Annotated in this window: 56 protein-coding genes (2 of these 56 only partly in view); 21 read left to right on the top strand and 35 right to left on the bottom strand. The window is 68.7% G+C overall.

Annotation, left to right across the window (positions count from 1 at the left end; all coding sequences use genetic code 11):
- On the bottom strand, positions 1-418 hold the start of the coding sequence (locus K4G59_RS18015; protein WP_269210379.1) for a DICT sensory domain-containing protein. Its footprint begins 464 nt before the window's first position; only the first 418 of its 882 coding nucleotides appear in the window; its start codon is at positions 416-418; its stop codon lies off the left edge, out of view.
- 138 nt (positions 419-556) lie between these two features.
- Here K4G59_RS18015 and K4G59_RS18010 point away from each other — a divergent pair, with 138 nt between their 5' ends.
- The 18 genes from K4G59_RS18010 to K4G59_RS20600 all read left to right on the top strand — a co-directional run bounded on the left by K4G59_RS18010 (position 557) and on the right by K4G59_RS20600 (position 18,479).
- Positions 557-1,546, top strand: a complete 990-nt coding sequence (locus K4G59_RS18010; RefSeq protein WP_231252440.1) for a polyprenyl synthetase family protein — start codon at positions 557-559, stop codon at positions 1,544-1,546.
- Positions 1,543-2,427 carry a phytoene/squalene synthase family protein gene (locus tag K4G59_RS18005; RefSeq protein WP_231252439.1) on the top strand — a complete coding sequence of 295 codons (885 nt, stop codon included), beginning with the start codon at positions 1,543-1,545 and terminating at the stop codon, positions 2,425-2,427. Before K4G59_RS18010 ends, K4G59_RS18005 begins: the two co-directional genes overlap by 4 nt.
- 2 nt (positions 2,428-2,429) lie before the next feature.
- Complete coding sequence (crtI, locus tag K4G59_RS18000) at positions 2,430-4,049, top strand: phytoene desaturase family protein (protein WP_231252438.1); 1,620 nt, start codon at positions 2,430-2,432, stop codon at positions 4,047-4,049.
- Positions 4,046-4,390, top strand: a complete 345-nt coding sequence (locus K4G59_RS17995; protein WP_231252437.1) for a lycopene cyclase domain-containing protein — start codon at positions 4,046-4,048, stop codon at positions 4,388-4,390. The genes crtI and K4G59_RS17995 overlap by 4 nt, the downstream gene beginning before the upstream one ends.
- Positions 4,387-4,725 carry a lycopene cyclase domain-containing protein gene (locus tag K4G59_RS17990; protein ID WP_231252436.1) on the top strand — a complete coding sequence of 113 codons (339 nt, stop codon included), beginning with the start codon at positions 4,387-4,389 and terminating at the stop codon, positions 4,723-4,725. Before K4G59_RS17995 ends, K4G59_RS17990 begins: the two co-directional genes overlap by 4 nt.
- On the top strand, positions 4,722-6,119 hold the full coding sequence (locus K4G59_RS17985; protein ID WP_231252435.1) for a cytochrome P450: 1,398 nt from the start codon (positions 4,722-4,724) through the stop codon (positions 6,117-6,119). The genes K4G59_RS17990 and K4G59_RS17985 overlap by 4 nt, the downstream gene beginning before the upstream one ends.
- Positions 6,116-7,282 carry a glycosyltransferase family 2 protein gene (locus K4G59_RS17980; protein ID WP_231252434.1) on the top strand — a complete coding sequence of 389 codons (1,167 nt, stop codon included), beginning with the start codon at positions 6,116-6,118 and terminating at the stop codon, positions 7,280-7,282. The genes K4G59_RS17985 and K4G59_RS17980 overlap by 4 nt, the downstream gene beginning before the upstream one ends.
- A complete protein-coding gene (locus tag K4G59_RS17975) occupies positions 7,282-7,782 on the top strand; it encodes a glycosyl-4,4'-diaponeurosporenoate acyltransferase CrtO family protein (protein WP_231252433.1) in 501 nt (166 codons plus the stop codon). The genes K4G59_RS17980 and K4G59_RS17975 overlap by 1 nt, the downstream gene beginning before the upstream one ends.
- Positions 7,779-8,621, top strand: coding sequence for a phosphatase PAP2 family protein (locus tag K4G59_RS17970; RefSeq protein WP_231252432.1), 843 nt, complete (start codon positions 7,779-7,781; stop codon positions 8,619-8,621). Before K4G59_RS17975 ends, K4G59_RS17970 begins: the two co-directional genes overlap by 4 nt.
- Positions 8,618-9,442 carry a UbiA family prenyltransferase gene (locus tag K4G59_RS17965; protein WP_231252431.1) on the top strand — a complete coding sequence of 275 codons (825 nt, stop codon included), beginning with the start codon at positions 8,618-8,620 and terminating at the stop codon, positions 9,440-9,442. Before K4G59_RS17970 ends, K4G59_RS17965 begins: the two co-directional genes overlap by 4 nt.
- Complete coding sequence (locus K4G59_RS17960) at positions 9,439-10,644, top strand: NAD(P)/FAD-dependent oxidoreductase (protein WP_231252430.1); 1,206 nt, start codon at positions 9,439-9,441, stop codon at positions 10,642-10,644. Before K4G59_RS17965 ends, K4G59_RS17960 begins: the two co-directional genes overlap by 4 nt.
- Positions 10,645-10,649: 5 nt before the next feature.
- On the top strand, positions 10,650-11,708 hold the full coding sequence (locus tag K4G59_RS17955; RefSeq protein WP_231252429.1) for a type III polyketide synthase: 1,059 nt from the start codon (positions 10,650-10,652) through the stop codon (positions 11,706-11,708).
- Positions 11,705-12,247, top strand: coding sequence for an isoprenylcysteine carboxyl methyltransferase family protein (locus tag K4G59_RS17950; RefSeq protein ID WP_231252428.1), 543 nt, complete (start codon positions 11,705-11,707; stop codon positions 12,245-12,247). The genes K4G59_RS17955 and K4G59_RS17950 overlap by 4 nt, the downstream gene beginning before the upstream one ends.
- Positions 12,240-13,277: an NAD(P)/FAD-dependent oxidoreductase gene (locus K4G59_RS17945; protein ID WP_231252427.1), complete on the top strand. Its 1,038-nt coding sequence runs from the start codon at positions 12,240-12,242 to the stop codon at positions 13,275-13,277. Before K4G59_RS17950 ends, K4G59_RS17945 begins: the two co-directional genes overlap by 8 nt.
- On the top strand, positions 13,274-13,864 hold the full coding sequence (gene idi / locus K4G59_RS17940) for an isopentenyl-diphosphate Delta-isomerase (protein ID WP_231252426.1): 591 nt from the start codon (positions 13,274-13,276) through the stop codon (positions 13,862-13,864). Before K4G59_RS17945 ends, idi begins: the two co-directional genes overlap by 4 nt.
- A gap of 42 nt (positions 13,865-13,906) precedes the next feature.
- Positions 13,907-16,096 (top strand): SpoIIE family protein phosphatase, encoded by a 2,190-nt coding sequence (locus K4G59_RS17935; RefSeq protein ID WP_231252425.1) that lies wholly within the window; start codon positions 13,907-13,909, stop codon positions 16,094-16,096.
- A gap of 406 nt (positions 16,097-16,502) precedes the next feature.
- Positions 16,503-16,664 (top strand): hypothetical protein, encoded by a 162-nt coding sequence (locus K4G59_RS17930; protein WP_231252424.1) that lies wholly within the window; start codon positions 16,503-16,505, stop codon positions 16,662-16,664.
- Between the two features lie 567 nt (positions 16,665-17,231).
- Complete coding sequence (locus tag K4G59_RS20600; RefSeq protein ID WP_231252423.1) at positions 17,232-18,479, top strand: tyrosine-type recombinase/integrase; 1,248 nt, start codon at positions 17,232-17,234, stop codon at positions 18,477-18,479.
- 307 nt (positions 18,480-18,786) lie between these two features.
- Here the strand turns inward: K4G59_RS20600 and K4G59_RS17920 are convergent, their stop codons facing one another.
- The 32 genes from K4G59_RS17920 to K4G59_RS17765 form a co-directional block, all read right to left on the bottom strand.
- Complete coding sequence (locus tag K4G59_RS17920) at positions 18,787-19,083, bottom strand: hypothetical protein (RefSeq protein ID WP_231252422.1); 297 nt, start codon at positions 19,081-19,083, stop codon at positions 18,787-18,789.
- A 414-nt stretch (positions 19,084-19,497) separates the two neighbouring features.
- On the bottom strand, positions 19,498-19,635 hold the full coding sequence (locus K4G59_RS17915; RefSeq protein ID WP_231252421.1) for a hypothetical protein: 138 nt from the start codon (positions 19,633-19,635) through the stop codon (positions 19,498-19,500).
- 174 nt (positions 19,636-19,809) lie between these two features.
- On the bottom strand, positions 19,810-20,262 hold the full coding sequence (locus K4G59_RS17910; protein WP_091193139.1) for a MaoC family dehydratase: 453 nt from the start codon (positions 20,260-20,262) through the stop codon (positions 19,810-19,812).
- 265 nt (positions 20,263-20,527) lie between these two features.
- Positions 20,528-21,364, bottom strand: coding sequence for a TIGR03084 family metal-binding protein (locus K4G59_RS17905; protein ID WP_231252420.1), 837 nt, complete (start codon positions 21,362-21,364; stop codon positions 20,528-20,530).
- 41 nt (positions 21,365-21,405) lie between these two features.
- Positions 21,406-22,182: an enoyl-CoA hydratase/isomerase family protein gene (locus K4G59_RS17900; RefSeq protein ID WP_231252419.1), complete on the bottom strand. Its 777-nt coding sequence runs from the start codon at positions 22,180-22,182 to the stop codon at positions 21,406-21,408.
- Positions 22,183-22,191: 9 nt separating this feature from the next.
- Positions 22,192-23,346, bottom strand: coding sequence for an acyl-CoA dehydrogenase family protein (locus K4G59_RS17895; protein WP_231252418.1), 1,155 nt, complete (start codon positions 23,344-23,346; stop codon positions 22,192-22,194).
- 62 nt (positions 23,347-23,408) lie between these two features.
- Complete coding sequence (locus K4G59_RS17890) at positions 23,409-25,391, bottom strand: acetyl/propionyl/methylcrotonyl-CoA carboxylase subunit alpha (protein WP_231252417.1); 1,983 nt, start codon at positions 25,389-25,391, stop codon at positions 23,409-23,411.
- Positions 25,392-25,410: 19 nt separating this feature from the next.
- Complete coding sequence (locus tag K4G59_RS17885) at positions 25,411-27,009, bottom strand: acyl-CoA carboxylase subunit beta (protein WP_372461834.1); 1,599 nt, start codon at positions 27,007-27,009, stop codon at positions 25,411-25,413.
- Between the two features lie 9 nt (positions 27,010-27,018).
- On the bottom strand, positions 27,019-27,717 hold the full coding sequence (locus K4G59_RS17880) for a TetR/AcrR family transcriptional regulator (protein ID WP_231252416.1): 699 nt from the start codon (positions 27,715-27,717) through the stop codon (positions 27,019-27,021).
- Complete coding sequence (locus tag K4G59_RS17875; protein WP_056681128.1) at positions 27,710-28,015, bottom strand: AtuA-related protein; 306 nt, start codon at positions 28,013-28,015, stop codon at positions 27,710-27,712. The genes K4G59_RS17880 and K4G59_RS17875 overlap by 8 nt, the downstream gene beginning before the upstream one ends.
- The gene (locus K4G59_RS17870; protein ID WP_269210377.1) at positions 28,012-29,376 is read right to left on the bottom strand and encodes an acyclic terpene utilization AtuA family protein; all 1,365 of its coding nucleotides are present in this window, start codon (positions 29,374-29,376) and stop codon (positions 28,012-28,014) included. The genes K4G59_RS17875 and K4G59_RS17870 overlap by 4 nt, the downstream gene beginning before the upstream one ends.
- Positions 29,373-30,434 carry a phosphate acyltransferase gene (locus K4G59_RS17865; RefSeq protein ID WP_269210376.1) on the bottom strand — a complete coding sequence of 354 codons (1,062 nt, stop codon included), beginning with the start codon at positions 30,432-30,434 and terminating at the stop codon, positions 29,373-29,375. The genes K4G59_RS17870 and K4G59_RS17865 overlap by 4 nt, the downstream gene beginning before the upstream one ends.
- Positions 30,418-32,091 carry an AMP-binding protein gene (locus tag K4G59_RS17860; protein WP_231252413.1) on the bottom strand — a complete coding sequence of 558 codons (1,674 nt, stop codon included), beginning with the start codon at positions 32,089-32,091 and terminating at the stop codon, positions 30,418-30,420. The genes K4G59_RS17865 and K4G59_RS17860 overlap by 17 nt, the downstream gene beginning before the upstream one ends.
- Before the next feature lie 371 nt (positions 32,092-32,462).
- The gene (locus K4G59_RS17855; protein WP_308189430.1) at positions 32,463-32,948 is read right to left on the bottom strand and encodes a MaoC/PaaZ C-terminal domain-containing protein; all 486 of its coding nucleotides are present in this window, start codon (positions 32,946-32,948) and stop codon (positions 32,463-32,465) included.
- Positions 32,949-32,991: 43 nt separating this feature from the next.
- A complete protein-coding gene (locus K4G59_RS17850) occupies positions 32,992-33,732 on the bottom strand; it encodes an SDR family NAD(P)-dependent oxidoreductase (protein WP_231252412.1) in 741 nt (246 codons plus the stop codon).
- Positions 33,733-33,734: 2 nt separating this feature from the next.
- On the bottom strand, positions 33,735-34,832 hold the full coding sequence (locus tag K4G59_RS17845) for a BtrH N-terminal domain-containing protein (RefSeq protein ID WP_231252411.1): 1,098 nt from the start codon (positions 34,830-34,832) through the stop codon (positions 33,735-33,737).
- Positions 34,833-34,858: 26 nt separating this feature from the next.
- A complete protein-coding gene (locus tag K4G59_RS17840; protein ID WP_231252410.1) occupies positions 34,859-36,088 on the bottom strand; it encodes an acyl-CoA dehydrogenase family protein in 1,230 nt (409 codons plus the stop codon).
- Positions 36,089-36,161: 73 nt separating this feature from the next.
- Positions 36,162-36,935, bottom strand: coding sequence for a 3-oxoacyl-ACP reductase FabG (gene fabG, locus K4G59_RS17835; protein ID WP_231252409.1), 774 nt, complete (start codon positions 36,933-36,935; stop codon positions 36,162-36,164).
- 124 nt (positions 36,936-37,059) lie between these two features.
- Positions 37,060-38,031: a phosphotransferase family protein gene (locus K4G59_RS17830; RefSeq protein ID WP_308189432.1), complete on the bottom strand. Its 972-nt coding sequence runs from the start codon at positions 38,029-38,031 to the stop codon at positions 37,060-37,062.
- Positions 38,032-38,243: 212 nt separating this feature from the next.
- The gene (locus K4G59_RS17825; RefSeq protein ID WP_231252408.1) at positions 38,244-39,359 is read right to left on the bottom strand and encodes an acyl-CoA dehydrogenase family protein; all 1,116 of its coding nucleotides are present in this window, start codon (positions 39,357-39,359) and stop codon (positions 38,244-38,246) included.
- Complete coding sequence (locus K4G59_RS17820) at positions 39,356-40,549, bottom strand: acyl-CoA dehydrogenase family protein (RefSeq protein ID WP_231252407.1); 1,194 nt, start codon at positions 40,547-40,549, stop codon at positions 39,356-39,358. The genes K4G59_RS17825 and K4G59_RS17820 overlap by 4 nt, the downstream gene beginning before the upstream one ends.
- Positions 40,546-41,595: an MBL fold metallo-hydrolase gene (locus K4G59_RS17815; RefSeq protein ID WP_231252406.1), complete on the bottom strand. Its 1,050-nt coding sequence runs from the start codon at positions 41,593-41,595 to the stop codon at positions 40,546-40,548. The genes K4G59_RS17820 and K4G59_RS17815 overlap by 4 nt, the downstream gene beginning before the upstream one ends.
- Positions 41,596-41,644: 49 nt before the next feature.
- Positions 41,645-42,874 (bottom strand): phenylacetate--CoA ligase family protein, encoded by a 1,230-nt coding sequence (locus K4G59_RS17810; RefSeq protein ID WP_231252405.1) that lies wholly within the window; start codon positions 42,872-42,874, stop codon positions 41,645-41,647.
- A complete protein-coding gene (locus tag K4G59_RS17805; protein WP_231252404.1) occupies positions 42,871-43,665 on the bottom strand; it encodes an ABC transporter ATP-binding protein in 795 nt (264 codons plus the stop codon). The genes K4G59_RS17810 and K4G59_RS17805 overlap by 4 nt, the downstream gene beginning before the upstream one ends.
- Positions 43,666-43,692: 27 nt before the next feature.
- A complete protein-coding gene (locus tag K4G59_RS17800) occupies positions 43,693-44,931 on the bottom strand; it encodes an ABC transporter substrate-binding protein (RefSeq protein ID WP_231252403.1) in 1,239 nt (412 codons plus the stop codon).
- Between the two features lie 73 nt (positions 44,932-45,004).
- Complete coding sequence (locus K4G59_RS17795; RefSeq protein WP_231252402.1) at positions 45,005-46,063, bottom strand: branched-chain amino acid ABC transporter permease; 1,059 nt, start codon at positions 46,061-46,063, stop codon at positions 45,005-45,007.
- A 2-nt stretch (positions 46,064-46,065) separates the two neighbouring features.
- Positions 46,066-46,950: a branched-chain amino acid ABC transporter permease gene (locus K4G59_RS17790; RefSeq protein WP_231252401.1), complete on the bottom strand. Its 885-nt coding sequence runs from the start codon at positions 46,948-46,950 to the stop codon at positions 46,066-46,068.
- Positions 46,950-48,881 carry an AMP-dependent synthetase/ligase gene (locus K4G59_RS17785; protein WP_231252400.1) on the bottom strand — a complete coding sequence of 644 codons (1,932 nt, stop codon included), beginning with the start codon at positions 48,879-48,881 and terminating at the stop codon, positions 46,950-46,952. The genes K4G59_RS17790 and K4G59_RS17785 overlap by 1 nt, the downstream gene beginning before the upstream one ends.
- Positions 48,878-49,648: an ABC transporter ATP-binding protein gene (locus K4G59_RS17780; protein WP_231252399.1), complete on the bottom strand. Its 771-nt coding sequence runs from the start codon at positions 49,646-49,648 to the stop codon at positions 48,878-48,880. The genes K4G59_RS17785 and K4G59_RS17780 overlap by 4 nt, the downstream gene beginning before the upstream one ends.
- Before the next feature lie 349 nt (positions 49,649-49,997).
- Positions 49,998-51,182, bottom strand: coding sequence for an acyl-CoA dehydrogenase family protein (locus K4G59_RS17775; protein ID WP_231252398.1), 1,185 nt, complete (start codon positions 51,180-51,182; stop codon positions 49,998-50,000).
- 16 nt (positions 51,183-51,198) lie between these two features.
- On the bottom strand, positions 51,199-51,618 hold the full coding sequence (locus K4G59_RS17770; RefSeq protein WP_231252397.1) for a Zn-ribbon domain-containing OB-fold protein: 420 nt from the start codon (positions 51,616-51,618) through the stop codon (positions 51,199-51,201).
- A gap of 26 nt (positions 51,619-51,644) precedes the next feature.
- On the bottom strand, positions 51,645-52,391 hold the full coding sequence (locus K4G59_RS17765) for an enoyl-CoA hydratase/isomerase family protein (RefSeq protein ID WP_231252396.1): 747 nt from the start codon (positions 52,389-52,391) through the stop codon (positions 51,645-51,647).
- A 226-nt stretch (positions 52,392-52,617) separates the two neighbouring features.
- On the opposite strand from K4G59_RS17765, the gene K4G59_RS17760 reads away from it, so the two are divergent.
- From K4G59_RS17760 to K4G59_RS17750, 3 genes are read left to right on the top strand one after another with little or no spacing between them, the layout of a single operon-like run.
- Complete coding sequence (locus tag K4G59_RS17760; protein WP_231252395.1) at positions 52,618-53,547, top strand: LLM class flavin-dependent oxidoreductase; 930 nt, start codon at positions 52,618-52,620, stop codon at positions 53,545-53,547.
- Positions 53,544-54,446, top strand: coding sequence for a CoA transferase subunit A (locus K4G59_RS17755; RefSeq protein WP_231252394.1), 903 nt, complete (start codon positions 53,544-53,546; stop codon positions 54,444-54,446). Before K4G59_RS17760 ends, K4G59_RS17755 begins: the two co-directional genes overlap by 4 nt.
- A 26-nt stretch (positions 54,447-54,472) precedes the next feature.
- The gene (locus K4G59_RS17750) at positions 54,473-55,234 is read left to right on the top strand and encodes a hypothetical protein (protein WP_231252393.1); all 762 of its coding nucleotides are present in this window, start codon (positions 54,473-54,475) and stop codon (positions 55,232-55,234) included.
- A 97-nt stretch (positions 55,235-55,331) separates the two neighbouring features.
- Here K4G59_RS17750 and K4G59_RS17745 read toward each other — a convergent pair whose 3' ends face one another.
- Positions 55,332-56,519: an acyl-CoA dehydrogenase family protein gene (locus K4G59_RS17745; protein ID WP_269210372.1), complete on the bottom strand. Its 1,188-nt coding sequence runs from the start codon at positions 56,517-56,519 to the stop codon at positions 55,332-55,334.
- Between the two features lie 17 nt (positions 56,520-56,536).
- Positions 56,537-56,611, bottom strand: the 3' portion of a protein-coding gene (locus K4G59_RS17740; RefSeq protein WP_231252391.1) for a Zn-ribbon domain-containing OB-fold protein. 399 nt of this gene lie beyond the right edge of the window; 75 of the gene's 474 nt are visible here — the last part of the coding sequence; its start codon lies beyond the right edge, outside the window; its stop codon occupies positions 56,537-56,539.

Below are 56,611 nucleotides of genomic sequence, written 5' to 3'. Positions count from 1 at the left end.
CCCCGAACAGCAACGGCGGCGCGGCACGGGCGCAGCACTCGTCCTCGATCGCACGGCTCATCGCCAACAGCGTGCGTCGCGTCAGCACGTGCGGGGCCAGCGCGGGATGGCGCCGACGCAGCTCGGCGAAGACCGATCCCGACCGGTCCCCGGGCGTCGACGTCCGCTCGATGGCGGCCGCGAGCGACAGGCCGCTGCGGCGTCGCTCGAGCACCCCGCGCACGGCGTCGACGTCGGATGCGTCGTAGCGCCGGTGTCCGCCGTCCTGGCGACGGGGCCGCGGAAACCCGTGACGTGATTCCCAGCTTCGGATCGTCGCGATGGGTACCCCCGTCCTGCGGGAGAGCTCACCGATCGACAGCTCGCCCCCGGACACCTTGGACCCGGAGGCGGGCGAGATGGGATGCTGGTGTGCCATTCCTCCACCTCTCGCCTAGATATCCTTGGCAGTGTTGCATAGGTTTTGGGAACGGTGGGTTTGAGCAGCTCATGGAGGGCACCGATGAGTTCGACCGGTTGTGACGAGGCACTCGCGAGACTGCTGGACCAGGGACGCGTGCGTGCGACTGCGATCGATCCCCACCACGCGGCGCTCTGGGACGCGCTGGCCGCGGCCACCGAGGACGGCAAGCGGCTGCGCCCCCGGCTGGTCGTCGCGACGCACGACTCGCTCGGCGGGTGCCTGTCGCTGGCCGCCGCCGAGGTGGGTGCCGCCGTCGAGCTGCTCCACACCGCGTTCGTCATCCACGACGACGTGATCGACGACGACCACCTGCGCCGCGGACGGCCCAACGTCAGCGGCATGTTCCGCGAGCACGCGCACCGCGATGGCGCCGGCCCGGAGGCGACCGGCGTCTACGGCCTCACCGCCGCCATCCTGGCCGGCGACCTGGCCCTCGCGGCCTCGCTACGCGCGGTGGCGACGTGCGGTGCCCCGTCCGCCGTCGTGCACTGCCTCCTCGACCTCTTCGACGTGGCCCTGCACACGACCGCCTCGGGCGAGCTGGCAGACGTACGCCTCACGATGGCGCACCACGAGGTGTCCCTCGCCGAGAGCCTGGCGATGGAGGAGCAGAAGACCAGCGCCTACTCCTTCTCCCTCCCGCTGCAGGCCGGCGCCGTCCTGGCCGGTGCTGCGGAGCCCGTGGTCGCCCGGCTCGGCGCGGCCGGCCGCTCGATGGGTCTGGCCTTCCAGCTGCTCGACGACCTGATCGGCGTCTTCGGTGACCCGGCGCTCTCCGGCAAGAGCACGACCAGCGACCTGCGGGCGGGCAAGCAGACGCCCCTGCTCGTCCATGCGCGCACGACCGCGGAGTGGGAGCAGGTGCGCCGGCTCGTCGGGTGCGACCTCGACGACGACGACCTCGCCCGGGTGCGCGAGCTGCTCACCACCTCGGGGTCCCGCGCGTTCGTCGAGGACCTCGCTGCCCAGCACCTCGCAGCGGCACGCTCGATGGTCGAGGAGGCCGGGGTCCCGGTCGAGCTGCTCGAAGACCTCGAGGCCTCCACCTCGGTGCTCGTCGGCGGGCGCGAGGCGGCGGCATGAGCATGTTCGTCGGGCGCGGTGTCCCGCGCAGCCTCTACGACGTGGTGTCCGAGGAGAGCTCGGCCGTCGTCATCCGCCAGTACTCCAGCTCCTTCGGCCTGGCCTCGCGCCTGCTCGGCGAGCCGGTGCGCACCCAGGTCCGCAACGTCTACGCCTTGGTGCGCGTCGCCGACGAGATCGTCGACAACCCCGATCGCGCGCTCGGGCGCGACGCCCGCGCGACCATGCTCGACTGGCTCGAGGACGACGTACGCCACGCCCTCGCGATCGGCTGGAGCGGCAACCTGGTGGTGCACGCCTTCGCCCGCACGGCGCGGGCCGTCGGCATCGAGGACGACGTCGTGGCGCCCTTCTTCACCTCGATGCGCACCGACCTCGACACCACGGCGCACACCCAGGAGAGCTTCGACCGCTACGTCTACGGCTCGGCCGAGGTCGTCGGCCTGATGTGCCTGCGGGCCTTCCTCGCCGCGCCCGACGCCGTCGGTGACCGCACCCGCGCCTACGACGAGCTCGCCCCCGGAGCGCGGCGACTGGGCGCGGCCTTCCAGAAGCTGAACTTCGTCCGGGACCTCTCCGACGACCACGACGTCCTGCGCCGCGACTACTTCCCCGGCCTCGACGTCGAGCACTTCTGCGACCGCGACCGGGACCGGATCCTCGACGACATCGACGCCGACCTGTCCGCGGCGGCCGCCGTGGTGCCCGACCTGCCTCCGAGCAGCCGGCGCGCAGTGCGCGCCGCGCACGCGACCTTCGCCGAGCTCGCCGCGCGGCTGCGCGCGACGCCGGCCGCCGACATCCGCCGGCAGCGCGTGCGCGTGCCCGCCGCCGTCAAGCTCCGCCTCGCGCTGGGCTCTCTCCACGAAGGACGAGCATGAGAATGGCACTCCCCGACCGGCTCGGCCGGCGCACGAGCACGACCGCCGCTGTCACGGACGGCGCCGCGCAGCACGTCGTGGTGATCGGCGGCGGCATCGCCGGGCTGGCCACGGCCGCCCTGCTCGCCTCGCGCGGCCACAGCGTCGACCTCGTCGAGAAGAACGACGACCTCGGCGGCCGGGTCGGCAGCGTGGAGCGCGACGGGTTCCGCTTCGACACCGGGGCGTCGTGGTACCTGATGCCGGAGGTGTTCGAGCACTTCTTCTCGCTGCTCGGCACCACGGCGGAGGCCGAGCTCGACCTCACCGTCCTCGACCCCAGCTACCGGGTGTTCTTCGAGGGCCACGACGAGTCGATCGACGTCCGCCCCGACCGGGCCCACAACCGCGCCCTCTTCGAGTCCCTCGAGCCGGGTGCCGGCGAGCGCTTCGACGCCTACCTCCGCTCGGCGGAGGAGACCTACGACATGGCGCTGCGCCGCTTCCTCTACAGCAACTTCGACGCCGCCTCGTCGTTCCTGCACCCCGACGTGGTCCGCAGCACCCCGCGGCTGGGCCGGCTGCTGACCCGCTCGCTGGAGAGCCACGTCGCCGCGTCCTTCTCCGACAACCGGTTGCGGCAGGTCCTGGGCTACCCGGCGGTCTTCCTCGGCTCCTCCCCCAGCCGCGCGCCGAGCATGTACCACCTGATGAGCCGCCTCGACCTCGGCGACAGCGTGCTCTACCCGCAGGGCGGGTTCACCCGCCTCATCGAGGTCATCGCCGCCCTGGCCGAGCGCCACGGGGCACGGCTGCACACCGGGTGCGAGGCGACGGCGATCATGACGGACGGCAGCGGGCGCCGGGCGCGGGTGACGGGTGTCGAGCACCTCGACGCCGCGGGCGCCCGGGTCGTGCTGCGGGCCGACGTCGTCGTCGGTGCCGCCGACCTCCACCACCTCGAGACCGCCCTGCTTCCGACCGCGTTGCAGACGCACCCCGAGCGGGTGTGGCGCGGCCGCTCGCCCGGACCGGGTGCGGTGCTGGCCATGCTGGGCGTGGAGGGGGCGCTGCCCGAGCTGCCGCACCACTCGCTGTTCTTCACCAGCGACTGGCGGCAGAACTTCGGCGACATCTTCGGCAAGGACGCCCGTGTGCCGGAGCCCGCCTCGGTCTACGTCTGCAAGCCCTCCGAGACCGACCCGACGGTCGCGCCCGCGGGCCACGAGAACCTCTTCGTCCTCGTCCCGGTGCCGGCCGAGACCCGCATCGGCCGCGGGGGCGACGACGGCGCGGGCTCGGAGCAGGTCGAGCGCACGGCCGACGCCGCGATCGCGCAGGTCGCCCGGTGGTCGGGGGTCCCCGACCTCGCCGACCGGGTCGTCGTACGCCACACGGTCGGTCCCGAGGACTTCGAGGCGCGCTACCACTCCTGGCGGGGCGGCGCGCTCGGCCTGGAGCACACGCTGCGCCAGAGCGCCTTCCTCCGCCCGGGCAACACCTCGGCGAAGGTCGACGGGCTCCTCTACGCGGGCTCCACCACCGTGCCCGGCGTCGGCCTGCCGATGTGCCTCATCAGCGCCGAGCTGGTGCTCAAGCGACTGACCGGCGACCGGTCGGCGCAGCCGGTGGGCGGCCGATGAGCCTGGTCCACTGGTCCTACGTCGCCATGCTCGCCTTCTGCCTGGCCGGGACCCTGCCGCTGGTGCCTGCCTTCCGGCTGGACGTGCTGCGCCAGCCCCGACGGCTGCTGCTCACCGTGCTGCTGGCGGGGACGCCCTTCGTGCTCTGGGACCTCTACGCCACCGCAGCGGGGCACTGGTCCTTCGACGCCGACCAGACGCTGCCCTGGCGCGTCGGCGGCCTGCCGCTGGAGGAGCTGGGCTTCTTCGTGGTGATCCCGGTGGTGGCGGTGCTGACGCTCGAGGGCGTCCGGGCCGCCCGCCGGCGCCTCGCCACCGCTGCGCGCGAGGGGGTCAGGTGACCTACACGGCCCTCGCGGGGGTGGGCGTGCTCGCGGCCCTGGCCCTGGACCGGTGGGGGTTGCGCACCCGCGTGACCTCGACCCGGGACTGGTGGTCGGCCTACGCCATCATCGTGTTCTTCCAGCTGCTCACCAACGGCTGGCTCACCGGGCGCGGGATCGTGCGCTACTCCCCCGACGCCATCATCGGCAGCGACCGCATCACCCTCGTCGGCGACGGCCGCCTCGTCTACGCGCCGGTCGAGGACCTCGCCTTCGGGTTCGCCCTGGTGCTGACCAGCTGCGCCGTCTGGACGTGGCTCGGTCGGCGCCGACCCTCCCGGGAGGCCGCATGAGCATCGCGACCCGGCTGCAGGAGATGCAGCCCACCGACATCGGCGTGCCCGGGCCGACGTCGCTCGACATGGCCCGCGGGTTCCGCTCCATCCGCGCCGACCCGCTGTCCTTCCTCTCCGCGGTCTCCGAGCTGTACGGCGACCTCGTCTCCTTCCCGGTGCCGGGTGCCCCCGCGCTGCTCCTCAACGACCCCGAAGCCGTGCGCCACGTCCTGCAGACCTCGGCGCGCGGCTGGGGCAAGGACACCGTGCAGTACGCCGCCCTGGCGCGCGTGACGGGCCCGGGCCTGCTGGCGTCGGCCGAGCCGAGCTGGATCGACCACCGGCGCCTCGCCGCCCCCGCGTTCCACCACCAGCCCCTGGAAGCGGTCGGCGAGCAGGTGCGTGCCGCGGCACGGTCCGCGGTCGGCGTGCGCCTGCCCGTCGCGGTCGGCGCCGGCGGCGGCACGGGCGTGGTGGACGTGGCCGCGCTGACCCACACGATCGGCCTCGACGCGGTCGGGCGCGCGCTCTTCTCCGCCGACCTGTCCGGCCAGGCCCAGACCCTGCTCGACGCGACGAGCGACGCCGCCGAGCTGGTGGTCCGGCTCGGCCGCGCGATCCTGCCCCGGGCCCACTGGACCCCCACGCGGCTCAACGTACGGCTGCGCTCCGCGCGGCGCCGGCTGGACACGGCGTCGGCGGAGATCATCGCCCAGCGCCGGGCCCGCAACGGGCGGGCGAGCACGGCCCCGCACGGCGACGACCTGCTCGGCCTGCTGCTCGACAGCGGGCTCACCGACGCCGAGGTCCGTGACGAGCTCGTCACCATGATCGTCGCCGGCCACGAGACCGTCGCCGCCTCGCTGGCCTGGACGTTCATGCTGCTGGCCGAGCACCCCGAGGTCCAGGACCGCACCCGCGCCGAGCTCGCCGCCCACCCGGGGCCGGTGTCGCTGGTCGCGACGCGCGAGGCGCTCCCGTGGACGCGTGCGGTCATCGACGAGGCGCTGCGTCTCTTCCCACCCGCGTGGGCGCTCTCCCGCCGCTCGCTGCGCGACGACGTCGTCGCCGGCCACGACGTCCCCGCCGGCACCCTCGCCATCATCAGTCCGTGGCTCGTGCACCGCCGGCCCGACCCGTGGACCGCGCCGCTGGCCTTCCGCCCCGAGCGCTTCCTCGACCCGGGGGCGGGGCGCACGGCGTACCTCCCCTTCGGCCAGGGGCCGCGGCTGTGCATCGGGCGCGAGTTCGCACTCGGCGAGATGGTGATGGTGCTCGACGAGGTGCTCCGCGAGCACCGGCTCGACGTGCCCGAGGGCTGGAGCCGACCGGAGCCGCAGGCCAGGGTGGCGGTGCACCCGCGCGGCGGGATGCCGCTCCTCGTGACCCGCCTGGACCGGGCACGCGCATGAGCGACGTCGTCGTGGTGGTCCTCGTGCTCGCGGCGCTGGCGACGGCCCGCTGGCTGCTCGCCGACCTCCGTACGCCGCCGCGAGGGCTGGCCGCCCCGCCCTCGTCGACGCGGGTCTCGGTCGTCGTGCCGGCGCGCGACGAGGCACTCACCCTCCCCGACCTCCTCGCCTCGCTCGCCGCGCTCGACACGCCGGTGCGTGAGGTGGTGGTCGTCGACGACGACTCGCGTGACGCGACCGCGGAGGTGGCGCGGGCCGCGGGTGCCCGGGTCGTGCCGGCAGGACGGCCACCCGCCGGGTGGACCGGGAAGGCGTGGGCCTGCCACGTGGGCGCCGACGTCACCGACGGCGACCTGCTTCTCTTCCTCGACGCCGACACGGTGCTGGCGCCGGACGCCCTGTCCGGGCTGCTCGACCTGCACGCCGGCTCGGGCGGGCTGGTGTCGGTCCAGCCCTACCACCGGGTCGTCCGCCCGCACGAGCAGCTGTCGGCGTGGTTCAACGTCGTCGCGGTGATGGCGAGCGCGGCGTTCGTCGGTCCCCGGACGGCGGGACGCCCGCGGGTCCCGATGGCCTTCGGTCCCTGCCTGCTCACCTCCCGGGTCGACCTCGCGGTCGCCGGCGGGCACGCCGCGGTCCGCTCCGCGATCCTCGACGACGCCGCCCTGGCCGCGGCCTACGACCGCGCCGGCCTTCCGGTCGTGTGCGCGGCGGGAGGCACGTCGGTGCAGATGCGCAGCTATCCCGAGGGGCTGGGCCAGCTCGCGGCGGGCTGGACCAAGAACATCGCCTCCGGGGCCTCGACCGCCTGGCTCCCGGCCGCGCTCGGCACCGGGCTCTTCGTCTCCGTGCACCACGCGGTCGCCGTCGGCGCCATGCTGACGCTGCTCGACGCGACCGCGGGGGTCGGCGGCACCCTGGTCGGCGGGCACGCCGCCGTGTGGGTGGCGGCGTACGTCGCGCTCACCTGGCAGCTGCGCGCAGTGCTGCTCCGCCTGGGGTCCTTCCGGTGGTGGACCTGGGCCCTGACGCCGGTCTCCCTGCTCGCCTTCGACCTGGTCTTCGCGCGCTCCGCGGTGCTGAGCGGCGTACGCCGGTCCGTGACGTGGCGCGGACGCGACGTGGACCTGCGCCGGCACGACTCCACCCGCGAGGTGACGTGATGCTCCGCCACGTGATGCCGCAGACCGTCACGGTCGCCGTCGACGTGGTCGCCTGGGGCGTCTTCCACGCCGCCACCGGCTACGCCGCACACCGCCTCGGCGACGAGCGGCTGGGCCGGGACGGGCCTGTGCTGCGCCAGCGGGCCCTCGAGCGCGACGGCCGGTTCTACCGACGCCGGCTGCGCATCCACCGGTGGAAGGACCGGCTCCCCGAGGCCGGTGCCCTCTTCGCCGGCGGGGTGAGCAAGCGACAGCTGCCCTCGGCCGACGTCGCGGGGCTCGAGCTGTTCGTGCGCGAGACGCGCCGCGCCGAGCTCGGGCACTGGTGGGCGATGGCGTGCAGCCCCCTCTTCGTGTTCTGGAACCCGCCACTGCCTGCAGCGCTCCTGATGGGGTACGGGGTCCTCGTGAACCTGCCCTTCATCCTCATCCAGCGCTACAACCGCTTCCGCACGGAGGCGATCCTCGAGCGGCTGTCACGGCGCGGGAGCCGGTCGTGAGCACCGAGGCGCAGGCGCTCCGCGGACCGCAGGCCGACGCCGGCGCGTCCCGGACGGCCACCGGGTCGCGCCACGGCCCGATCGCCCAGCTCCTCATCTCGTGGTCGCCGCTGAGCGCGATCCTCCTCGCCTACGCCGTCGCCGGGTGGGTGAGCGCGCCGCTCGAGACGGGCGAGGCGGCCACGACCAACCGGGTCGGCGCGCCACTGCACGTCACGGGTCCCGCGGTCGCCGACGAGCGCCTGTTCGGCACCGTGCCCACCGTCTGGCTCCAGGAGCGGCTGCTCGCCGGTTCCCCGCAGTGGTACGACGCGGTCGCAGCGCTGGTCTACGTCACCCACTTCGTGACCATCCCGCTGCTGACGACGCTCCTCTGGTTCAGGCTGCGCGAGCGCTTCACCGCGTGGCTGGTGGCCGTGCTGTCGATGTCGTTCCTCGGGATCGCGGTCTACGTCGCCTACCCCGCCGCCCCGCCGTGGCTCGCCTCCGAGAGCGGCGACATCGGACCGGTCGCGCGCATCTCCCACGTGGGGTGGGACTACCTCCACCTCGACGCGGTGGGGCGCCTCACCCAGCTCGGGCAGGACGGCAGCAACCCGGTCGCGGCGATGCCGTCGCTGCACGCCGGAGCGGCGCTGCTCGTCGCCCTCTTCCTCTGGCCGTCGGTGTCGCGGTGGGCACGCGGGGCCCTGCTCGCCTACGCCGTGACGATGGCGGCGGTGCTCGTCTACACCGGCGAGCACTACGTCGTCGACATGCTGGCCGGCTGGTTCGTCGCCGCGCTCGCGCTGGGGCTGGCAGCGACGCCGTTGGCGCGGCGCGCAAGGGTGGGCACATGAGCGCCGCCACCGCACCCGTGCGCCGCGGCTCGCGGGCAGCCCTCGGCGTCCTGGGTGCCGCCCACGCCGGCCCCGCGGTGGCCGTCACCGTCCTCGCCGGTCTCCTCTGCGTGGCCCAGGGCCTCGATGCCTCCCGGGCCGCGCTGGTGGTCGCGGCCGTGCTCGCCGGGCAGCTGTCGATCGGCTGGAGCAACGACCTCGTCGACCTGCCCCGCGACCTCTCGGCCGGACGCACCGACAAGCCGATGGCGACCGGGGAGGTGTCGGTCCGCGGCGTCCGCGCCGCCTGCGCCGCCGCCGTGGTCGTGTGCGTGCTGCTGTCGATGGCGCTCGGCACCGCGGCGGGCCTGGTGCACCTCGCCTGCGTGGCGTCGGCCTGGGCCTACAACCTGGGGTTCAAGGCGACGGTGTGGTCCTGGGCGCCGTACGCCCTCTCGTTCGGCGGCCTCACCGCCGTCGTGTCCCTCGCCGACGGCGAGCTGCCGCCGTGGTGGTGGCCGGTGGCGGCCGCACTGCTCGGCGTGGGTGCCCACCTCCTCAACGTCCTCCCCGACCTCCACGACGACGCCGCCACCGGAGTACGCGGCCTCCCGCACCGCCTCGGGCGCGCCCGCATCGCCCCGGTGGCGGCCGTCGTCCTCGTGACCGCCTCGCTCGTCGCCCTCGTCGGCGCGGCGCCCCCGACCCCCGTGACCGTGGCGACGGCGGCACTCGTGCTCGCGCTGGCCGCCGTGGTGGTGACCGGCCCGCGCCGGGTCCCCTTCCTCGCCGCGGTCGCCATCGCGCTCGTCGACGCGACCCTGCTCGTGGTGGCCCGATGACGGCCCCGCCCGTGGAGCAGTGGGACCTCGTCGTGGTGGGCGCGGGCCCGGCGGGGTCGTCCGCGGCCCTCGGCGCGCTCACCGCCGACCCGACCCTGCGGGTGCTGCTGCTCGACCGCAGCGACTTCCCGCGCGACAAGTCCTGCGGCGACGGGATCGCCCCGCACGCCCTCGACCGGCTCGCCGAGGTCGGCGCCGCCGACGTGGTGGACGGGTGGGCGCCGCTGCGCGACCTGGAACTGTCCCGCGGCGACGTGCACGTCTCGGGGCCGATGCGCCGCGAGGCCTACGTCGTGCCCCGCCGCGTGCTCGACGCCCGCCTCGTCGAGAAGGCCGTGGCCGCCGGTGCGGTCCTGCGCCGCCACCGGGTCACGTCCGTCACCACCGAGCCCGGACGGGCGCTGGTGTCCGAGCGCTTCGCCGCACCCGTGGTGGTCGGAGCCGACGGCGCCCACTCGCTGGTGCGCACCGCCCTGCTCGGCCGACGACGCGACCAGCGCGCGCTCGCGATCCGCGGCTACGCGCCGACTCCCCCTCACCTGGTCGGGCGGCAGGTGATCCGCTACGGCGAGCGCACGCAGCCGTCGTACGCCTGGGCGTTCGACCGCGGCGACGGCCTCGCCAACGTCGGCTACGGCGAGCTGCTGCCGCAGGGCCGTGGCGACGGCAGCCCCCCGAGCCGGCGCCTGCTGCTCGAGCAGCTGGAGGAGCTGCTGCCCGGGACGGCGAGCACCGGCACCGACTGGCGCGGGCACCACCTGCCCCTCAGCTCGTGGCGCTGGGAGCAGCCCGACGGTCCTGTCCTGCTGGTCGGCGACGCGGCCGGCCTGGTCAACCCGATGACCGGTGAGGGCATCTACTACGCCGTGACCACCGGCATCGCCGCCGGACGCACCGCCGCGCGAGCGGTGGCCCTCGGCCGGGGCGACGACGCGGGCGAGCGGCACCGCACCGTGGTGCGCGCGATGCTGGGCACCCACCTGCGCCACACCTGGCTGGCCTCGCGGCTCGCGCAGTCCCCACGGATCGTCGACGCCGGCATCCGGGCTGCCGGCCGCGACCGCCACGCCTTCGACACGCTCGTCGAGCTCGGCCTCGGCGACGGCCGCATCGGCCCCCGTCTGGCGGGTGGCCTGCTCGGCGCCCTCGCTCGTCCGCACCGCCCGTCCGACCACACCCCCGTCCCGACCACATCGAGGTAGCTGACATGAGGATCCTCTCCGTCCGAGGTGCACTGCCGGCGCACTCCCATCCGCAGGCCGAGATCACCGAGGCCTTCGCCCAGGTGATCTCCCAGCGCAGCCTCGACCACGCGCTGCTGCGGCGCTTCCACCGCAACGCCGGCGTAGAGCGACGCCACACCGTGCTGCCGCTGGAGGACTACGCCCGGCTCGAGGACTTCGGCCACGCCAACGACCAGTTCATCGAGCACGCCGTCGAGCTGGGGTCGCGCGCCCTCGTCGATGCGCTCAAGGCCGCCGACCTGACGCCGTCCGACGTCGACCTCGTCGTGACCGCGACGGTGACGGGCCTGGCGGTCCCCTCGCTCGACGCCCGCATCGCCGCCCAGGTGGGGCTGCGCGAGGACGTGCGCCGGATGCCCCTGGTGGGGCTCGGCTGCGTGGCGGGCGCCGCCGGCATCGCCCGGGTGCACGACTACCTGCTCGGCCACCCCGGCCACACCGCCGTGCTCGTCGCCGTCGAGCTGTGCTCGCTCACCCTCCAGCGCGACGACGTCTCGGTGCCCAACCTCGTGGCCAGCGGGCTCTTCGGCGACGGCGCCGCCGCGGTCGTCGCCGTCGGGAGCCAGGGCCGCCCGGGCGGTCCCGTCGAGGTGCTCGACTCCCGCAGCCGCCTCTACCCCGACAGCGAGCGCACCATGGGCTTCGACGTCGCCGCCAGCGGCCTGCGGATCGTCCTGGACGCCGAGGTCCCGCACCTGGTGGAGCGCTACCTGCGCGAGGACGTCGACGCGTTCCTCGAGTCCCACGGGCTCACGCGCGCCGACATCGGGTGGTGGGTGTGCCACCCCGGCGGCCCGAAGGTCATCGAGGCGCTCGAGTCCGCGCTGGAGGTGCCCCGCGAGGCGGTGCGGCTCACCTGGGAGTCGCTGGCCAAGGTCGGCAACCTCTCCTCGGTCTCGGTGCTGCAGGTCCTGGAGGACACACTGCGCGAACGCCCACCGGCACCCGGCACCCACGGCGTGCTGCTGGCCATGGGTCCGGGCTTCTGCTCCGAGCTCGTGCTGCTGAGGGCGACGTCGTGACCACGCTGCTGGCCTTCACGGTCCTGGTCGCCCTCGTCGGCGTCGAGCGCGTGGCCGAGCTGGTGGTTTCGGTGCGCAACGCCGCGTGGAGCAAGGAGCGCGGCGGGGTCGAGAGCGGCCTGGGCCACTTCCCCTTCATGGTCGTGCTGCACACCGGCCTGCTGGTCGGCGCGCTCGTCGAGGCGTGGGTCCGGCGCCCCGACGTCCCGTCCGTCCTGGCGTGGTCGATGCTCGCCCTCGTCGTCGCCTCGCAGGCCCTGCGCTGGTGGTGCATCGGCACCCTCGGGCGTCGCTGGAACACCCGGGTCATCGTCGTTCCCGGCCTGCCGCCGGTGACGGGTGGCCCCTACCGGCTGGTGCGCCATCCCAACTACGTCGCGGTCGTGGTCGAGGGCATCGCCCTGCCGCTCGTGCACGCCGCCTGGATCACCGCCGTGGTCTTCACCGTCCTCAACGCCGGCCTGCTCGCGGTCCGGATCCGGGTCGAGGACCGCGCGCTGGCGACCCTGCCCCGGACCTCGGAGGCGGCCGGTGCATGACCTCGTCGTCGCCGGTGGCGGGCCCGTCGGCCTCGCCACGGCGTTGCACGCGCACCGGGCCGGGTTGTCGGTCCTGGTGCACGAGCCGCGCGGCGGACCGGTCGACAAGGCCTGCGGCGAGGGCCTCATGCCCGGCGCCGTGGCCGAGCTGGCGGAGCTGGGCGTGCACCCGCACGGTCGCGACCTGACCGGCATCCACTACCTCGACGACCGGGTGGGCAAGGACGTCCGCGCCGAGTTCGCGTCGGGCCCCGGTCGGGGCGTACGCCGCACCGTGCTCCATGCCGCGCTGTCCGAGCGGGTGGAAGCGGCCGGGATCGAGGTCGACCCCACGCCGGTCCGGACCGTCGACGACCGCGGCGACCACTTGGTTGTCGAGGGCCACCGGGCGCGCTACCTCGTCGCGGCCGACGGACTGCACTCCCCCGTGCGCCGGCTGGTGGGTCTCGAGGTCCCCCACTCAGGTCGGCGGCGCTTCGGGCTGCGCTGCCACGTCCGGCAGGCGCCCTGGTCGTCGTACGTCGAGGTGCACTGGTCGCGGCGGGCCGAGGCCTACGTGACTCCCGTCGACGACGACCTGGTCGGCGTGGCCGTGCTCGCCGACGCCGGATCCCGCTTCGAGGACCTGCTCGCCGACTTCCCGGTGCTCGAGCAGCGCCTCACCGGTCCGCGCACGCCCGTGATGGGCGCCGGACCTCTGCGCCAGCGCGCCAGCTCACGCGTGCGCGGCCGGGTCCTGCTGGTGGGCGATGCCGCGGGCTACGTCGACGCCCTGACCGGCGAAGGACTCGCGCTCGGACTGGGCCAGGCCCGGGCCGCCGTGGAGTGCCTGGCCACCGGACGGCCCCGGCGCTACGCGTCCGTCGCCCGCCGGCTCGGACTGCGCCACGAGGCGCTCACCCACCTGCTCCTGCGCGCCACCGGGCAGCCGACGGTGCGCCGCCACCTCGTCCCCGCTGCCGCCCGCGCCCCCTGGCTGTTCTCCACCGCCGTCAACCAGCTCGCCCGACCTGTCGGAAGGACCCCATGACCCACCTCACCGCCCCCGAGCAGGTGGTGCTCCTCGACGAGGAGGGCCACGCCGTCGGCACCGCTGACAAGCTCGGCGTCCACCACGCCGGCACCCCGCTGCACCTCGCCTTCTCGTGCTACCTCTTCGACGGTGCGGGCCACGTGCTCCTCACCCGTCGTGCCGACGACAAGCGCACCTTCCCCGGCGTGTGGACCAACAGCTGCTGCGGGCATCCCGCTCCCGGGGAGCCGCTCGCCGACGCCGTACGCCGGCGGGTGGAGCAGGAGCTGGGCACTCACCTGACGGACCTGCGCCTGGTCCTGCCGCGGTTCCGCTACCGCGCCGAGCAGGACGGGGTCGTGGAGAACGAGATGTGCCCGGTCTACGTCGCGCTCGCCCCGGGTCCGGTCGACCCCGACCCGACCGAGGTCGGCGAGACGGCGTGGGAGCGCTGGGACGACTTCCGCACCGCGGTGCTGTCGGGCGAGCGCACGGTCTCCGTGTGGTGCCGCGAGCAGGTGCAGCAGCTCCCCGAGGACCCGCTGACGGCCCCCGGCGCCCCCGAGGACGACCTCCCGCCGGCAGCGCGTCCACAACACGACTGAAACGCCCCTGGCCGTGCCCGCCGGTGTGCCACCCTGTAGTCGGTGCCTCGAGACGGCGGGCTGCCCGGATCCGACGTGGAGGTGGCCTCGGTGTCCCACAGCGGTACGACGAGCGCGGGCGGGCACGCGCGCGACGAGTCGGTCCCACGTGTCCCGCCGCCCCGCACGTCCGCCACGCTCGACGCGGAGAGCGACCGCATCGCGTGGCGGCTGGCGGTCGACGCCGCCGGCGTCGGCGCCTTCGTGTGGGACCTGGTCCAGGACCGGCTGAGGTGGGACGGCCGGCTGCTCGAGCTCTTCGGGCTCGACGAGGAGTCCTTCGGCGGCACCATCGAGTCCTTCAACCGGTGCGTGCATCCCGACGACCTGCCGCGCGTGACCGACGCCCTGGAGCGGGCGATCGCCACCTGCGGTGACTACGACGCGGAGTACCGCGTGGTCCTGCCCACCGGGGACCTCCGGTGGATCGAGGCGCGCGGCCGCGCCCTGCCGGACGACAGGACGGGCCGGGCCGTACGCCTCGTGGGCGCCGCCTACGACACGACCGACGTGCACGACGGCGAGGCCCGGGTCGGACGGGTCCTGGAGTCGATGTCGTCGGCCTTCTACCAGCTCGACCGCGAGTGGCGCTTCACCTACGTCAACTCCGAGGCCGAGCGGCTGCTGGGCCAGGGCCGCGCCCGGTTGCTGGGCGAGAACATCTGGGAGGCCTTCCCGGCGGCGGTGGGCAGCACGTTCGAGACCCACTACCGAGAGGCCGTCGCCACCGGCGGGCCGGTGTCGTTCGAGGCGCACTACCCCGCTCCGCTGGACGGGTGGTACGAGATCCGCGCCTGGCCCTCGCCCGAGGGCCTCGCCGTCTACTTCCACGACATCTCCGCGCGTCGGGCCGCGCAGGACGCGCTGGACCGGTCGGCGCACCGCCTCGCGCTGCTGGCGTCGGTCTCCGAGGACCTCGGCGACACCCTCGACCCCACCGAGGGCGTCAGCCGGCTTGCGACCCTGCTGGTCCCCGAGCTCGGCGACTGGTGCCTGGTGACGCTGGTGCAGGACCCCCAGGCCCCCGACTGGCGCCGGGGCCTGCGCGACGTCGCCTGGGCCCACACCGACGAGACGATGACCGGGACGTTGACCGAGTACGCCTCACTGCGCCTAGGCGCCCTGGCCGACGAGTCCTTCCTGGCCCGCGCCGTCCGCGAGATGGCGTCAGTCCTCCTCACCTCGGACGCCACTGACCAGGTGGCGTCGGTGCTCTCGCCCGGACCGGCCCGTGACCGGCTCCACGAGCTGGCGCCGTCGAGCGCGATGATCGTGCCGCTGCGTGCACGCGGTCGCACCGTCGCGGTGGTGAGCCTCTTCCGCGGCCGTGGCCGACGGGCCTTCTCGACCGCCGACCAGTCGCTGCTCGAGGACATCGGGTCGCGCGCGGCCCTCGCCCTCGACAACGCACGGCTCTACGCCTCCCAGCGCGAGGTCTCCGAGACCCTCCAACGCAGCATGCTCACCGACCCGCCCCGATCCGAGCACCTCGAGATCGTCACGCGCTACGCCCCGGCAGGAGACGTCGCGCGGATCGGCGGCGACTGGTACGACGCGTTCCTCCAGCAGAGTCGCGGCCCCGGCGGGCACGACGTGGTGGTCGTCGTCGGCGACGTGGTCGGGCACGACGTGGAGGCTGCAGCCGCCATGGGACAGCTGCGCGGCCTGCTCCGCGGGCTGGCCGTGCACAGCGGCTATGCACCCGCGGCGGTGCTGTCGGGGGTCGACACGGTCATGCGGTCCCTGCAGTTGGAGACCACCGCCACTGCGGTGGTCGCGCGCTTCGAGCGCCACCCCCGTGCCGGTGCCGACGCCGGCGAGGAGGTGGTGCTGCGCTGGGCGCACGCGGGGCACCCGCCCGCGCTGCTGCTCATGCCGAGCGGTGACGTCAGGCGTCTCGCCGACGTCGACGACAACGACCTGCTGCTCGGGCTCGACCCCGCGACGCGCCGCGCCGAGCAGGTCGCCTTCGTCGAGCCGGGCGCCACGCTCATCCTCTACACCGACGGCCTGGTCGAACGACGCGGGCGCGACGTCGACGATGGCATCGACGAGCTCATCCACCTCGTGCGCACCACCGCTCCCGAAGCCGTCGACGTCGAGGACCTGTGCGACCGGCTGCTCGACGGCATGATCGACGGCACGCCCGAGGACGACGTCGCGTTGCTGGCCGTACGGCTGCGGCAGCGGTGACCGGGGGCCTCGCCGCCGTCGGTCGCAAGGTCCCCGGTCGTGGGTCGGGACCGCACGCATCTGCGTGAGCACGGCGACCCGGACCCGTCGCGCGCCATCTGGTCCCCCGACTGTCCTGCGCGCACCACTCACGCTAGGCGCAGCGGTGCCGTCCGGTCAGGGTCCTTGGTCCCGAGATGCCGAGGACTCCTGTGCCGCGGAACCGGCCCCGCCCGTCTCCGCCTCGCCGACATCGGGCTCCTGTCCCTCCGTGGAGGGGTGCCACTGCCGCGTGCAGCAGCCGAGCTGGTCGTCGACGAGGAGGTGCACCGGTGGTCCAGACCGGGCGCTCCGGCTGTGTGACCCTCCGCCGTCCCTGCTCGTTGCCCCGTCACCACACCAGACGCCTGACCGCAGAGGAGACACCATGACCACGATCGCCCTGACGAGCAGGCTCGAGCCGAGGTCCCTGCGGCGCGTCAGCCAGGAACGCCGCCGACAGCTGGCCGTCGGGCCGATGGGCACGAGCAGCCCGGCGGAGTACGTGCCGCGCCACCGCGCCGACGTCGCGACCGGGCCGGCAGTCTGAGTCCGGGATCCATCGTGATCGACATCGGTCCGAACTCGGTCCAGTCCCTCGTGCCGGACCACCGGCTCCCGCGTTGTGAGCAGAGCTCGTGCCCCGTCCCTTCGCCTGCAAGCGGGGATGACCGGGGCACCACCGCGTGGCGAGGGTGCCCTCCCGCGGTCGAGAGCGCATCACACGCTCCGAGTGCGGGCGCGGACCATCGCCCTCCCGGTGATCGCTCGACCGGTCCGTCCGTCCGACGCGGCCACCAGCACCTTCCCGCGCAGCAAGCTGTGTCGCGATGGTGGGCGATCCTGGGTTGAGTCCGCTGCACGGCGACGATGTGGGCAGTGAGAAGAACAGCCCCTGGACCTGCTTCTACGCAGGACCAAGGGCTGTTGCTTGCTCGGGTGGGCGATACTGGGTTCGAACCAGTCCGCCCGCACTTCTGCGACATGTGCTCTGACCAGCATTCTAGGGCGCTGACCTGCAAGTTTACCCGTTTCCGCCTCAGTCGCTGGCGGACTCCTGTGCACACGAATACCCTTCTGGTGGACACGTAGTGGACACGAACTCGAGGGAACGCCTGTGGCGCAAAGTTCCGACCGACGTAAGTTCGGACAGATCACGAAGCTGCCCAGCGGACGCTATCGGGCTCGCTACGCAGACCCCGATAGCCGCGAGACGGCCGTCGGAGAACCGCTTCGTTACAACGCGCCTCACACCTTCGAGTCCAAGGACGATGCAGAGGCGTGGCTGGTGGATGAGCGACGCATGATCACCGCGGGGTCGTGGACTCCCCCGTTGGCGCGACGGGCAAGCAGGCTTGCCGCGCCGGTGACAGTCGGCGACTACGCACCGCGCTGGCTTGCGGGCCGGAAGGTGAAGGGGCGCCCGCTCGCCGAGCGCACTCGCGACCATTACCAGGACCTGCTCGATCGCTTCATCCTGCCGACCTTCGCCGACGTCGGGCTCAAGGATGTCACCCCTGAGGCGGTCGCCGAGTGGTATGACACTGCCGCCGACACCCCTACGTACCAGGCGCACGCCTACTCGCTCTTGCGCGCGATGATGCGCACCGCAGCCGACCCAACCAGGAACAGCGGCGCCGCGCTGATCCCATTCAACCCATGCGGCATCTCTGGCGGCGGCTCGTCCGGAACCAAGCGACGCATCCGCCCGGCCACCGCCCAAGAAGTAGCCGCCATCGTGGCGGCCATGCCGGAACGTCACAGGCTGATGGTGCTGCTCGCCGACGGCTGCGCGCTCCGCTTCGGTGAATTGGCTGAGCTTCGCCGCTCGGACATCGACATTCCCCAAGGAGTTATCCGGGTCCGCCGCGGCGTCGTCCGCTCTAGGTCCGCCGGTGTCATCGCCAAGGCTCCCAAGAGCGAGGCTGGCATCCGCGACGTCCCGATCCCGCCAGACATCATCGAGGCGGTGCGGGAACACACGAGGCATCACGCCGCGCCTGGCCCTCAGGGGTTGATCTTTCCCGGGCGCAACACTGAGCACCTGTCCCCCAGCGCCTTCTACGGCAAGGTCTCCAAGAAGCGTCGTGGCAAACTATCGACGAGGGGATGGGGCTGGTACGAAGCTCGTCGCGTCGCTGGCCGCGAGGACCTCCGCTTCCATGACCTCAGGCATGGAGCCCTGACCGAAGCCGCCCGGCACGGCGCCACTCTCGCCGAACTCATGGCACTCGGCGGACACTCGACCAACCAAGCGGCCATGCGCTATCAGCAGGCCGCGTCCAGTCGGCTTGCCGAGTTGGCGCGCAAACGTGCGGAATCGCGCGGCTGGACCGCCAGCGAAGCGGCAGCAGACGAAATTTGAATCCGAATCCTCTACTAGGCGAAAGATCGCGAGTTCGACTCTCGATGGGCACGCAAGCAAGCGCAGATGTGATGCGAAGTCTGGCCTGACCTGACCAGCAGACTTACCCGGTACTCCCTCGGCTTCGAGCGAAGCGCCTCTCAGCTACCGACTGCGCGCCTCGCAGCCCTCAAGTAATGCCAGATGCTGCACATCCCCTTCCCATGTTGTCCCGGGCCAACATTCAATAGGGAGAGTGCAGGCGTGGTCGGCGCGACCGGGCCTGATCCGACGACGACCAGTTGGCGCGGGCCAACCTGTCACCTGATCATGCAGCACACCCCATTGATCGCGTACTCCGATGGCGCTGGACCAACCCTGCCGCGATCCCCACATACGGATCTGGCTGATGCAAGTCTTCGTCGGTGATCAGTCCGTCGCGGCGCGCGGCCAGAGCCAGCGCCCTCAAACGAGCACTACCCCGATCGATCACCCAGATCGCGAGAGTCTGAAGCAGTTCCTCGTCTTCGATGACCCAGCCCTCATCGATCAGCCCGAGGCCGGCCAACTGCCACGGTCGCCCACGGCCCGAGTACCAAGCGAGCACCCTCGCTACGTCAATCATGTCGCGGACTGGGTGGGCAGAGGCGCTGCCCTGCCCTCGCCCCAGCCAGCAACGGTCGTTCCGAGGAAGTAAGCCCCGCGCACGCCATCTCTCGAGCTGAGCCGGCGAGATCGCGACACCCTCAGCGGCCAGATCGTCAATGAGCGTCTGATCCCAGACGCCGACGCGAGATCGGGGCACAGTGCCAGTTTAGAACCCCGCGTCACGTGAACACGGACCTACCCGCGCCGCATCGAACCTAGTAGCGACACAATCACTCAACAACAGGAGGCATCCAGGCCCATCTTCTTGTACATGCTGGCCGGCGCTCTCGTCGTTGGAGGCACCGCGGTGTTCAGCGAGGCCAACCAAGCGGGAGCGCGACGCGACGACATCCGACTCAAGCGCCACGAACACGACATGCTTGATGCCGAACTAGGTCTTGACGAGCTCCGCAAGCAGGCGCGAGCCCGCGGCCTGGATCCGGACGTGGCCTCCCGGGGCACGCTCGAACCCAGTAGTAACCGCACCGGCGTCGACGACGTCCTGAAGTTTATACGCCGTTGAGGTCATGCCCACGCCGCCTTGAGGGGCGTCCGACACGACTTTTCGTCGCCGGGTGTCTTACGTTTCCAGCGCGGAGACTGCTGCGCTGCTCGGCATACAGCACAGTCGCGAAGATGGTGGAGGTGTGAGGTAGCGAACCAAACTAATGGTGACGCCGCGCCCGGCCGTGCCGATCCCAGGTCAAGCGAAGAGAAGGACGAGATGCCCCGCGACACACGCCGGCTTACCATGACCCTCAATCTCGACTGTGTGCTCGACGACGAGCTGCTTGCCCGTCGGGAGATCCCGGATTTCGCCGAATCGCACGTGCGAGCGTAGGCGACTATCGACCGGGACCGGTGCCGGAAACCTCACCCTTTCGAGTCCGTAGTTCAGTCGGGCACCCGGCGTCTCGAGCGCGAACACCTGCGACGCGAAGTGGGAGAGCAGGCTCAGGGTGAGAAAGCCGTGCGCGATCGTCTTCCCGAAGGGCCCCGCAGCGGCCGCGTCCGCATCGACGTGGATCCACTGGTAGTCCAGCGTGGCGTCGGCGAAGGCGTCAATGCGGGCCTGATCGACGACGAACCATTCGCTGGTGCCGATGTCGGTAGCAGCAGCCGCGGCGACGTCGTCCAGCGTGGTGAAGATGCGCATGCCACTACGATAGTCGGAACCTCGGGTGGCGCTGGCAGGTCTCCAAGCCGCGGACGCCCAACCATACGGGATCCACCTTCGCCCGGTGCGGGGAAGGAACTCAGAAGTGGTGTCTCACCTCAGCCTGACGCACCGGGATCCGCCACCGGGCCCGACCCAACCTGTCACCTGATCGTGCGGCAGACCCTCCCCCCGGCGCTATCAATCTGTCCTTCCCCGACAGTGGTCTAGGGCCGGGCACCGGCGGGCGTAGTCCGGTTCTTCATCAGTCGTGCCGTTCATCCCCAAGGGCGGCTGCGGGTTCTGCGGGACGCCCAGAGAATTGGCCCGCGCCCCGGCCGGCGCCGGGGGGGCCAGCGAAGGCTTGCGCTATGGATATCCACTCCGCCGCGACCGCGCCCTCGGTTGATACGTCAGTGTCACCAGGGTGACGCCTCTGCGTGACGACGAGACAGAAATCGAGCGCCGACCCGGTGACGCGGTTTTTCGCTCCCCGTTCACCCCATACCCACAACTCTCCGGAAGGTCCGGTGATCTCCACCCGGACCGGGGCCGCAGGGATCGGTCGCCCGTGCGCCCGAAAGCTGTTCGGCAGCGCCCGAACTCCGATGTCCGCGATATGTCTGAGCCTATCGGTCGCGACCGTCTCCGCCCCTAGCGCGTCGCGCACGTCCTGCCCATGTGCCCACGTCTCCATCAGCCGAGCAGTGACGAAGGAGAGCACGCTCATGGGCGGCCCGAACCAAGGAACCCGAGTGTGCCGATCGACTGCACGCAGCGAGTGCACCATCTGCACCCGCGCCTGAACGAATCCGCCGAGCAGCTCAGGTACACCGGTCGTCCGCCCGGGGATGTTCGCACGGTCCACGAAAGCGATCGGGTCCGGCTGTGACTGCGCGAGCAACTGGGTGAACGCGGCCCGGTCGGTGAGTGCGAGATAGGCAGCGTTGTCTGAGAACGTCAGGTGGCTCACCTGATCTCGAACCGTCCACCCTTCCGCGGGCGTCGCCTTCTCCCAGGCGACGACCGGCAGAGCCAGCAGCATGCTCATCAGGCAGCCCGTTTCGGCGGCGACATCACGTAGCACCAGGTCGAGCTGCATGCCTTTGTCGTCGATACCACCGGTGCTCGGACGGCCCGTGCTCATCGGCCCTGCCATTGCGGTGGGCGTTTCTCGCGGAACGCCCGTGGACCTTCCTGTGCATCAGCGCTCAGATAGACAGGCTCCCAGATCCGGTCCGCCTCATCGAGTGCGTCATGCCAACCACGATCTGCTGATGCGTACACCATCGCCTTCGATGCTGCGACGGAGAGCGGGGCATTGGCGGCGATCCGCTCAGCCAGCTCCTGAGCCGCCTCGCGTAGCTGTGCGGCAGGGACCACTTCGTTGACCAGCCCGACCTCCCGCGCCCTCACAGCGTCGATGGGATCGCCCGTCATGAGAAGCTGCATGGCCACGCGGGGTGGGATCAACCACGGCAAGGGAGCCGCCCACGGCGACCCGCGGCCGACTTTCGCCTCCGTCACGGCGAAGCGGGCGTTCTCGGCGGCGACTACCAGGTCGCACATCTGGGCCAGGAGGAATCCACCTGCGTAGGCCACACCATTGACGGCCGCGATGGTGGGTTTGTCGACGGCAACGGTGCGGCCGAAGTATGGAATGAAGTCCGGCGGAGGCAGTCCCAGCCTCTGCTCGGCCATCTCCTTGAGGTCCCCCCCGGCGCAGAAGGCCGCGTCACCTGCTCCGGTGAGGACCATGACCTTCGCTTCAACGTCGGAGTTGAAACGGTCGACGGCCTCGAACAAGCCGGCGCGGATCGCGGAGTTGATGGCGTTTCGTGCGTCTGGGCGGTTCAGCGTCACCCAGGCGGCTCCGTTGACGACTTCGTAGGTGACAGCGTCATCGTGCGGGTTGGTCATCGTGAACCCCTAGTAGGAACTGGGCAGGCCGAGACTGTGCCTGGCGACGTAGTTGAGAATCATTTCTCGGCTGATCGGCGCGGTCCGCATGAGTCTCATCGAGCCCCACAAGGTGGCCAACCCGTACTCCGTCGACAATCCGTTCCCGCCGTGGGTCTGGATGGCCTGGTCCAACGCTGCCATGCCCGCTTCGGCAGCTGCGAACTTCGCCATGTTGGCGGCCTCTCCGGCCAGGGGGTCTCCCTCGTCGTGCAGCCAGGCGGCCCGCTGTGTCATCAGTCGAGCAAGATCGGCGTTGATCTTCGCAAGCGCCAAGGGGTGCGCGACGCCCTGGTGGGTGCCGATCGGAACGCCCCACACCTGGCGCTCTCGGGCGTACTCCGCCGCCTTGGCCAGGGCATATCGAGCGATGCCGTTTCCCATAGCTGCCCCCATGATCCGCTCGGGGTTCAGGCCGTGGAAGACCTGGCGTAGACCATCGCCCTCCTCTCCGATCAGGCTCTCAGCAGGAAGGCGGACATCGTCGAAGAAGAGGGTGAACTGCTTGTCCGGTGCCGTCATCTCCACCGGAATGAGCGTCTTGGTGAGGCCGGCGGCATCGGTGGGTACCACCAGGAGGCTCAGCTTCCCGCGGCCCCTGTCGTCCGTGCCCGTTCGGGCGACGACCAGGATCGCGTCAGCCTCGTCCACACCGGAGATGTAGTACTTGGTGCCGGACAGCACGTAATCGGTACCGTCGCGACGGGCGACTGTCGAGATGTTGTGCGAGTTCGAGCCTGCGTCCGGTTCGGTGATGGCGAACGACATGATGGACTCGCCGCTGGCGAGACGTCGGAGCCATCGCTCTTTCTGATCCTCCGTGCCGAAAGCCTGGATCACCGAGCCGCAGATCGCAGGGGACACCACCATCATGAGGAGTGGGCAGCCGGCAGCCGTCAGCTCCTCGGCCACGATCTGCAGCTCGTAAACGCCGGCGCCCCCGCCGCCGTACTCCTCCGCCAGATTCACCCCCAAGAAGCCCTGCTGTCCCGCAGCCTTCCAGAGCTCCGTACTCTTGGCTCCGGACTTCGAGGTTTCGACGAAGTACTCGTGACCGAACGACCGGCCAAGCTTCGCCACGGCCTGTCGGAGAGCGGTGTGCTCATCGGTTTCACGCAAGTCCATCTGGTGCTCCTTGTTGACATCGGTTAGTGGATGCAGAAAGCGCTCGTCTGCGGCGAGGCCGCCTAGTTCTCGTTCTCCTCGATCACCACGAGCACCTCACCGTCATGCACTGCTGACCCCTGCTCAACCGTGACTTCGCGGACGACGCCCTGATGCGGACTCGTCATGGTGTGCTCCATCTTCATGGCCTCAAGGACCAACAGCGGTTCTCCTGCAGCGACGTCGTCGCCGACAGCAACGAGCACCCTCGCGACGGTGCCCGGCATCGGCGCCATGAGGGAACCGCCGGGGGCGGCTGACGCCGTGGAGGGGAAGCGCGGTGTCCGGGTGAAGGAGGTGTGGCCGAGGCGGCCATCCACATGGACGGTCGGTGAGTCCCCATGACCGGAGATCTCGACGTGGAAGGTTTCGCGGAGACCGTCAACCTCGAGAACGACTCGTTGGGGCGTGAGCACACTGACGGCCAGCTCAGGTAGGTCGTCATCGTTGACGTGTGCGCGAACAGTTCCATGGTCCAGCACGTAGGCGACCCGGTACTGTGCTTCTCCGGCCTCGAAGCTGATGGTCTGCGGCTGCGAGCGGTTGTTCCGCCACCCGGCGGGGACGGTGCGCTGTACCGACGCCGCCGCCCGATTGCGCTCAACCAGAGCCAGGGTCGCCACGACCGCATGCAGGCGCTGTGCGTCCGGTCCGGCCAGTGGTCGGCCCAGGTCGACGGCGGGGTGCCGGGTCAAGAATCCAGTGTCAGTGTGACCGGCCACGAACTCGGGATGCCGCAGGATGCGGACCAGGAGATCCCGGTTCGTGACCAAGCCATGGATGCGGGCGTTGGCGAGTGCCGCACTGAGCTTGCGTATCGCCTCCTGCCGGTCCGGCGCCCAGGCAATGACCTTGGCCACCATGGGGTCGTAGTACTGACTGACAGACGATCCGACTTCCACGCCACTGTCGATCCGGACCCCCGGAACCTGCCCGAGGTCGAAGGTGTCGAGCGTTCCGGTCTGTGGCAAGAACTGCTGCAGCGGGTCCTCGGCGTAGAGTCTTGCCTCGACCGCATGGCCGGTGATGAGAGCGTTCGACACCTCGGCGGGAAGCGGTTCGTGTTGGGCGACCATGAGCTGCAGGCGGACCAGGTCGAGCCCGGTGACCAGCTCGGTGACCGGATGTTCGACCTGGAGCCGCGTGTTCATCTCGAGGAAGTAGTACTCACCTTGACCGTCCATCACGAACTCCACGGTCCCGGCACCCACATAGCCAACGGCCTTGGCCGCCGCCACGGCGTCTCTGCCCAGCCGCTCGCGCAGGTCTTCATCCACCGCGGGCGACGGGCATTCCTCGATGATCTTCTGATATCTACGCTGGATCGAGCACTCGCGCTCGAACAAGTGCGCGACGGCGCCATACGTGTCGGCCAGCACCTGCACCTCCACGTGGCGAGGGGAGACCACGAGTCGTTCCAGGAACACGGTCGCGTCGCTGAAGGCAGCAGCGGCCTCCCGCTTGGCGGCGGCGACGGCTTCGAGTAGGTCGCCGGGATCCAGCACCGTGCGCATGCCACGCCCCCCACCACCCGAGGACGCCTTGACCAGTAGGGGGTAGCCGAGGTCTTCAGCCGCCTGACGGACCGTGTTCGTGTCCAGATCGGTCACGTCGCTCCATGGCAGCGTAGGGACGCCGACACTGGCCATGATTGCCTTGGCGGCGAGTTTGGACCCCATCGCCTCGATCGCGTCCGGCGGCGGACCTACGAACGTGAGTCCGTTCTCGGCGCAGAGACGGGCGAAGCCGGCGTTCTCGGACAGGAACCCGTAACCAGGATGAACGGCGTCGGCGTTCACCCTGAGGGCGGCATCCACCAGGAGATCCGGACGCAGGTAGGTCTCCGCCGGGCTCACCCCTGGCAGCCGTACGGCTACGTCCGCCTCTGCCACGTGGCGCGCGTCCATGTCGGCGTCGGAGTAGACGGCGGCCGTGCTGATGCCCATGTCGCGACAGGTACGGAAGATCCGTCGTGCGATTTCACCGCGATTCGCGACCAGGACCATGCTTATCGAAGACAAAGGTTCACATCCTGAATACGCCGTAGCCGCGCTGGCCACGAACTTCGTTGTTGTGGATCACGGACAGGCAGATGCCGAGGACTGTCCGCGTATCGCGCGGGTCGATGACGCCGTCGTCGTACACCCTCGAGCTGTTCGCCAGCGCAGTCTGCTCGCGCTCGATCTGCGACTGAACGGTCTCGCGCATGACGACGTCGGCAGCCTCGTCGAACGGGAGACCCCTGTCGACCGCTGATTCCCTCGCGACGATGGACATCACGCCCGCGAGTTGTTGAGGTCCCATGACGGCGGTCCTGGAGTTGACCCAGGAGAAGAGGAAACGCGGTCCGAAGGCTCGGCCAGCCATGCCGTAGTTACCCGCTCCGTAGGAAACTCCTATGTTGACGGTGAGATGCGGGACTCGACTATTGGTCACCGCGTTGATCATCTTGGCGCCGTCCTTGATGATCCCGGCTTGCTCGTAGGTCTTGCCGACCATGTATCCCGTGGTGTTCTGGAGGAACAGCAGTGGGGTGTCGATCTGGTTGGCGAGCTGAATGAACTGGGTCGCCTTCTCGGCCTCCTCGTTGAGGAGCACGCCTCTCGCGTTGGCCAGCACACCCAACGGGTATCCGTGGATGGACGCCCATCCCGTGACAAGCGAGGTGCCATAGAGCGGCTTGAACTCATCGAACCTGGAGCCGTCGACGGTCCGGGCGAGGACATCGCGTGGGTCGAACGGCACCTTGGGGTCCGAGGAGGGGATGCCGAGGAGCTGTTCGACCGGGTAGAGGGGCTCGTCGGGCGGCTCGCTAGGACTCGAGCCCAGCCTGCGCCAGTTCAGACGGCGCACGATCTCGCGACCGATGCGGATCGCGTCGAGCTCATCCTCGGCCAGATAGTCGGCGAGTCCGGAGGTCCGGGCATGCATCTCCGCGCCCCCGAGCGACTCGTCGTCCGACTCCTCTCCGGTGGCCATCTTCACCAGGGGCGGTCCCCCGAGGAAGACCTTGGATCTCCCGCGGACCATCACCACGTAGTCGGACATGCCGGGCATGTAGGCACCGCCAGCTGTCGCGTTGCCGAAGACGAGCGCGATCGTGGGTAGCCCGGCGGCGGAGTGATCCGTCAGGTCCCGGAACATCCGCCCGCCTGGAATGGCCACTTCGGCCTGCGTCGGCAGGTCGGCTCCGCCCGACTCCACGAGCGTGATGACCGGCAGCCGGTTCTCCTTCGCGATCTCCATGGCACGGAAGACCTTCTTGAAGCTATGGGGGTTCAGGGTCCCTCCGCGCACGGTGGGGTCGTGGGCGATGAGCATGACCTCGACGTCCTCGATGACGCCGATGCCGGTCACCACGCTGGCGCCCACCGTGAACTCGGTGCCCCACGCCGCAAAGGGCATCAGCTCCAGGAACGGCGAGTCCTCATCCAACAGCCATTCGATGCGTTCGCGCGCGAGCATCTTGCCGCGAGCGCGTAGGCGCGCGACGGACTTCTCGCCTCCGCCGAGGAGCGTCGCCGAGCGAACCTCTGCGACCTTGTCGAGGCTCAACCGCATCTGGTCCAAGTTTTGCTGAAACTCGATGGAGGAGGTGTCTACTCGATCGGGCAGTACCTGCACGGTTCTCCCTTACGTCTCAGTACGTGTTCTGTCGAATGGGTCTGGTGCGATGCTCGACGAGCGGCCATCGGCAAGGACCCCAGTGAGAAGGATCCCCATGACGTCGTCCACCACGCGCTCCAAAGCAAACTCACCGCTGGGCTGGTACCACTGTGGAACCGAGTTGAGGCCTGCGAAAATGAACTTGACCACGGGACGCACAGGGACGTCCCGGAAATCTCCCGAGGCGATGCCCGACCTCAGGATGGAGGCGAGAACGTCCTCATACCGTCGTCGAGCCGCCGCCAGGTTCGCGGGCGCCGTCTTGGACATGAGCACGTCGCTGTTGTCGGCGAGAGCCTGGCCCTCTACGGTCGTGCAGACACGACTGACGTGTGTGTGCATGAACTCCCGCAGCCGTTCGGCAGGTTCGCCTTCGCTCACCTCGGCTGGTTGGGAGTCGACCGCAGCGATCAAGAGCTCGGCGAGCAGGTCGCTCTTGGACGATACGTAGTAGTACAGGCTGGCCTTCGACAACCCGACCTTGTCGCCGATCCTCTGCAGGCTCGCGTCGTGATAGCCGCGGATCGCGAACTCCTCGGCCGCCGCCTCGAGAATCTCCACACGCCGCCGGGTCTGACGCAGCTCCCTGCGTCTCTTGGCCGGCGCTTCTGCGCCGGCCGCGTACTCCGGGGCCTCCGACGCGTGTGCATCGGCCTGCTCAGACATCGATCTCCATGAACAGGAGCGCCTCGCCCATGGCTTTGCCCTGAGCGTCCACCCGAAGCGAGGTCGTTCCTCCGCCGCCCAATGCGGAGGTCAGGATGAAGTTGAGCGCCCCCAAGTTCGGCAGCTCGTACCGCTTCACCTCGCCGAGGCAGACTCCAGCGAAGTGATGGGCAACCCGTTCTGCGGTTACCTCCTTGACGAGCAAGGGGTAGTCCGAGCGGTCACGTGCAATGAGTCCTATGTTGACGGAGTCGCCTTTGTCCCCGGACCGTGCGTGCGCCACATCGATGAGTCTCATACGCCATCTCTCACAATCACTTGAGGGTCCACCACACTCTTGGGGACCAGGGTCGGCCAGTAGGCCATCACACGGCTCGGCCTCATCCGTCCCCCGGCCAGTAGACCGGTGAAGCCGGGCGGGCCCATCACCAAAGGGGCGATCTCGGCTGCGAACCTGCTCACGGTGTCTGGGTCGTCTGCCCAGATCGAGACCCGCAGGACGACCTCGGACTGGTCCGAGCCCGCCGGCGGAACTACCCGGCCGTGAACGGAGTTGTATCCGACGAGATCGGTGCGGATCGCTCGGAGGGGCAGGCCAAGGTCTTTCAGTCGCGTCCGCAGAACTGAGTCCGCCAGTTCAGCCTTGGCGATCGCGTCAGGCCAAGCATACGTGATCATCGCAGCGCCCTGGAACCCGTCCGAGTAGGCCATGGACACCTTCAACGAGTCGGTCGGGGGCCGGCCCCGCGCGCCTGTGACTTCGACTCGGTCCGGGCCGACCTCCTGCACCTGAAGGGCGGTGAAGTCGGCCGTCACCTCGGGCGACAGGTACGTTGCTGGGTCACCGAGCTCGTACAGCAGTTGCTCGGTCACGGTAGCGGTGGTCACCGCGCCCCCGGTCCCCGGGTGCTTGGTGACGACGAAAGTGCCGTCGGCGCTCACCTCGACGATGGGGTACCCGACATGCGCGAGATCGTCCATGGTGCGCCAACCACCCTGGAAATTGCCGCCGCTGGCCTGGGCGCCACACTCGATCGTGTGCCCGGCCACCGTGCCCGCCGCAAGCAGGTTCCAGTCATCCCACTGCCAGCCGAACTCATGCACGAGCGGACCCAGAACCAATCCGGGATCCGTGCAGCGTCCGGTGATCACGACGTTCGCTCCATCGGCCAGAGCGCGTGCGATCGGTTCAGCGCCTAGATAGGCGTTGGCACTGGCGATGCGGTCTCTGACCTCGTCAAAGGGCGTGCCGGTGTCCAGGTTCTGCAACGGCACGCCTTCACTCTCCAGGTCGTCCAGCTGCGCCATGATGTCATCGCCGGTGACGACGCCGACCCGCAGCCCGCTGATCCCTTTGCTCGCTGCGACATCGAGCAGAGCCTGGGCACAACCCTGGGGGTTGACTCCCCCGGCATTGGCAACCACCTTGATGTCTCGTTCTAGGCACTCCTGCATGATCTCCGACATGAGATCGACGAAATCCCGCGCGTACCCGGCATCGGGGTCACGCTCGTACTGCTTGCGCAGGACAGACATGGTGATCTCGGCCAGGTAGTCCAAGGTCAGGTAGTCGATGTCACCACCGCGTACCTGGGCCACTGGCGCAGCGGGACTGTCACCCCAGAAGGCCTGTCCGTTCGCAATCCTTACCGTGTTCAACTCAGCACTCCTTCTCGTCGACTGCTCTCCGGCTCAGGGCTGTGCAGGGTGTCGTAGAGCAGCATTCGCAGGGTGGTCACGATGTCGTCGACGCTGCACCCCCGCGATACGTCCGCAAATGGCCTCGCGAGGCCTTGCAGGAAGGCCCGTGCCCGTGCGCCGCCCAGTTGCTCCGCCACTTTGTAGGCAATGTTGGCCGAGTCGAGACTGGGGAAGACAAGAACATTGGCCGCGCCAGCCAGTGCGCCGCTCGCGTGCTTGCGCTCCGCCACAGCCGTGGAGACGGCTGCGTCGAACTGCAGTTCTCCGTCGACGGCCTCCTCGGGAAACCTCCGTCGGAAGAGAGTGACGGCGTCGCGGATGCGCTGGACGTGGGGGGACCCGGAACTGCCCCGCGTGGAGAAGGACAGAAAACCGATACGCGGCTCGGTCCTCATCAAGGCTCGCCAGGATCGGGCCGTGGCGGCCGCGATGTCGGCGAGCTGATCGACGGTGGGCATAGGGGTTACCACAGCATCCGCGAAGGCGAGCGTGCCTCCAGATCCGACGTCCGGTCGCTGAGTGTCGAGAAAGATCGCTCCACTGACGGTGGATCGTTCCGGCGCCAGCCCGATGCACGAGAGACCGGCACGGAGCATGTCCGCACTGGTGGTACGCGTTCCTCCGATGGCTGCGTCCATCCATCCGCACCGGACCAGCGTCGCACCCCAGGCAGCGGGGTTCGACAGCGTCGCGCTGCGAAGGTCGGTCGCCGGGCCCACCTTACGCTCGAAGTCGCGCACCAACTGTTCGCGGACGGCGGGGTCGCTGACGTCGAGCGTGTCGATTGCACCCACGTCGATGCCCTGGTCTCGGGAAGCACGCTGGATCTCCGACCGCTTCCCGAGGAGCACCGGTCGGCAGAGGCCGGTTTGCGTCGCGAGGGCCGCTGCTCGCAGCATCCGTGGCTCGTCACCTTCAATGAAGGCCACTCGCGACGACGACGAGACGTTCTCGATGTCTCTCCACGCGCCGGTACTCGAACCCGCGCTCGGAGCCAGTTCAGGCCGTGGGACCATAGCCTTTGAGGTCCATGGACTTCGCGTAGGCGTCCTGCAAGACGAACTTCTTCACCTTGCCAGCCGGCGTCAGCGGGTACTCGGTGACGAACTCGACGTATCGAGGAACCTTGAAGCTGGCAAGTTGTCCCCGACAGTAGTCGATGAGTTCGGCCTCCGTCGCCTCGTGATCTGCCTTCAACTGGACGACCGCGAGCCCGACCTCGCCGTACTTCTCGTCCGGGACGCCGACGAGATAGGCGTCCTGAACGGCCGGGTGGGTGCGCATGAATGCCTCGACCTCTGCGGGGGCGACGTTCTCGCCTCCCACGATGTACAAGTCCTTGAGGCGTCCGGTGACGTAGTAGAACCCATCGTCGTCGCACCTGACCATGTCGCCTGTGTGCAGCCAGCCGTCCTCGTCGAGAACCTGAGCGGTCTGTTCGGGCATCTTGTAGTAGCCCTGCATGACGTTGGGGCCCCGAGTGAGCAGCTCGCCGTCGACACCCGGGCCCACCTCTTCTCCAGTGTCCGGGCCGATGATCTTCGCCTCGCAACCTTTCGGGCGGCCCACCGATCCCACTCGCTGTTCGAAGGGGTCTGCCTTGCGCGAGATCGTGATCAGTGGGGAGCTCTCGGTCATGCCCAGACCGATGATGATCGTCATCCCGAAGGCCTTCTCGACAGACCTGCTGACCTCGACCGGGCACGGCGCGCCCGCCATGAACGCCATCTTCATGGTGCTGTAGTCGTACTCCTGGAGGCTGGGATCGTGCAACAGGGCGATGTAGATGGTCGGAACCCCACCGGTGTGCGTGCACTTCTCCTCGGCCAAGATGCGGAGGGCCAGTGCGGGGACGAACCTGTCCATGGAGATGAGGGTCGATCCCCGTTGAAGTGCACTCAGCAGGCCCAGGACACAACCACCATTGTGGAAGAACGGGATGGGAATGAGGTACCTGCTGTCATCGTCGAGCTCCAGAGACTCACTGAAGTGCAAGGAGTTCGTCAGGAGGTTGGCGTGTGACAAGAGGCACCCCTTCGGGTCTCCTGTGGTGCCGGAGGTGTACATGATCATGAGCGCGTCGTCGGGCTTGACGTCCGCCGTGATCCTGAATAGGTCCTCGTCGGTCATCGCTTGCCCGCCATCCACCAGGGCGTGGAGACTCAGGGCTCCCGGCAGGCCCGGTTCCTCCCCGACACAGACCACGTCGCGCAGCATGGGGAACCGGTCGAACCGGTGTGCACCGCTGCTTTCCAACTCAGGGGCAAGGTTCCTCAGAGCCTGCTCGTAGTCGAGGTTGAGGAACCGGGGGGTGTACACCAGGACCGCCGCGTCCGACTGGCGCAGCAGGTATTCGAACTCGGCCTCCCGGTAGAAGGAGTTCGCCGGGACGAGAACGGCGCCGAGCATCGCGGTCGCATGCTGGAACAGAACCCACTCGGGTCCGTTCGGGAGCCACAGGGCTACGTGATCTCCGTGGCCGACACCTCGCGCGTTCAACCCCTTGGCGATGGCCAATGCCTGTTGGTAGAGCTCCTCGTAGGTCAGCCGCGTCACGCGCGTGCCGTCGTCCTGATAGCAGACGAGTGCTTCCTGCTCGGGATTGTGAACCCGCGCAACCGTCAGCCGGTCCACCAGCGTTTCCCCGCCTGGCTCGTAGGTCGCAATGGGCAAGGCACTTTCCTTCCGTAGTGGAGCTTTCGACGTCGGTTCCCTCAGCAACACCGATCCGACCAACGGTGAGACTGCAGCTCTTTCGAACGCTGGTCGATAAACCTACCGTCGGTCAGATCGCGAGGTCAACCCCCAGAACGGGATGTGGTCACGGATGGTGAGTTCCCTCTCGTGGGCCACGACCGCCGTACCGAAGTCGCCGCCCCCGCGGCCGTACTCCTCGTCGATGGCGGGTTGCAGCAGCCCGGCGGCTCCGGCGTAGTCGGGGAACCGCGTGCTCAGGAATGCGCCTCGGGAACGGGCGGGTAGTGCGGTGCGGGCGAAGGTCTGGTTGACCCGGGGCGGCGGACGTAGACGCGCTTGTGCAGCCCTTACGCGGTCCTCGCTCCGAGGTAGACGGCCGTAGTGACGCGGAGCACGAGCTTGTCGTCCTGGTTGCCGAGTGCGCCTTCGAAGGTGACGCGGCCGCGATGCTTGTCGGGCTCGAAACGTACATCGTCGATCACGGTGTGCCCCGTGAGGACGTCCCCGGGGCGAACCGGGCGAAGGAACGCCACGTCACTCATGGTGGCGCCGGCGATGACGCGCCACGGCTGCGTGCGGCTGTCCACCCACAGCCGTTGGTAGATCGAGAGGGTGTGCAGCCCGCTGGCGATGAGGCCGCCGAACTGGCTCTCGGCTGCCGCGCGCGCGGCATCGAGGTGGAAGAACTGCGGGTCCCACTGCGTCGCGAAGGCGATGATCTCGCTCTCGCAGACCGTGTGGGAGCCGAGCTGGATCACCTGGCCGGGCGTGAGATCCTCGGCGTGCACGATGTGGCTGTTGTCGTCGGCGGTCGCACCGACGTCCCGGCTCACAGTCCACCGATCCGGGCGACAGAACTCGCGGTGCCTGCGCGGATCATCGAGCTGCCATCCGCATGGACCCGTCGATACGGACAACCTCGCCGTTGAGCATGCGGTTCTCGATGATGTGGCAGACCAGGTCGGCGAACTCCATCGGGTCGCCCAGCCGCGCCGGGAACGGCACCTGCTGGGCGAGCGACTCGCGTGCCGCGTGGGGTAGTACCTCGAGCATCGGGGTAAGGAAGAGCCCGGGCGCGATGGCCATGACGCGGATCCCGTGGGTCGCGAGCTCGCGCGCCATGGGCAGCGTCATGCCGACGACGCCTGCCTTGGAGGCGGAGTACGCCGCTTGGCCGATCTGGCCGTCGTACGCCGCCCCGGAGGCGGTGTTGACGATCACTCCGCGCTCACCGTCGGGGCCTGCCTCGCCCTCACTCAGCGCCTGGGCTGCCAGCCTGGCGACGTTGAAGGTGCCGGCGAGGTTCACCTGCAGCACCTTCAGAAACACGTCGAGCGAGTGCGGCTCACCCTTGGAGAGCACCTTGGCCGCTGCCGCGATCCCAGCGCAGCTGACGGCTCCGGCGAAGCCGCCCAGCTCAACCGCGGTGTCCACAGCGGCCTGGACCTGTGCCGGGTCCGTGACGTCGGTCGGTGCGAAGGTGGCGCCTGCGGGCGCCTCGCCCTTCAGGTCGGCGGCGACTACCTTGGCGCCGCGCTCGAGAAGCGCCAGCGTGGTTGCCCGGCCCAGTCCAGAGGTGGCGCCGGAGACGAGGAAGGTGCGGTCGACGAAGTCCATGGTCAGGACAGCCTCGCCAGCTCCGCCGCCGCTGAGCGCATCTCAGCGACTGCCTGGTCCTCGCGGGTGGGTAGCGTCGCGGCGAGCTCGTGGACCCGTCGCCAGCGCTCTAGGGTCGAACCGTCACTACGCCCCGCAGCAGCCACAGCCGACCACGTGTCGGCGCATCGCAGCAGCGAAGTGCCGGCCGTGGCCACCTCAGCGCAGTCGGTGGGTCGCGCGACCTCGAAGCAGAACGCCGCCTGCAACCGGCGGAACAGGCCACCCCCGGTCCCGGCCTTCTCCACAAAGGCGTGGAGCGCGCGGAGCGTGCCATCGAGTTCCGGTTCCGACATGACTCCCGGCCACTGGCCGACATCCTCGGCGAATGCCGCAACTCCACGGACTCCGGCGGCAGCAACAGCATTCGACGGCAGCGCCGATGTGTCCGGGATGATCGCGGTCGCCTCTGCTTGCATGTTCTTGACCGAGGCCACGAGTGCCGAAGCCGCGGTCGGACGCAGCTCGGGCAGGATCTGGGGCCAGTTCACGAAGTACGTCGTGTGCCTCGTGGGCACGGGGAACGACCGCGACGCACGCGCCCGCCCAAGAGCGTCGTAGGGAACTTCTTGCACCTCGGCTCGGTCGTTGTCCACCACGAACGCCGTCTCGGTGTCGTCGTCGTAGCCGATCACCACGATGTCGTGCCGGCCCATTTGCAGGCGGACATTGAGGTAGGGCAGCTCGGCGATGTCAGCCCACAACAGGACGGGACGGCCGTGCTGGAGTTCGCGGCGGACCCAGTACCAACCGGTCCCGGGATCGTCGGTCCGACGCACCTCGACCTCTGCACCTAGCCTCGTAGGAAGGTCTATTTCAAATGCATCACTGCGTCCGACGAGGTAGACCGGCGGGGTGAGCCCGGACATCCGTAGATAGGTGAAGGCGAGGCCACCGGCCATCCCGAAGACCAGACCTTCGCTGGGCACCTCCTCCCAGCCCAGACCAGCCCACTCCACCAGATCCCTCAGCGCTCCGGATCCGCAGTGCCCTGCCACCCGGTGGGGATAGTCCAGCAAAATCCGGCGCGGCTCCTGTGCGAGGTTGTCCTGAGTCGTCATGGCATCTCCTCCGGGCAGTTATGGGGCTACTCGACCCGCGCGGCCGCCTGGCGGCGGAGCTCGGACCGGGCGAGCCCGTTCTTGTGGACCTCGTCCGGCCCGTCGGCGAATCGGAGCGTCCGGATGGAAGCGAACATCGAAGCGAGGGGGAAGTCCTGCGACAGGCCGCCGGCACCATGCACCTGGATCGCCTTGTCGAGGATCCACTCGACCGTGGCGGGGGTGGCCACCTTGATGGCTTGGATCTCGGCGTGGGAGCTCTTGACGCCGGCAGTGTCCATCAGCCACGCGGTCTTGAGCACCAGCAGCCGCAGCTGCTCCACCCGCAGGCGAGACTCGGCGATCCAGTCGCGGATGATGCCCTGGTCCGACAGCGGCCTGCCGAAGGCGACACGATCGTCCGCGCGGGCGCACATCAGCTCGATCGCGCGCTCGGCGACGCCGATCGACCGCATGCAGTGGTGGATCCGGCCCGGCCCCAGACGCTTCTGAGCGATGGTGAACCCGTCGCCCTCGCCGCCCACCAGGTTCCCTGCCGGCACTCTCACGTCGTCGAACGAGAGCTCGCCATGGCCGCCGTGCTCGTGGTCGTCGTACCCCAGGACCTTCAGGCCCCGGTGGATCCCGAAGCCGGGGGTATCCCGCTCGACGAGGATCATGGACTGCTGCCGGTGCCGCTCGGCGTCCGGGTCGGTCTTACCCATCACGATGAAGATCTTTGCGTTGGGGTTCATCGCGCCCGTGATCCACCACTTCCGACCGTTGATCACGTAGCGGTCGCCGTCCCGGACAATGCTGGTCGCAATGTTGGTGGCGTCGGAGGAGGCGACCGACGGCTCGGTCATCGCGAACGACGATCGGATCTCGCCGGCGAGCAGCGGCATCAGCCAGCGCTCCTTCTGCTCCTGGTTGGCACACATCGAGAGAAGCTCCATGTTGCCGGTATCCGGAGCGGCACAGTTCATCGCCGCCGGTGCAAGGTGTGGGCTGCGACCCGAGATCTCGGCCAGCACGGCGTACTGCACATTGGTGAGCCCGGCGCCTTGGTCCCCGGGAAGGAACAGGTTCCACAATCCTCGCCTGCGGGCCTCGGCGCGCAGCTCGCCCATGATCGGTGCCGAGTCCCACGCCCACCGGTTCTCGAGCTCCTCCAGCTGCTCGTCGAACACGGCCTCGGCCGGATATACGTGCGTCCGCATGAAATCCAGCAGCTCGTTCTGGAGCCCCTCCGTCCGCGAATCAAGTCCGAAATCCATCAGCTCTTCTCCTTGTGTGCGTTGGGGCCTGCGTCCATGAATTGCTCATTTGCGGATTCCGACGAGGTCGTGTTCATGTCTGCGGTCCTCCCGCGACGTAGAGGACCTGTCCTGACACGAAGCCGGCGCGCTCGCTGACGAAGAACGACACGGCGTTCGCGATGTCGTCGGGCTGGCCGACGCGGCCGACGGGGATCTCCTGGGCTGCGGCGGTCTTGAAGTCCTCGAACGACATGCCGATGCGAGCCGCTGTCGCGGCGGTCATGTCGGTCTCGATGAAGCCGGGCGCGATAGCGTTGGCGGTGACGCCGAACTTGCCCAGTTCGAGGGCCAGGGTCTTGGTGAACCCCTGGATGCCCGCCTTGGCGGCGGAGTAGTTGGCCTGCCCTCGGTTGCCCAGAGCTGATGTGCTGGACAGGTTGACGATGCGTCCCCAGCCGGCCTGGGTCATGAACCCTTGGGCGGCGCGAGCCATCAGGAAGGAGCCGCGGAGATGCACGTTGGTCACGGCGTCCCACTCCTCGACGGTCATGCGGAAGAGCAGGTTGTCGCGGATGATGCCGGCGTTGTTCACCAGGACCGTCGGCTCACCCAGGTGTGCGACGATCTGCTCGACGCCGTCCTGGACGGCCTCTTCGTCGCTGACGTCGACGCGGACCGCCAAGCCACGACCGCCCGCCGCCTCGATCTCATCGACGACGCCCTGACACGCCGACTCGTCGAGGTCGGTCACCGCGACAGCGAGTCCATCGGAGGCCAACCGGCGGGCGATGCTCGCGCCGATGCCGCGAGCCGCACCGGTCACGATCGCTATCCGGTTCATCGTGGTGGAGGTGGATGTAGTCATATGGCACCTTCTGTGACGTTGACGTTGACGGTGACGACGAAGATCTTCGGAGCGCGGCTCGGACCGCGCCACGGTGCGCGGCTGGGGCGAAGGGCGTCGGCTGTCGCGACGGTATCGTCCATGCTCACGGGCGCCCGAGTGCATGGCGGGCAAGCTGCAAGTACGGTTCCACCGCGTCACCGGGCGAGGCGTGCGCCTGTCCAGGGTCGCCCGCGGCACGCATCCGGTGGTCGATGCCTGCGGAGACGACGGCGATCTTGTAGTAGGCCAGCGCCATGTGGAAGTCCCAGTGGGCGAGGGTGACGCCGCGTGCGGCCTCGTACTGCGCAGCAAGGCTCGGCACGTCCGGGAGCCGCGGGCTCGACCACGCACCCGGGACGCCGAGAATGAGATCGAATCCCGGGTCGCGGTAGGCGCACATCATCGCCACGTCGGCGGTCGGGTCGCCGAGAGTGGACAGCTCCCAGTCCACGACCGCGGCGACCCGCACCCGGTCGGCAGGCGAGTCGGCGCCCAGGTCCACGATGGTGTTGTCGATGCGGTAGTCACCGTGAACGATGCTGCTGGCGTCCTGTTCGGGTACCGCGGCGGCGAGCCGACGGCTCACGTCACCTGCCAGCGCGCTCAGCCGATCGACTCCCACGATCTCCCACTGTCCGGACCAGCGCTTGAGTTGACGCTGAGCGTAGCCGCCTGGTCGTCCGAGCCCTGACAGTCCCACGGCGTCGTAGTCGACGCGGTGCAGGGCGGCGAGCGTTTGCACCAAGCGATCGGCGACAGCGCAGACCGTCGCGTCGTCCAGTTCGTCCAACTGATTGCGGGTCTGCACGCACAATCCCGGGACGAACTCCGCGATGGCGAAGGGGGCGCCGATGACGGACTCGTCCTCACACAGGGCCACCGTCGGCGCCACTGGGACGTCGGTCTGCAGCAGGCTCGCCGTGACGCGATACTCCCTCGCCACGTCATGAGCCGACGGCGTCCGACCGGCGCGAGGCGGAGTGCGCATCACCCAGCGCCGGTTGCCGTCGGTGAGGAAGTACGTCAGGTTGGAGCGTCCACCGGTGATCAGACGGGAGCTGAGTGGACCGGCCACCAACTCGCCGGCTCCCTCGATGATCCGCGAGATGGAAGCGAGCTCGGCACTGCTCAGGACCGTCGAAGACGCCCTCACGCGATCTCTCGCTCTGCGGGTTCGCTGACCCAGCCGCGGCGGGGAGACGCTCGCTCGCGGCGTACGGGCGGGCGACGGAACGGGTCGAGTTCGCCCACACTGCTCGACAGTGTGTGGAGCCGCAGATCAACCATCTACCGACTCTTCCCAGCGTCTGTCGCCTCGTACGGCAGATCGACCAGGTCGGCGAGTCGGCCCCGGTGCTCGCCCGGATGTCCCAATGCGAGCTGGGCGGCCTTGGCGCGCTTCAGGTACAGGTGGACCGGGTGTTCCCAGGTCATGCCGATTCCGCCGTGGAGCTGCAGCGCCTCCTCGGCAGCTGTCACGGCGAGGTTGCTGCAGTAGGACGCGGCGATGGCGGTCGCGACCTCGGCGTCGCTGTCGTCGGCTGCCAGCGCCGCGGCGGCGTACCGGGCCGTTGCCGTGCCCGACTCCACACTGACGTAGAGATCGGCGAGTCGGTGCTTGAGTGCTTGGAAGCTCCCTACCGGCCGCCCGAACTGCCGGCGTTCGCGCAGGTAGTCGACCGTGCCTGCCAGACACCACGAGGCAACACCGACTTGCTCCGAGGCAAGCATCGCGGCGCCCGCGAGAAGGGCTGCGCGCACGCTCGCGGCGGCGTCGCCCCGCACCCGCGAGCCCGGGGCAGCGTCAAGAACGATGTCCGCGAGCTGTCGGGACATGTCGAGGGAGGGGACTGCTGCAACGGTCGCCTCGGACACGGGAACGGCATAGATCGCCAGTCCGTCGGCCTCGTCGACCGGGATCAGGAGCACGTCCGCCTCGAGCGCTCCGGCGACGCTGGACACGGAACCGGTCACCGTGCCCTCGGTCGCGGCGAGGCTGGGCACCGGCCCGTACGGCGCGGTGGCGAAGGGCACCGCGAGCGCCGCCGTCGTCACACCCGCCGCCAGGTCGGCCACCACCTGGTGGCCTGACCCGGTGACGGCGATGGTCGCGACGACGGCACTGGTGAGGAAGGGGACCGGGGCCGCCGCCCTGCCCAGCTCCTCACACACGGTGGCGGCCTCGCGCGCGGATGCTCCGGATCCGCCTTCGGCCTCGGGGATCAGAAGGCTAGCGAGTCCGAGGTTCTCGGCCAGCGCCCGCCACAGCGGTTCGACGATCGTTCGGTCACCGTCGTACATGGCGATCACCGCCGACGGACCCAGGCGGTCCTCGAGCAGGTCCCGGACCGTACGCCGGAGGTCGTCCTCGACGTCGGTGTACAGCAGGTTCAGCTCAGTCACTTCGCCAACTCCCTGAACGGAACGTCACGGTCGACGCGGTGCTCCGGCGGCAGACCGAGCACCCGTTCGGCAATGATGTTGAGCAGGATCTCCGAGGTGCCGCCCTCGATCGAGTTGCCCTTCGCTCGCAGGTAGCGATACCCCGGACCGCGTCCGAGGAAATCGACCTCCAGCGGGCGCCGCAACGTCCAGTCGTCGTAGCGCAGGCCCTCTTCACCGAGCAGCTCGAGCTCCAGGCCGCTGAGTCGCTGGGCGAGCCGTGCGAAGGACAGCTTCATCGCCGCGCCCTCCGGGCCCGGCTGACCCACCGCGAGCTTCTGGCGCAGTCGCTGACCGGTCAGGCGAGCCGCCTCCGACTCCACCCAGAGCTCCATCAGGCGGCCGTGCAGGTCGGGCCGCCGCCGGGCGGGGTTGGCCCGCCACGACTTCGCGACCACTCCGACCATGCCGCTCTCGCGCGGCACCGGTCCCCCGCCAATGGCGACACGCTCGTTGTTGAGCGTCGCATTGGCGACCTTCCACCCCTCGCCGACGGCCCCGAGGCGCTGGGAGTCGGGAATCCGGACGCCGGTGAGGAACACCTCGTTGAACTCGGACTCCCCGGTGATCTGCCGAAGTGGGCGCACCTCGATCCCGGGGTCGGTCATGTCGCAGATGAAGTAGGTCAGGCCCGCGTGCTTGGGAACGTCGGGGTCGGTGCGTGCAAGCAGGATGGCGAGCTGGGCGTTCTGCGCCGACGACGTCCACACCTTCTGGCCGTCGACGACCCACTGGTCACCGTCTCGAACGGCTCTCGTGGCAACCGCGGCGAGGTCCGACCCGGCGCCGGGCTCGCTGAACAGCTGGCACCAGACCTGCTCGCCTGTCCACAGCGGACGCAGGAAGGTGTCGAGCTGGTCCTCGGTTCCGTAGGCCATCAGGGTGGGGGCGGCCATGCCGAGCCCGATCACGTTGATCCGCGGATGGTTGTCGGGGGCGCCCGCCTCGGCGAACCTGGCGTCCACCTGCTGCTGCAAGTCCGGCGCGAGGCCGAGTCCACCGCGACCTATCGGGAAATGGACCCACGCGAGGCCCGCGTCGAAGCGAGCGCGCAGGAACTCGACGCGGTCGGTGGTCACGGGGTCGTGCTCGGCCAAGAAGGTCGTGACCTTCTCGGACAGCTTGTCCGCGACATCGGTCTGGGTGCTCATCGCTCCTCCGGGTCATTTAGGTGGGGGTTCGGGACGTGGTAGGAAGGCACCGACGAGTCCGTGCACCGCTCGAGACGCTGCTGGGCGGCCAAGAGCTTGAGGTGGGCGTCGGTCTCCAGCACGGCAAGCATGGCGTTGAAGACGTCAAGGCTGGACAGAGCGAAGCCGCGGCGGGTCCACGGGATCTCCGCCGCGACCTCCGCCGCGGTGCGGCAGCCACCGGCGACCAGGTCCTCGCACACACGCAGCCGCTCGTCGTGGTGGGCCAGCAGCTCGTCGATGCGCTGGTGCGTACTGGTCGCTGCGGGCCCGTGCGCCGGTAGCAGCATCATGTCCGGCAGTGCGCGCACCTTGGCCAGCGAGCTCAGAAAGTCGCTCAACGGCAGCGGCGACGGCACGGGCTCGAAGCCGATCGACGGCGTGATGGTCGGCAGCACGTGATCGCCGGAGAAGAGCAGGCCGGAGGCAGCATCGGCGAAGACGTAGTGACCGCGGGTGTGACCCGGCGTGGCGAGAGCCGTCAGCGTGCGCCCGCCGATGGCGATGTCACCATCACCGTCCAGCCACTCGTCGGGTCCGTCCCACAGTTCGGTCTCGACGCTGTGGTCGGCGGATTCGGTGCGCCATCCTTCGGCCAGGTCGGCCGCACCAGCTTCGACCAGCCGCCGATATTGCGAGTCGACCACGCTCTTTCCCGAGTTGAAGTACTCGATGGCGTCGCGATCGCCGATGCCAAGCGACACGCGGGTGCCGAACTCCCGTCGTACGGTCACGGCTTGCGTGTAGTGGTCGCGGTGGGCGTGGGTGACGAGGAAGCGGGTGATGTCGCCGACCTCGTGGCCCAGTCCGTGCAGGGATGCGTCCAGGGCGCGCCGCGACTCCTCCAGCGCCCAGCCGGCATCCACGCACACCGGGCCGTCGGGAGTGCGGATGAGATAGACGTTGACCGCCCGGAGGGCGTCGTTAGGCAGCGGCAGCGGGATGCGAAAGACCCCCTCGGCAACCTGCTCGGCGGTCGGCTCGGTCCATGCCGGGGGGATATTCATCCGAGATCTCCCACTTCACCTGTGCGGAGGCGGTAGGACGGCGGACGCCTCATGCCTGCCAAATCTCTCGAGCGTCGACGAGCTTCGGGGTCTCCGCGTCCACCTCAGGGACCATCTCGATCTCGGCTCGCAACTTGATCTCGTCACGCAGGGTGCGCAGCAGGTCCCCCTGCTGTTCGTCGGAGAGGGGTTCGACGATCTCGAGCGTCAGGGTGTCCTGCCCCGCCACGCGTCTGATCACCAAACGTCCTACGCCCAGACCATGACGTTCCAGGGCAGCGCGGACGTGGTGCTCGTAGACGAACATCCCCCTGACCTTCACACCGGGACCCACGCGGCCGAGCACTCCTGCGATGCGCGCCGACGTGCGGCCGCACTCGCACATCTCGGTACTGACGACCCGCGTTAGGTCTCCCGTGGTCAGCCGCAGGAAGGGGTAGGTGGGCGAGAAGGTCGTCACAGCCACCTGGCCGATCTCCCCTTCCGGAACCGGTTCGCCGGTGGCGGGGTCGAGGACCTCGATCACCTTGTCCTCGGTGAGGTGCATGCCGGCGCGGGCCTCGCACTCTCCGGCGAGATATCCGAGATCAGCGGTCCCGTAGAGTTGGGACACACGTCCTCCGCGCGACTCCAGCACCGCGCGCTCGTCCTCAGTGAGCTTCTCCGCTGCGACGCAGGCCGTCGTGAAGTGCCAGTCGGCACGTTCGACCAGCATCCGCAGGAACGACGGGGTACCCATATAGCCGGTGACGGGCAGGTCCTTGAGCAACCTGGCCTGCTGTTCGGTGTTGCCCGTGCCCGCCGGTACGACCACGCAGCCGAGCGACAGAGCACCCGATTCGAAGGCGTGGCCGGCAGGCGTGAGGTGGTAGGCGAACGTGTTCAGCACGATGTCACCGCGCGCGAACCCGCCCGCTCTCAGGCCCCGAGCGAAGCCGCCGATGTCGGTGGTGCCGAGCTGCGCGTCGTAGATGGGACCTGGCGACATGAAGACCCGCGAACTCGACGTCAGGTCTCCGATGAAGAACCCGCCGAACGGCGGGTCCTCCGCCTGCAAGGCCACCAGATCGCTCTTCGCGACCGGCGTCAACCGGGTCAACACGTCCGGTGCGCCGAAGTCGGTCGGCGATACGTTCGACCCTTGCAGCCGCCGCCGCCACGCCGGCGACGCATCCCACAGCTTGGGCAGCAGCGCGGAGATCCGCCGCTGCTGGGCCTCGCTGCGCTCCTCCGGGCGACGGGTCTCGTCGGGATCCTGGACCGTTGAGAGGTCGTTCATCCCAGCCACCTCTTTCGGCGCCGATATGTCTTCACGTCTCGGTAGCTCTTGCGTTCGCCGACCCCGCTCAGGCCGAGGTAGAACTCCGCGACGTCCTGGTTCTGCCGGAGCTTGTCCGCAGGCCCTTCAAGCACGATCCGGCCGTCCTCAAGTACGTATCCATGATGGGCGATCTGCAGGGCGGCCTCGGCGTTCTGTTCGACGAGGACGACTGTCACCCCTTCTTCCCTGTTCAGCCGTTCCACGATCTCGAAGATCTCCGAGACCAGCACCGGCGCGAGCCCGAGGCTCGGCTCGTCGAGCAACATGACGCGGGGGTGCGCCATCAGCGCACGGCCGATGGCGAGCATCTGCTGCTCGCCTCCCGAAAGGAAGCCTGCCCGCTGGTTGCGGCGGTCGGCCAACCGAGGGAAGTAGCTGTAGATCATCTTCAGTTCGCTCCGGCTGCTGCGCATGGAACCCGCGGTGTATCCCCCCGCAAGTAGGTTCGCCTCGACACTCAGGTGCTCGAAGACACGACGTCCCTCGAGCACCTGCACGACGCCTTGACGCACGATGTAGTCAGGCGATCGTTCTCGAAGCGAGTTGTCCCCCCAGGTGATCCGGCCGCGAACCACCTCTCCGCGTTCGTGAGCGAGGAGGCCTGAGATCGCTCGAAGCGTCGTCGTCTTCCCCGCACCGTTGTTGCCCAGCAACGCCACGATCTGACCCGCCGGGACGGTGAGGGACACCCCCTTCAGAACGAGGGCGACACGGTTGTACACGACTTCGACGCCATCCAGCTTCAGCATCCTCAGGCCTCCTGTGCTCGCGTTACGTCAGCTGACGTCGGGCTCGTTGGTCACGGGAGGGCCGGTGATGCAGTCGCCAACCCGGTCCCAACTGCCGTCGCGGATCTCGTAGATGTTCACGGCCCTGTTGCCCGAGTGGTCCTTCTCGCTCATCGTGATCGGGCACGTGACGCCGTATCCCTCGTAGCCGTCGATGGACTCCAGCGCCTGCTTCATCACCTCGCCGGTCACCTCGCCGTCGTCGCCGACGATCTCGAGAGCCTGACGGATGCCCTCCTCGATCACCGTGGCGATGTAGAGACCGTTGCCGTACAAGGAGTTCTCCTCGAGCACGGGGTTGGGGTCGGAGCCGCTCTCCTCCCAGTAGTCGCGCAGCATCTGTACGGCCTCGGGCTCGTCGGAGGGCAGCGTGGACATGGACGCGCCGAACTTGCCTTCCATGCATTCCGCTCCGGCGCCGTTGATCTCGTTCTGGGTGATGGCCCAGTGCCAGGCGCCGACCGGCAGGTCCGGAGCCTGGTCGCAGAGACCCTTGAGCAGCAGCACCGCCTGACCGAAGATGGCGGCGTGCAGCACGACGTCGGCGTCGAGAGCGACGGCGCCACGCACCTGGGCGTCGACGTCGGCGGCGGCAGCGGGGATGACCACCTCGCCGGCGAACTCGGCGCCGAGGCTCTCGGTCGCGTTCTTCACTCCCTCGCAGTACTCACGGCCCGGCGGAGGCTCCCAGGCAACGCATCCGATGCTGATGTCGCTGCCCAGCTCGTCGACCTGCTGTTGCACTGTTGCCGTCGCCTGGTGTGCGTAGAGTGGACCGGCAGGGAAGGCGTAGGGGAACGCCTCACCGTCGACTGTGTCGAGGTTTCCCTGGCCGGGGAAAATGATCGGGATCTTGGACTGCTCCGACACCGGCGTTAGGGCGTCACTCAGGGCTGTGCCCTCGACCGCCACCATGACGGCCCCGGACTGCTGGAAGCGGGCGAACGCCTCAAGTGCTGGGGGCACCTCGTACTTGGTCTCGATCTCCTCAATCTTCACCTTCCGGCCATTGATGCCGCCGTTGGCGTTGACCATCTCGAACCAGTCGTTGACCGCCTCGCCGACGCCCTCCCCCACATTGGCGATCGCACCCACGCGGGCTCCGGCGACACCGATCACGATGTCTTCACCCGAGCTTCCCTCGCGGCCCTCGCCGCCGCCGTCGTCCCCACCACACGCGGTGGCGAACAAGGCCAGCCCGAGTGCGAGCGAAACACCTTTCGTCATTCTTCGCTTCACAACTTCTCCAATCATCGGTTCGATCGATAGTCCGAGACGTGTTCACACGCAGGCCGCCCCATCAGTACGAGAAGGGCCACATTCGGAAGTAGTCCTTGACATTTCGGAACAACCCGTAGAGCCCACGAGGCTCGAGGACCAGGAAGAGCAGGATGGCGACACCGAAGAGCATGGTGAGCAAGTGCACCTCCACGCTCGCCGAGAGCTCGATGCCCACGGCCGGCAACAGGTCACGCAGCCAGATCGGCAGCATGGTGATGAAGGCGGCGCCGAGAAGAGATCCGGGGATGGAGCCGAGGCCGCCGACGAGGATCATCGCCAGGTACTGCACCGACAGCGCGAGGGTGAAGACCTCGGTCGAGACCAGGCCGGCGTTGTAGCCGTACAGCACCCCGGACAGTCCGGCTATCGCCGACGAGATGAAGAAGGCCAGCAGCTTGTAGCGCAGCGGGGACACCGCGGAACCGGCGGCCGCGATGTCCTGGTCACGGACCGCGATCATCGCGCGCCCGGAACGCGATCGCATGAGATTCTCCACGAACATGACCACCAGTGCCAGGGCGATGAAGACCATTAGGTACTTGCCCGTCGGCGTCGTGGTGTCGAGGGGCCCGACCTGGATAGGCTCGAAGATCACGATGCCTTGAAACCCGCCGGTGATCCAGGTCCAGGACGAAAGGATCCACTGCACGATGTATTGGGCCGCCAGCGTCGCAATGGCCAGGTAGAGGCCCTTCACCCGCAGCGAGGCGAGCCCGAAGATTAGCGAGAACACCCCCGCGGCCACCATCGCCGTCGGAATGGCTACCCAGAACGGCGCATCCGCGCGTGAGACGAGCAGCCCGCTGGTGTAGGCGCCTACGGCGGCGAAGGCAGCGTGACCGAGTGATATCTGGCCCGCGTAGCCCACCAGCACGTTCAGCCCGGTGGCGCCCACGGCAGCGATCCCGACCAGCGTCAAGACGACGAGCCAGTACGGCGAGGCGACCAGGGGAACGACCACGAAGGTGACTGCCAGGACCGCCAGGATCCAGATCCTGCGGTACGGCGTTCCGTAGACAGCGATCTCCTCGGCGTACTTCTCGTGGAACCGACCGGTCTCCATGGCGATGAGTGCCACTGTCAAACCCTTTCGATCTCGGGCCTGCCGAACAGGCCGTAGGGACGAACGAACAGCACGAGCAGCAGCATGATCAGCGGGGCCACGGTGCTGAATCCAGCACCCAGGTCGTCATTGAGGTAGCCCGCGGAGAAACTTTCGACCAGGCCGACAACGATCCCGCCAATGACGGCGCCGAGGATCGACTCAAGGCCACCGAGGATGACCACGGGGAAGATCAGCGCACCGAGCACGACCAGTCGGCTGTCCACACCCAGCAGTGAGCCCCACACGTAGCCGGCGAGTGCCGCGATCCCCCCGGCCATGGCCCAGGACACGGCATTGACCAGGCGGATGTTGATGCCCAGCGATTGGGCGGCGACCCGATCGTCGGAGACCGCCTGCATCGCGAGTCCGAGACGGCTGCGAGAGAAGAAGAAGCCGAACGCGACAAGCAAGATCAGCACCATGACTGCGGACCAGAACGTGATCGTGGGAATGGAGATGCCGAACCATTCGTAGCGTCGCTGGTCGATCAAGCTCGGGATCGAGCGGAGACCGTCGCCCCAGATCATCGGCACCAGGCCGCGGATGATGGACCCCAGGGCGATGGTGGCCATCACCAGGGCGAGCATGGACTCGTTCTGCAGCGGTCGCAGCGCGAACCGTTCGATTCCTGCGCCCACCACCATCATCACTACGACGGTCGCCGGAACTCCCAACCAGAACGGAACGCCGACATCGGTGAGCAGCCACGACACCACGAACGCACCGAGGACGACCACCTCGCCCTGGGAGAAGTTGATGACTCCGCTGCCCTTGACGACCACGACGAAACCCAACGCAAGGAGCGCATAGAGCATCCCGGTGAACACGCCAGAGACCATCAGCTGCGTGAACTCGCTCATCAGGCCCGCACCCCCTGCACAGATTCGACCGGGACATCGACCAACGTGAGCTGGGTATGGATGCGCGCCTTGCGGCCGTCACGGTAGGTGACCTCGGCGTCGACATCGACCTCTGTGCGATCGGAGTAGAGACCGTCGATGATGAAGGCGTAGTTCTGCTCCACCTGGGCGCGACGCACCTTTCGAGTACGCGTCATCTCAGCGTCGTCGGCGTCGAGCTCCTTGTGGAGGATGGCCAATCGGGGCACCCGCATGAAGGTCGGCATCTCGGAGTTCACCCGCGCGGTCTCCTCCCGGATCAGCTCGATGACCTCCGGGCGCTGGGAGAGGTCGGTATAGGTCGTGTACGGGATCCGTTGGTTCTCGGCCCACTTGCCGACCACTTCCCCGTCGATGTTGATCAACAGAACAGGGAACTCACGCTCGTCGCCGAAGCAGACAGCTTCTCGCACGTACGAGGAGAACTTCACCTTGTTCTCGATGAAGGTGGGGCTGAAACGCTCGCCCGAGGTCAACGTGGCCACGTTCTTGGAGCGGTCGACGACGACCAGGTGACCGTCGTCGTCCAGGTAGCCCTCATCTCCCGAGCGGAGCACATCGCCGATGAATGCCTCGTCCGTGGCCGGTCGGTTCTTGTAGTAGCCCACGAAGACGCTCGCGGATCGGTGCGCGATCTCACGATTCTCCGTGATGACGATCTCGACGCCGGGTACCGGACGGCCCATCGTTTCGGGCTTCATCTTGTCCCAGTGAGTCGTGGTGATGCCGACCTCCGTCTGGCCGTAGACCTGCTTCAGCGGGATGCCGAGGGCGTGGAAATACTTCATGACATCGATGCCGAGCGCGGCGCCACCGGAGTAGATCCGCTCCGCGCGGAGCAGACCCAGATGGTCCCGCAGCGGACGGAACACCACGAACTCAGCCACGGCGACCTGGGCTCGAGTCCACCCGCCCGCCTTCTGTCCGCGGTACTCGCGTTCGGCGCGTCGCTGCCCCACCTTCATCCCCCAGTGGTAAACGGAGCGCTTCAACCAGGTGGCCTCCCCGATCCGGACGTCGATCCACGAGAGATAGTCCTCCCACATACGTGGTGACCCGAGCAGCTGATGTGGCCCTATCTCTCGGATGTCGTTACGCAGCGTTTCCGGCCCTTCGGCGAAGTTGAGCCGGTAGCCCTCCATGATGTGGCCCGCGGTGGAGAAGTAGCGTTCGCCCGCCCACGCCAGCGGCAGGAACACTAGCCGTTCGTACTCAGCCTTCATCGGCTCTGCGAGGAAGAAGTTCTTCACGCCTGCGATGACATTGAGATGGGTCATCATCGCGCCCTTCGGCTCCCCAGTAGTCCCCGAGGTGTACATCAGAATCGCGATGTCGGAGTTCTTGCCACGCGCCACGCTCTCGCCGTACTCGTGTGGATTCGCCTCGGCCCGTCGAGCACCCATGGCGAGAACCTCGTCGAAGGAGATCGCCACCTTGGAGTCGTAGAGCGACATTCCCCGCCCATCGCAGTAGATGATGCGCCGGAGTCCAGGCAGTTGATGCTGCATTTCGAAGAGCTTGTCGGCCTGCTCCTGGTCGCGCACCACCACCACCGGACACTCCGCGTGCCCCACGATGAAGGCCACTTCCTCCGGAGATGACTCCGGATAGAGGACTACGCCGGCACCCTGCAGCGACTGAACAGCGAGGTCGGTGATCAGGTGCTGCGGCCAGTTGTCGCCGATGATCGCCACGTTCTCACCCGGTTCCAGGCCGAGTTCAAGCATGCCAAGAGCCAGGTGCTCGATGCGCTCGCCGTACTGTCGCCAGGTCATCGGCTTCCAGATGCCGCGATCCTTCACTCGGAGCGCGACGGTGTCCGGGGTGTCGACGAGACGCTGCAACAACAGTTGCGGCATGGTCTGCTCGGGGTAGGTCACCGTCTCGGTCATCGGCCGGTCGCCTCGCCGTTCACGGCCTCAGCGGGCGCACCGATGTAGGCGGCGATCACCGCCGGGTCGGCCCTTACCTGCTCCGGCGGTCCTTGAGCGATGAACCGCCCGAAGTCGAGCACCGAGACCCGATCCGAAATGTCCATCACCACTCCCATGTCGTGCTCGATCAGGATCACGCTGATCGCCGATTCCTGACGGAGCTCGAGGATGTAGCGCGCCATGTCTTCCTTCTCCTCGACGTTCATGCCGGCCATCGGCTCGTCGAGGATCAACAGGCGAGGCTCCTGGGCGAGAGCGCGACCTAGATCGACACGCTTCTGCAGTCCGTAGGGCAGGAGGCCCACCGGGGTGTTGCGGATGTGGGGCATGTCGAGGAAGTCAACGATGTCTTCCACGGCCGCGCGCTGCCGCAGCTCCTCGCGCTTGCTACGGCCGTAGAAGATGCCGTTCGACAGAGCCCCGCCCTTGAGGTGGCGGTGCCTGCCCAGCATGAGGTTGTCGATAACGCTGAGGCCTTGGAAGAGTTCGATGTGTTGGAAAGTGCGCGCGACCCCCAGACCAGCGACGCGATGCGCGGGCAGCCCCGTGGTCTCTCGACCGAACAGAGAGATGTTTCCCTCCTGGGGCCGGTAGAAGCCGGTGACGCAGTTGATGAGCGAGCTCTTCCCGGCGCCGTTCGGCCCGATGAGCGCGGTGATCTCGCCGGCGGCGGCATTCATCGACACATTCGAGAGCACAGTGAGGCCGCCGAAGCGAAGTGTCACTCCGGTGACTTGGAGCGTATTTTCCGGACTCCGGTCCACAATCAACTCCCAGGCTGTTTTTCGACTAATGAGTCAGTGATCGAATTATCGTGGCGATCGTCACATTAAGCAAGGGTCTGGCGCCATCACGGTGTGAGAAAACGACCCGATCCCTACGCGTGACCATCTCCGGGCGGGGCGCGCCCCTTCTAGGCCGCGGCGGACCTCGCCGGCACGATCGATCGATAGACGAGATGGAGAACGCTGTCTCCTCATACGGCGACTGGTCCAGTCCATCCCTGGGCGCGCGGCGGCAGTCGTACCAGCACCACCGCGCGTGCCCGTCGGGTTCAGGGTGACGCTGCCAGGGCTACGCCCACATACCGGCCGATGCTCCCCACTTGGGCGAGCGACGTAGCTGCTGCGCGACGATCTTGCGCTGGACCTGGGTGGTGCCTCCGCCGATCATGAAGAGGCGCGCATCGCGGTACAGCCGTTCCACTTCGTACTCGCGGCAGTACCCGTAGCCACCGTGGATCTGGACGGCGTTGCTGGTCACCTCGTTCGCCAACCGGCCGGCGACGAGCTTGCCGATCGAGCCTTCGGCGATCGACGGCCTGCCGGCGTCGGAGAGGGCCGCCGCGTGCCGGTACAGCAATCGACATTCCAGGAGTGCGGCGCCCATGTCAGCCAACATCTCGCCGACGGGTGCGAGGTCCGCGATCGGGCCTCCGAAAGCCGTTCGCTGACCCGCGTACGCCGAGGAGAGTTCCAGGGCGCGCTGCGCCATGCCGGCGGTCATGGCGGGAATGGCCAGGCGCTCGTAGTCGAGCACATCCATCGCAACCTCCCAGCCCTCGCCGACCTCGCCCAGCCGGTCGGTGTCCTCCACCCGCACGTTGTCGAAGACGAGTTCGCACGTCGGGGACGACCGCAGCCCCATCTTCTCCAGCACGCCGGTGACACTGATCCCCGGAGCATCCATCGGAATGACGAAGGTCGTCAACGTCTCCTTGACCCCCGTGCCGCCGGTGCGGCACAGCAGGAGCACGGCGTCGGCGATGCTGGCGTTGGTGATGAACATCTTCGTGCCGCTGATCCGCCATCCGTCGCCATCACGGACCGCCTTGGTGGTGATGTTGGCGACGTCGGAGCCGGTGTCCGGCTCGGTCACGGCCCAGGAGGTGATCAGCTCGCCTGCCGCGATCTTGGGCAGCCAGCGTGACTTCTGCTCATCGGTGCCGAACGACATCAACGCCCGGGCGGTCAGGTAGGTCGGCATGGTGGACATGGCGAGGCCGGCGTTGTGGTAGGCGAAGGCGTCGACCGCCTCGTGCAGGGCCAGGCTGCTCGGGCCCGTGCCGCCGTACTCCGGCGAGATCACCGTTCCGTACAACCCGATGCGACCAACTTCCAGCAGCAGGGACCTGATCAGCTCCATGTCCTGGGGGTGCGCGTCCAGTTCGCTGCTGCGTGGCAGCACCTTGTCCCGACCGAACTTGTGGATCACTGCAGACCAGTCGGACGTGGCCTCGTTGTGGGTGTGGGTGGACATCTTTGTCTCCTCGGTTCTAGTTGTCCTGCGCGGTGAAGCGCAGTTCGGTCCACGACTCGCGGTCGAAGTAGGTCGCCGCCACCCGCATCCCGATGCTCACTGCCTCCGGCGGGCCTTCGATGCGGGCCGCGATCCTGGGCCCGTCCTCAAGGTCGACGACGGCGATGGCGAAGGGGAGGTCGGCCTCGAAAGCCGGGTGGAACGTACGGTGCAGGACGATGAACGAGTACACCGTGCCGACTCCGGACAGCACCTTCTCCTCTCCTCCGGGTTGCCCGCAGTAGGGGCACGAATCGAGCGGAGGAAAGCGAACCTTGCCGCAGGCCGCGCATCCCGGCAACCGTACTTCGCGTTCGGCTAGTCCCTGCCAGTAGGCGGCGCTGTCGGGATCGACCTGGGGAGCTGGCGGTTGGGCGTACTCAGTGGGGTTGGACACGGATTCTCCTGGCTGATCAGCTGGGCTCAGCGCCCGGTGAATTGGGGGGTGCGCTTGGACTCGAACGCGTCGAGACCCTCGGGGGCGTCGGAACTGGTCAGGCAGTACCGGGCGGTGACCTCGCGCTCCAGGCGCATGCCGCCGGGTATTCCCGTGCCTTCCCAGTACGCGGCGTTGAGGACCTGCTTCGCGTTGCGCACGGCCAGCGGCGACTTCGCCGCCACCTGCTCGGCGAATCGGAGACCAGCCGCCACCAGGTCGTCGTCCTCGACGACCTGCGAGACCAGGCCCCACTCCAACGCCTCCTGTGGCTTGAGCATGCGACCGGTGAAGATCAGCTCTCGCGCCCGGGCGGGTCCGACGGCGCGCGGCAGCAGGGTGAGGACCCCTCCGCCGCCCATCTGACCGAACGGGAGGTGGGCGTCACCGATCCGCGCGGACGCCGAGGCGAGCGCCAGGTCGCACGAGAGAACCAGCTCTATACCTCCGGCGACCGCTATTCCGTTGACCAAGGCGATGTAGGGCTTGGGGTACTGGCTGATAGCGGCGAACGTCTCATGGATGTCGGCCAAGAACTGCGGAAAGTCCTGGGTGTCGCGCTGAAGCTGTTGGTACTTCTTCATGTCGCCCCCAGCGCTGAACGCACGTCCGGCGCCGGTGATCGCCACGACGCGGACCTCGTCGTCGTGTCCGAGCTCGTCGAAGGTGGTTCTCAGGTGCCTGACGGTGTCCCAGTCGAGCGGGTTCATCTCATCGGGGCGGTTGAGGGTCACCAACGCCATCGCTCCGGGCCCGGAACTCAACGCCATCCGTTCCACGAGCAAGGTGGACGTCCGGGTGGTTTCCGAGTGCGTTGCTGTCACTGCTGGCTCCTTCGGTCTGTCGCATCGCATCGTCGATGCTGCGTGCGTCCGCCCTAGCGCGGCCGTCCTACTGCAGCTAGAGTCTCAACCTGTCGGTCGAACGTCAACCCTATGGTCGTATTAGGAAGGAAAGCGCGTGACGCAACCGCTGCACTTCGGGGTAGGGATCAACAACTTCGGGTCGCCCCTGCGAACTGCGAGCGATGTGATCGGCTCTGCAGTGTTGGCCGAGGAGCTCGGGTACTCGTCGGTGTGGTTCGGCGACCACTTGAGCTTCCACGTCCCGCTGTACGAGTGTCTGTCGATGATGGCGGCCACCGCGGTCGTCACCCGCAAGGTGACGGTTGCGTCGGGCGTTCTGCTCGGGGTGCTCCGGCATCCAGCCTGGGTCGCCAAGTCCGTATCCACCATCGATGCACTCAGCGAAGGACGGGTACTCGTCGGTCTCGGCGTGGGCGGAGAGAATCGAGCGGAGTTCGAGCTGGCCGGCGTACCGTTGGAAGAGCGTGGCCGCAGGACCACCGAACTGATGAGGTCGCTGCGCGAGATGTGGCTCGCTGACAACCCGCATGGCCTCCAGCCCCCTCCGGTGCAGAGCCGGATCCCGCTGTGGCACGGCGGACGAGCGGACGCCGCACTCGCGCGCACGGCTCGGTTCGGCGACGGCTGGCTGGGGGCTTTCGTGACGCCGGAGCGCTACGCCGAGCGGTGGTCGGCACTGGGCTCGCTGGCGGCTGACGCCGGCCGCGCGCCGGAAGAGTTGACCCCCGGCCTGCACGTCTACATCCGCGTGGACGACGATGCCGACCGCGCGTGGCGCGAGGCCAGCGCCTTCATCGGCGACGTCTACGCCATAGACCCCGAGCCCATGCGCCGCTACTGCATAGCCGGCAACGCCGATCAGTGCGCGGACGAGATCGCCGCCTTCGTCGAGGCTGGCGTCACCCACGTGATCTGTCGGATCGCCGGAAGCGACCTGGAAGACCAGATGGCCCGGATCATGGAGGTGGCCGCGCGGGTCCGCGCACGGTTCGAGCCGGCCGTGACAACTGAGGAGATGGCATGAACCGACGCAGCAAGGTGATCGACGTCGCTTCCGCGGCAGACCTGGTGAGTGACGGTGACCTGGTGGCGATCGGCGGCATCCACGCGCACGCGGCGCCCATGCCGATCATCCGCGAGCTCGCCCGCGCCGGACGGCGCAACCTCCGGCTGCTGCCGAACGTGTCGGCGGGGCTCCCCGTGGAGGTCCTCATCGCCGCCGGGACCGTCGCCGAGGTCTACACGGCATACGTCGGGCTGGAGGACTTCGGGCTGGCGCCCGCGTTCCGCGCAGCCGCCGAGAGCTCCACGATCGTCGTGCACGACGTCGACGAGCCGTTCACGATCTATGGGCTCAAGGCGGCGTCGGCGAACCTCCCCTTCATGCCACTACCGCGCGGCCACGAGGCCACCGGCACGCGCTCGTTGTCACCGGAGCTCTTCCGCACCGTGGTGGACCCGTACTCCGGCAACGAGCACGTCGCCATTCCTGCCATGCGACCGGACGTCGGCATCGTGCACGCTCCGCGCTGCGACCGCTTCGGCAACGTCTTCTTCGACGGTCCGATCTATCAGGACGACCTGATCCTGCGGGCGTCGAGGACCGCGATCGTCGTCACGGACGAGATCGTGCCCGACGACTACGCCGCGTCCGGCCGGCACAAGGAGGTCACCGTTCCGAGCTTCATGGTCTCCGCCGTGGTCGCTCTCCCGTTTGCTGCGCATCCCACCTCCTCGGCGGGTCACTACGGGCGCGACGAGCGGATGCTTGAGGACTACGTGCGCTCGCCGGAACAGTGGATGGCGCGCTACGTGAGCGAACCACAGGATCACCACCAGTACTTGGAACGCGTGGGAGTGGAGCGCCTCGTCGGCACCCTGCGTGTCGACCACCAGCCGCGCGCGGACAGGAGCCAGGCATGACCGAGACGTGTACGACCAGCGAGCTGATGGCCGTCACCTTGGCGCGCGGTTTGCGCAACGAGGAGTGGGGTGCCTGTGGCGCCAACTCGCAGATTCCGATGGCGGCCTTCCAGCTCGCCCGCCTGATGCACGCCCCCGACCTCAACTGGCTCAGCGGCGGCGGCGGTGCGATCAACTCGGCGGCGCCACTGGTGAAGTCGACTGCCGACCCGGTGACCCTCGACAGCGCGGAGCACTCCTTTCGGCTCGAGGACATCGTCGACTTCGAGCTCGGTGGATGGCGCAAGGCGCCCACCGTGGGGATCTTCGGCGGCATGCAGGTCGACCGCCATGGGAACGTGAACATGGTCGGTATCGGACGCGACTACCCGAAGCTACGGGTCCGCGGTCCAGGAACGGTCGGGTTGGTCTTCGCGGCCTACTTCACGCGCACCATGATCTTCGTGCAGCGCCACGACGCGCGGATCTTCGTCGACGAGGTGGACCATGTCAGCGCACCCGGGCGCACGGCTGCGCGTCGAGAGTTCTGCGACCCGCATTCCGACGGCCCCCAACTGGTGGTGACTCCGCTGGCGGTCTTGGACTTCGGCGATGACGACACGCTCCGGCTCAAGTCGGTGCATCCTGGGCACACCCCCGACGAGGTCCGTGAACGCACCGGGTTCGACCTGCCGTCGTCGACACCCGGCGAGGTTCCCCTGACGCCGTCGCCGACCGACGAGGAACTCACCATGCTCCGCGAACGGGTGGATCCCGGCGGTGCGCTGCGACGCCTGCGCCTGGACTGAGGCGAACGACCCTCTTGGTGCGGCGGCCGGCGGCCCGTTCGGGCCGCCGGCCGCTGTCGCGGATCACCGGTGCCGGCGCCCCGGCACGGGTCACCCACTACACCTTGAGGCCGAGGCTTCGACCGATCAGCATCTGCTGGACCTCGGATGCACCTTCACCGATCGTCATCACCCGGGCGTCTCCATAGAGTCGCGTCACCGTCGAATCCATCATGAAACCCGCTCCACCATGTAGCTGCGTGGCGTCGTAGGCCACCTTGTTGCAGATCTCGGAGGCGACCATCTTGCACATCGCCGCCTCCTGCTCGTAGGCGTGGCCGTGGTCCATCTTCCAACAGGCGTCGTAGGTGATCGACCGGGCAGCTGCGGTTGCCGCAGCCATCCGAGCGACCTTGAATCCGACGGCCTGGTGGTCGCCGAGTCGCTGGTTGAACGATTCGCGCGTCTTGACGAATTCGAGCGTGGCGTCGAGGCACCCCTGGGCGATACCGACCGAGGCCGACGCGATCGGAAGTCGGGCCCAGGTGAGGAAGCCGAGCGCCTCTCGGTATCCGCGACCGGCCTCGCCCAGGAGGGCGTCTGGCCCCAGGCGGACGTCGTCGAAGTACAGCGGGTGCGTGTCGGAGGTACGCCAACCGATCTTGTCGTAGGCGGGACCGACCTCGACGCCCGGCGCATCCAGAGGGACCAGGAAGGCCGACACCTCGGGGCGACCGGGCCGGCCGGGACCGGTTGCGGCGAAGAGGATCACGTACTTCGATCGCGGCGTGCCCGGGTTGGTGATGAAGGCCTTCGATCCGTTCAGGCGCCACCCGTCGCCGTCCCTCACGGCGGCGGTACGGATGTTGCCGGCGTCGGAGCCACCGCTGGGCTCGGTGAGACCGAAGGAGATGAAGATCTCCCCACGCGCCGCCCGGGGAAGGATGTCCTTCTTCTGGTCGTCGTTGGCGAGCCGTTCGAACAGTGCGCAGGCGATGCCTTGCACGTGCGCGCTGGCACCGACCCCTCCGTCGACCCGAGAGATCTCCTCGACGGCGAGGCAGAACGAGGTGATGTCGGAACCGGAGCCGCCGTACTCCTCGCTCACGCGTAGCCCGAAGACGCCCAACTCCCCCAACCCGTCGACGATCGATTCGTCGAACACAGCGTCGATGGTCCGCTGCGCGACGGTGGGCGCGAGCACGCTGGTGGTGAAGTCGCGCAGCACGGTTCGCCACGAGCGGTGGTCGTCGGTGAAGCACCAGGGGACGTCGAGCTCGATCCCCTGCTGTGAACTGTCGGGCATGGTCACTCCTTCATGAATCAGTCGGCTAGGGCCCAATGGAAGTCGGTGACGAGCCCGGAGCGCTCGTCCCCGAACACGGCAGTGACGGCGGC

Origin of the sequence: Nocardioides furvisabuli (assembly GCF_021083185.1) — a bacterium.
GTDB lineage: Bacteria > Actinomycetota > Actinomycetes > Propionibacteriales > Nocardioidaceae > Nocardioides > Nocardioides furvisabuli.
This window is presented reverse-complemented; position numbering and strand designations above follow the sequence as displayed.

Bases quoted from the DNA above. Each gene is read 5' to 3' on its own strand.
- K4G59_RS18005 (WP_231252439.1), top strand. From the start codon at position 1,543: ATGAGCATGTTCGTCGGGCGCGGTGTCCCGCGCAGCCTCTACGACGTG.
- crtI (WP_231252438.1), top strand. From the start codon at position 2,430: ATGGCACTCCCCGACCGGCTCGGCCGGCGCACGAGCACGACCGCCGCT.
- K4G59_RS17995 (WP_231252437.1), top strand. From the start codon at position 4,046: ATGAGCCTGGTCCACTGGTCCTACGTCGCCATGCTCGCCTTCTGCCTG.
- K4G59_RS17985 (WP_231252435.1), top strand. From the start codon at position 4,722: ATGAGCATCGCGACCCGGCTGCAGGAGATGCAGCCCACCGACATCGGC.
- K4G59_RS17980 (WP_231252434.1), top strand. From the start codon at position 6,116: ATGAGCGACGTCGTCGTGGTGGTCCTCGTGCTCGCGGCGCTGGCGACG.
- K4G59_RS17975 (WP_231252433.1), top strand. From the start codon at position 7,282: ATGCTCCGCCACGTGATGCCGCAGACCGTCACGGTCGCCGTCGACGTG.
- K4G59_RS17965 (WP_231252431.1), top strand. From the start codon at position 8,618: ATGAGCGCCGCCACCGCACCCGTGCGCCGCGGCTCGCGGGCAGCCCTC.
- K4G59_RS17960 (WP_231252430.1), top strand. From the start codon at position 9,439: ATGACGGCCCCGCCCGTGGAGCAGTGGGACCTCGTCGTGGTGGGCGCG.
- K4G59_RS17955 (WP_231252429.1), top strand. From the start codon at position 10,650: ATGAGGATCCTCTCCGTCCGAGGTGCACTGCCGGCGCACTCCCATCCG.
- idi (WP_231252426.1), top strand. From the start codon at position 13,274: ATGACCCACCTCACCGCCCCCGAGCAGGTGGTGCTCCTCGACGAGGAG.
- K4G59_RS17930 (WP_231252424.1), top strand. From the start codon at position 16,503: ATGACCACGATCGCCCTGACGAGCAGGCTCGAGCCGAGGTCCCTGCGG.
- K4G59_RS17920 (WP_231252422.1), bottom strand. From the start codon at position 19,083: ATGATTGACGTAGCGAGGGTGCTCGCTTGGTACTCGGGCCGTGGGCGA.
- K4G59_RS17915 (WP_231252421.1), bottom strand. From the start codon at position 19,635: ATGACCTCAACGGCGTATAAACTTCAGGACGTCGTCGACGCCGGTGCG.
- K4G59_RS17910 (WP_091193139.1), bottom strand. From the start codon at position 20,262: ATGCGCATCTTCACCACGCTGGACGACGTCGCCGCGGCTGCTGCTACC.
- K4G59_RS17905 (WP_231252420.1), bottom strand. From the start codon at position 21,364: ATGCAGCTCGACCTGGTGCTACGTGATGTCGCCGCCGAAACGGGCTGC.
- K4G59_RS17900 (WP_231252419.1), bottom strand. From the start codon at position 22,182: ATGACCAACCCGCACGATGACGCTGTCACCTACGAAGTCGTCAACGGA.
- K4G59_RS17895 (WP_231252418.1), bottom strand. From the start codon at position 23,346: ATGGACTTGCGTGAAACCGATGAGCACACCGCTCTCCGACAGGCCGTG.
- K4G59_RS17890 (WP_231252417.1), bottom strand. From the start codon at position 25,391: ATGGTCCTGGTCGCGAATCGCGGTGAAATCGCACGACGGATCTTCCGT.
- K4G59_RS17880 (WP_231252416.1), bottom strand. From the start codon at position 27,717: ATGTCTGAGCAGGCCGATGCACACGCGTCGGAGGCCCCGGAGTACGCG.
- K4G59_RS17875 (WP_056681128.1), bottom strand. From the start codon at position 28,015: ATGAGACTCATCGATGTGGCGCACGCACGGTCCGGGGACAAAGGCGAC.
- K4G59_RS17865 (WP_269210376.1), bottom strand. From the start codon at position 30,434: ATGGTCCCACGGCCTGAACTGGCTCCGAGCGCGGGTTCGAGTACCGGC.
- K4G59_RS17850 (WP_231252412.1), bottom strand. From the start codon at position 33,732: ATGGACTTCGTCGACCGCACCTTCCTCGTCTCCGGCGCCACCTCTGGA.
- K4G59_RS17845 (WP_231252411.1), bottom strand. From the start codon at position 34,832: ATGACGACTCAGGACAACCTCGCACAGGAGCCGCGCCGGATTTTGCTG.
- K4G59_RS17840 (WP_231252410.1), bottom strand. From the start codon at position 36,088: ATGGATTTCGGACTTGATTCGCGGACGGAGGGGCTCCAGAACGAGCTG.
- fabG (WP_231252409.1), bottom strand. From the start codon at position 36,935: ATGACTACATCCACCTCCACCACGATGAACCGGATAGCGATCGTGACC.
- K4G59_RS17820 (WP_231252407.1), bottom strand. From the start codon at position 40,549: ATGAGCACCCAGACCGATGTCGCGGACAAGCTGTCCGAGAAGGTCACG.
- K4G59_RS17815 (WP_231252406.1), bottom strand. From the start codon at position 41,595: ATGAATATCCCCCCGGCATGGACCGAGCCGACCGCCGAGCAGGTTGCC.
- K4G59_RS17810 (WP_231252405.1), bottom strand. From the start codon at position 42,874: ATGAACGACCTCTCAACGGTCCAGGATCCCGACGAGACCCGTCGCCCG.
- K4G59_RS17805 (WP_231252404.1), bottom strand. From the start codon at position 43,665: ATGCTGAAGCTGGATGGCGTCGAAGTCGTGTACAACCGTGTCGCCCTC.
- K4G59_RS17800 (WP_231252403.1), bottom strand. From the start codon at position 44,931: ATGACGAAAGGTGTTTCGCTCGCACTCGGGCTGGCCTTGTTCGCCACC.
- K4G59_RS17790 (WP_231252401.1), bottom strand. From the start codon at position 46,950: ATGAGCGAGTTCACGCAGCTGATGGTCTCTGGCGTGTTCACCGGGATG.
- K4G59_RS17785 (WP_231252400.1), bottom strand. From the start codon at position 48,881: ATGACCGAGACGGTGACCTACCCCGAGCAGACCATGCCGCAACTGTTG.
- K4G59_RS17775 (WP_231252398.1), bottom strand. From the start codon at position 51,182: ATGTCCACCCACACCCACAACGAGGCCACGTCCGACTGGTCTGCAGTG.
- K4G59_RS17755 (WP_231252394.1), top strand. From the start codon at position 53,544: ATGAACCGACGCAGCAAGGTGATCGACGTCGCTTCCGCGGCAGACCTG.
- K4G59_RS17750 (WP_231252393.1), top strand. From the start codon at position 54,473: ATGGCCGTCACCTTGGCGCGCGGTTTGCGCAACGAGGAGTGGGGTGCC.
- K4G59_RS17745 (WP_269210372.1), bottom strand. From the start codon at position 56,519: ATGCCCGACAGTTCACAGCAGGGGATCGAGCTCGACGTCCCCTGGTGC.